Here is a 54,211-nt window from a genome sequence, read left to right as displayed (position 1 = left end):
GCCCTTCTCGTCGTCCACCAGAATGGTTTCGTTGTTGCCGTCGTAGTCCCAGGCGTCGTTCGGCGTGTACTGGAAGTGGTTCTTGATCTTGCCGGTACGCGCATCCATCATCAGCGTGGAGTTGCTGTACAGGTTGTCGCCCTTGCGCACGCTCGGGTCGAAGTCAGGCGTCGGGTTGCCCACGCCCCAGTAGATCGTGTTGCTCTTGGGGTCGTAGTTGCCGGTCAGCCAGGCGGACGAGCCGCCGGTGCGCCAGGAGTCGTTGGCCCAGGTCTTGGCGTTCGGGTCCTTGGCGTCGGTCGGGCGGGTGGTGGTCTGCCACACGATTTCGCCGGTGTCCGGATCGAGCGCGGTGATCTTGCCGACGTTGGCGCCGACGTCGCCGCCGGAGTTGCCGACCACGATCTTGCCGTCAGCGACCAGCGGCATCGAGGTATAGATTTCGCCGGTCGTGTAGTCGCCCAGCTTCTTTTCCCACACGACCTTGCCGGTGGTGTTGTTCAGCGCGACCACGTGGGTGTCCAGGGTGGCCATGTAGACCATGTCCTTGTACACCGCCACGCCACGGTTCACCGCTTCGCAGCACAGGCGCGGGCCGAGGTCGCCCGGCAGCGAGCGCTCGTACTTCCACAGCATGCGGCCGGTGGCGCCGTCGATCGAGAACACCTTGTTCTGGCTGGCGGTCACGTAGATGCGGCCATTCACCACGGTGGTCTGGCTGTCCTGCGCGTCATTGACGCCGAAGGACAGGTTCCACTTCGGCACCAGCTTCTTCACGTTGTCCTGGGTCACCTGGCGCAGCTGCGAGAAGCGCGTGGCCTGGTAGTCCTTGCCGTAGTGCAGCCAGTTGTTGGCGTCCTTGTCGGCGTTGATCAGCATGTCGTCGCTGACGTAGTTCGGACGCCACTTGAAGGTGGCTTCCAGCACGTTGATGCCGAGCGGCGGTTCCGGATCTTCGGCATGCGCGACAACCGGTGCCAGCAGCAGGGCTGCCAGCAGGCTGCTGGCCAGGGTACTCACTGCACTGGGCCGCAGGGTGCGGCCGCTGTTCTTGTTCATCAGGCTTCCTCCAATGTTGTGAATGCGCAGGCCTGCCGCCGGCCCGGATTTTTATCGGCCGGCACGCGGAACGACGACGTTCCGAAGACATGCGCGCACAGATGTCTGCAGCATTCGTGCCACGGAGGCCGTGACGGCCGCCTCGACGACACTCCGCCAGACGGGGCGGTGGTTTGCGGAGAAAGGGAAAAATTCCCCTGCCGCGGGTGAGTGACTCACTGAGACACCGGAGCAGGGAAAACAGAGACAGCTGTCTCAGTCGCAGTGCGCTACATATGTCGCAGTGACACCCGCAGCGGCCGGTTCAGAAGGACAGCTGACCGGACAGATACCAGGCGCGCTGGCGCGGCTTGTCCGCCACATTGCCCAGATCGACCTGGGCCGCGGTGAGCGAGAAGTTCTTGTACGGGAACCAGGCGACGAACACGTCGGAGGCCGCCTGTTCGCGGAAGGCCGACAGGTTGTCCGGCTTCTCGCGGTACTCGACCCCCACCGCGAGATTGTCACGCAGCAGTACCGCGACCGAGGCCGCCGGCATCAGCTTGTAGTCGTCGGACCTGTCGCCGCCAAAGCCGAGCAGGCCGAACTGGTTGGCCCGGGTGGCCTGCAGCGTCACATTGGTCAGCAGGTTGTAGCCGCCGGCCAGCCCCAGATACACCTTGGTCGCCGCCACATAGGCTTCTAGGTCGGACTTGCGCTGCGCGCCGAGCAGGGTCGGCACCAGACCGAAATCGCGGTTGTGCTTCCAGCTCAGACCGACCGACACCTGCGGCCACCAGCGGTCCTGGTCATACACCGCATCGCCGAACAGCCTCACCTTCGCACCGATCACGTCGAGGTCGATCGACTGGCCGGGCACCGTGTCCGACAGGCCGAAACGCTGGGTGGCCGCCGACAGTTCGACCCGGTTCCACAGGCCGACCGCGACCCCGCTGGATTCCAGCTGAAAGCCGCCACGGGTGCGCAGGCGGGTATGAAAGGCGGAGGCGCCGATCTGTTCGCGTGTGCCGTAACCGGCGATCACCGCCCACGGATTGAGACCGCCTCCGGCCGCGCCCTCGATCTGACTCACGCCGCCGGTCGCGATCAGGCGGTCACCGCTGCGCGGTCTGGCCGCGGGAGCGGACCGGGCGTCGGGGGTCGCTTCGCCGGACCCGGTGGCGGGCAGCTCGACCACGTCCGGCGCCGGCCCGGCGGCCGACTGCCAGCCGGACATGCGCAGCGGCGCGTCATCCGCCAATGCACCGCCCGCTGCGAGGGCGAGCAGGCCGGTCAGGGCGGCGAAGTGAGGGCGGCGGGCTTTCATTTGTGGGAAATTTGATCAAAAGTCTGAAAGAGCTTACAACGGCTCAAGACCGCAGCGAGCGACTCCGATATCCGGGTGTCGCTCCAGAGGAACACTCGCATGAATCGTGCCCATCACCGTCTGCTGCTGATCGCCGGCCTGGCGCTGCTCGCCGGCTGCACCCACCTGCGCGAGGACGATGCCCTCTACGCGCGGCTCGGCGGCGAAGCCGGCATAGAGCGCATCGTGAGCGATCTGGTGGACGTGGTAACGATCGATCCGCGCACGCGCCGCTCGCTGGAGGGCATCAAGGTAAAACACCTGAAGCACAGCATCACGATGTTCATCTGCAACGTGGCAGGCGGCCAGTGCGACTACGAAGGTGAGGACATGAAGAAGACGCATGTCGACGCACAGATCACCGAAGCCGAGTTCGACGCCCTGGTCGGCATGCTGCGCGAGGTGCTGGACCGCCACGTCGGCACCGCGGAAAAGAACGAGCTGCTGCGCCGTCTCGCGCCGATGAAGCGCGACATCGTCGCCGGCTACTGAGGTCGGGCGCCCCGGCCGGGGCCGGTCCTGCGCGGGCGCTCAGCGTCCCTCGAAACCCGGCTTGCGCCGCTCGATGAAGGCGGTCACGGCCTCGGCGAAATCGCGGGTGGCGGCGCAGCGGCCGAAAGCCGCCGCCTCGTCGGCCAGCTGCTGTGCAAGCGGCTGACCGGATGAATTCAGCAGGCGCTTGATTTCGGCCCAGCCGTGGCGCGGCCCCGCCGCCAGTCGCGCGGCTTCGGCGGCGACCGCGGCATCGAATTCATCCACCGGCACCACCCGCTCGACCAGGCCCAGCTCCTTCGCCTCGTGCGCATCGAAGCGGCGCGCGCTCCACATCAGTTCGCGCGCCCGCCGCTCGCCCAGAGCACGCACCAGGAAGTGCGACTGGCCGCCGGCACCCGGCTGGGCCAGACCGATGCCGGCGGTCGAGAACAGCGCGTCCTCAGCCGCGATCACGACATCGGACGCCAGCATCAGTGAAAAGCCGTAGCCCACGCAGTCGCCGCGCACCGCGGCCAGCACCGGCTGGTGCGCATGACGCAGCGCGAGGATGACCGGATTGACCCAGTTCTCGACCAGTGCGCGAAAAGTGGCCAGACGCGCCGTCGGGTCCAGCGGCAGGCTCTGTGAGAACTCATGCACATCGCCGCCGGCACTGAAGCTCCCCCCGTCGCCACGCAGCACCAGTACCCGGCACGCCGGATCCGGCAGCACCTTCTCCACCGCCTCGCGCAGACCCTGCATCATCGCGGTGGTGAAGGCATTGCGCCGCGCCGGCCTCGACATGGTGAGCGTCGCGACGCCACGTTCGAGCGTGCTCAGGATGCGGCCGGAATCGTTGGGGGTCATCTTCAGGACAGTCTCAAGGACGAAGGCGCGAGCTTATACCGCCGGTGGAAGCCTGAACTGAAGCCGGCGGTCCGCCAAAGCCGCCTCGCGGAAAAATCACTGCGCCTACGCAAAACCCGATTGCATACGGATCCCTGAGGCGAACGGCTGTCGGAGCCTGCCGCGCCCCGCTGCATGCCCACCCTTCGCACCAGCCCCCGTCGGAGGGACGCCCCGCCGCGATGCGGCGCATGCTCACGCACCATCTCCGGCTCCACGCACGGATCGCGGCGAGGGCGCCGCTCCCACGGAAAATACGAACTGCATCCCGAAACTCGAAGCGCGCGTCGGACAGACGACTGCGGCACCCGGCGGCTTGCTCCACCCTTCGCGCCGGTCCTCGTGGGAGCGGCGCCCCGCCGCGATGAGGCACATGCTCACGCACCATCTCCGGCTCCAGGCATGGATCGCGGCGAGGGCGCCGCTCCCACGGAAAATACAAACTGCATCCCGAAACTCGAAGCGAGCGTCGGACAGACAACTGCCGCACCCGACGGCACGCTCCACACTTCGCACCGGCCCCCGTGGGAGCGGCGTCCCGCCGGGATGCGGCGGAGGCTCACGCGTCATCCCCGACTCCACGGCACGATCGAAGCGGAAGCGCCCCACCCGCTGAAACGCGGCGTTTGCCGCCGCTAGACCTTCTCGAACACCCCGGCCGCCCCCATGCCGGTACCGATGCACATGGTCACCATGCCGGTGCGCGCTTCGCCGCGCTGCATCGCGGCGATGACGGTGGCGGTGCGGATGGCGCCGGTGGCGCCCAGCGGATGACCGAGCGCAATGGCGCCGCCGAGCGGGTTCACCTTCGCCGGATCGAGATCCAGCGTGCGAATGACCGCCAGCGCCTGCGCGGCGAAGGCCTCGTTCAGTTCGATCCAGTCGAGGTCGGCCTGCACGACGCCGGCCTGTTTCAGCGCGCGCGGGATCGCCTCGACCGGACCGATGCCCATGATTTCCGGCGGCACGCCGGCGACCGCGAAACTGCGGAAACGGGCGATCGGCCTCGCACCGGTGCGCTGCAGCGCCGCCTCCGACATCAGCAGCACCGCCGCCGCACCGTCCGACATCTGCGAGCTGTTGCCGGCGGTGACCGAGCCCCGGGCCGCGAATACCGGCCGCAGCTTCGCCAGCCCTTCGGCGGTGGAATCGGCGCGCGGGCCTTCGTCGGTATCGAACACCCGCTCGACGATGCGCACCGTGTTGCTCGTCAGGTCGGGCAGGTGGCTGCGCACCATGTATGGCCGTATCTCGTCAGCGAAACGGCCGGCGGCGATCGCCGCCAGCGCCTTCTGATGTGACGCGAGCGCGAAGGCGTCCTGGTCCTCGCGCGACACCGCGTACCTGTGCGCCACCTTCTCCGCCGTCAGGCCCATGCCATAGGCGATGGCCACGTTCTCCGGCGACTCGAAGGCGCGCGGATTCACCGTCACCTTGTTGCCCATCATGGTCGGCATCACCGTCATCGATTCGGTGCCGGCGCCGATGGCGATGTCGCACTGGCCGGTCATGATCTTCATCGCGGCGTCGGCCACCGCATTGAGGCCGCTGGCGCAGAAGCGGTTGATCGTCACACCGGGCACCGACACCGGAAAGCCGGCCAGCAGCAGTCCGATGCGGGCGACATTCATGCCCTGCTCGGCTTCCGGCATCGCGCAACCGACCACCACGTCGCCGATGTCGTTCAGGTCGAATTCAGGCACCGCGTCGACCACGCCGCGCAGCACGTGCGCCAGCATGTCGTCCGGCCGCACGTGGCGGAAGGCGCCACCCTTCTTCGCCACCGGCGTACGTTTGGCGGCGACGATATAGACATCCTGTATCTGTTTCATCGCGAATCTCCCGTCAGTTCCGCAGCGGCTTGCCGGTGTCCATCATGTGCGCGATGCGCGCCTGGGTTTCCTTCGTACGCAGCAGATCGACGAACAGCGCACGCTCGACCTCGAGCAGCCACTGTTCGTTCACCCGAGTGCCGGTCTCGATGTCGCCGCCGCACAGCGCAGTCGCCGACGCGTGCGCGACGCGGTAGTCGTGCGCCGAAATCAGACCGCCCTCGCGCATATTCACCAGCATCATGTCCAGCGTGGCGATGCCGCTGCGGCCGGCCACCGGAATGTCGACTGCCGGCAGCGGCGGTCGCCAGGCCGATTCGGCCATCGCGATCGCGTTGCGCCGCGCGACATGCAGCAGTTCGCCGGCATGCATGACGACCACATCGTCCTGCTTCAGCAGGCCCATCTCCTGCGCGTGGCGCGCGCTTTTCGATACCTGAGCCATGGCGATGGTCTGGAACACCGACTGCAGGAAATTCATCGGATCCTTCGTTGCCGAAGTCTCGGCCGCGCGGGCGGCACGGATCGCGAATTCCTTGCAGCCGCCGCCGGCCGGAATGACACCGACCCCCGCTTCGACCAGACCGATATAGCTTTCCAGCGCCACCACCGCGCGCGGCGAATGCATGACGAATTCGCAGCCGCCGCCGAGCGCCATGTTCTGCACCGCGGCGATGACCGGCACCTGGGCGTACTTGATCGCCATCGACGCCTGCTGGAAGTCGTTGATCACCCGGTCCAGCGTCGCGAAGTCGCCCGCCTCCAGCACCGGGCGGATCTGCTTCAGGTTGGCGCCGACCGAGAACGGTCCCTGCGGCTGCCAGATCACCAGACCGTCGAAATCGCGCTCGGCGCGCGCGATCGCTTCGCGGATGCCGTCGAGCACCTTCGGACCGACGCAGGACAGGCGGCTCTTGAAGGACAGCACCGGCACCCGCTCGCCGTCGGCGTCGTCCAGCGTCCACAGCCGTACTTCATCGCCTTCCCACACCGTATGCGTCGCGCGCGGCACTTCGGCCGGCATGCGCTCCGGAAAGAGCTGGCGCGGCGACACGACGCGCGCCTCCAGCTTTGCGGCCGAGGCGGACCACGAACCCGCCGCCTCATGCACGCCGTGGCGCTCGAACACCCAGGCCGGCAGCGGCGCATCCGACATCGCGCGGCCGGCGGCGATGTCCTCGCGCAACCATTCCGCGACCTGCTGCCAGCCGGCGCCCTGCCAGGTTTCGAACGGGCCGGCGCTCCAGCTGAAGCCCCAGCGCATTGCGAAGTCGACGTCGCGCGCGTTGTGGGCGATGTCGCCCAGATGCACCGCGACGTAATGGAACACGTCGCGGAAGATGGACCACAGGAACTGCGCCTGCGGATGCCCGCTCGCGCGCAGCGCGGCCAGCTTCATCGCCGGATCGCGCTCGGCAAGGATGGCCTGCACCTCTTCGGCAATGGTGCCGGCGGCGTCGCGGTAATCCTGCAGCGCGAGATCCAGCACCTTGATCGCCTTGCCGTCCTTGCGATAGACGCCGGCCTTGGTCTTCTGGCCGAGCGCGCCGCGCTCGACCAGTGCGGCCAGCCAGGCGGGAGCGACGTAGTGGCGGTGCCACGGATCGTCCTGCAGATTGTCGGTCATGGTCTTGACGACATGCAGCAGCGTGTCGAGGCCGACCACGTCGGCGGTGCGGTAGGTGGCCGACTTCGGCCGGCCGATGGCCGGACCGGTCAGCGCGTCGACCTCGTCGAAACCGAGGCCCAGTCGTACCGTGTGTTGCATCGCCGCCAGCATCGAGAACACACCGATGCGGTTGGCGACGAAATTGGGCGTGTCGAGCGCGCGCACGACGTTCTTGCCCAGCGTCGTGGTCAGGAAATCCTCCAGCCGGGCCAGCAGCGCAGCGTCGGTCGTGCGCGCCGGAATCAGTTCGACCAGCGCCATGTAGCGCGGGGGATTGAAGAAATGCACGCCGCAGAAGCGGCTGCGCATCGCGTCCGGGCAACCGTCGGCCAGCGCGTTGATCGACAGGCCGGAGGTGTTGGTGGCGAAGATCGCATCGCTGCGCAGATGCGGCGCCACCTTGGCGTACAGCCCGTGCTTCCAGTCCATGCGCTCGGCGATGGCTTCGATCACCAGATCGCAGTCCGCCAGTCGCGCCGCGTCGCGATCGTAGTTCGCCACCTCGATCTGGGCGGCGCGGTCGGCAGTGGCCAGCGGCGCCGGTTCCAGCTTCTTCAGCCCGGCGAGCGCGCGCTTCACGGTGGCGTCCGGATCGCCCTCCTTCGCGGCCAGGTCGAACAGGATGACGGGAACGTTCGCGTTGGCGCAGTGGGCGGCGATCTGCGCGCCCATCACGCCGGCGCCCAGTACGGCGACGCGACGGATGCGGAATCTGGAGGATGTCACGATGCGGACTCCCGGGAGAGGCGGACCGGCCGCGCGCGGCGACCGGTCCGGGTACGACAGGAAGAGCGGATCAGAAGCGGGTCGAGTACTGCACGCCGAGGATATCGACCGAGTTCTCGTATTCGCCGACCAGCGTGCCCTTGAGCAGCGCGCTGCCGCCGTTGTTGTTCACGCTGGCGTCCTTGACGAACAGGTGGGCGTAGCCGACGTCGACCGCAGAGCTGGCGTCCGGCCGCCACTGCACGCCGAAGGACAGCCACACGCGGTCCTCGTCGGGCACGCGCGGCAGGCGGGTGCTTTCGCGCACCGGCGTCTGGTCCCAGGCCAGGCCGAACTTCAGGCTCACCGCGTCGCTGTAGGCGTAGGTGCCGCCGAAGGCGACCCGCCAGGTGTCACGCCACCGCAGTTCCTCGGTCGTCACCACCGTGCCATTCACGTTGACCACCTGCAACTGCTGCAGCGAGGACCAGCCGGTCCAGCTCAGGTCGCCCATCATGGTCCACCGGTCGGAAATCTTCTGATGCACGCTCAGCGTGGCGGTGTCCGGCAGTTCGACGTCGGCGGTCACCTTGCCGCCGCGGGTGCCGTTCAGCACGCCGGCGACCACGTTGCCACCCGCGTTCAGGCCGGTGAAGGCGGCGGTGCCTTCCAGCTTGTAGTCCATTTTCGAGCGATAGGCCGCACCGATGCGGGTGCTGTCCGACACCTGCCACAGCGCGCCGATGTTCCAGCCCCAGGCGGTGTCATCGCCCTTGATGCGCCCGCGCGCGAGCGAGCCGGCCAGACCCGGGTTGGTGACCATATTGGTCAGGTCCGCATCGATGCGCTGGAAATTGAGGCCGACGCCCAGCGACAGCACGTCATTCACCTTGAAGGCGACCGACGGGTTGATGTTCACCGTCTTGATCTCCGACTTCACCGCATGGAAGCGGCCCACCCAGTCCGGCGAATACTCGGTCTTCAGCCCGAACGGGGCGCCCACGCCGAGGCCGGCGGTGACGCGGTCGGTCAGCTGCCAGGTCATGTAGCCGGCCGGAATGCCGGCCCAGTCGCCGGCGTCGCCGCCGTTGCCGCCCACGCCCTGACCCGGCGGCACGGTCGATCCCTGATTGCTGAACTTGGCCGAGGGCCGCACCAGGTCGACCGAGAAGGCGACATTGCGGCCGGGCAGCAGCGTCATGCCGGCCGGGTTGAAGAACACCGTGCTGGCGTCCTCGGCCACGGCGGCGCTGCCTGCATAGGCATTGCCCAGACCGCTCGCGTTGCCTTCGAGCAGCTGGAAGGCGGCAGCGTGGCTGGCCGTCGAACCGAGGGCACCCAGCGCGATGGCCAGTACCTTCATCGCGGTGCCGGTGGCGCGGCGCTGTGTCGTCTGCATCATGTCTCCTCCTGTGTGCGTCATCGAATGGGTGCTGCTTTCAGAGCGTGCCCCGGCACTGGGCACGCAGGATAGGGTCGGGCTCACGGCTTCGCGGGGTCAGGCGGAATAGCCCGCTTGCTGCCGTCCTCGTTCATCGCCACGTAGGTGAGCTGCGCGGTCGCCACCTTGAGCACGCGCAGGTTCTCGTATCCGGTTTCGGCATAGACATCGACATCGACCACGATGGACGTGGTGCCCACCCGCGCGACGCGGGCGTAGAAGGACACCAGATACTGGGTCGTGATCGGCTGCAGGAACACGAAGGAATTGACCGCGACCGTCACCACCCGGCAGCGGGTGCGGCGCATCGCGGCAATGGAGCCGGCCACGTCGACCTGCGACATGACCCAGCCACCGAAGATGTCGCCGGCGGCATTGAGATCGCGCGGCATGGGCAGCATGCGCAGCGCGGGTTGTTCGTCCGGAAGGTGTTCGGTTGCAGTACTCATTTCAGTGTGCGTGGTGTGCGTTCAGGACCGTGCCAGAGGCGCTGCGTCCGGGATGGGAGGCCGCATCATAGTGCAGCGGCCCGCCGGTGTAGGGGGCGAATCCGGCACCGAAAACGAGGCCGGCATCGGCAAGGTCCGCGTCGCCTACGACTGCGTTATCGACGCAGCGGCGGGTCACCTGAATCAGCGGTGCCAGCAGCCGCTCGGTCAGACCAGCCGGCACCGCGGCCGGCTGCGCGCGTTCGGGGTGCCCGTCCTTCCATGCGTAGAAGCCTTGCCCGGTCTTGCGGCCGAGATGGCCCTGCTCGACCCGCGCCTGCAGGCAGGCCGGTGCCGCGGCCCCGCCGGTCAGCCGGCTGCCGGCGGCCATCGCGATGTCCAGCCCCACGGTGTCCGCGAGTTCGACCGGCCCCATGGCCATGCCGAAATCGAGGGCTGCGCGGTCCACCACCTCGGGCGGCAGGCCCTCGTCCATGCATTTCATCGCTTCCAGCATGTAGGGACCGAGCACCGCATTGACCAGGAAGCCGGGCGCGCTGCCCACCGGCAGCGGCAGCTTGTCGAGCGCGCCGACGAAGGCGGCGGCGCGCTGCACCGCGCTGTCGGTACTGCCTGCGCCGCGCACTACCTCGACCAGCGGCATCTTTGCCACCGGATTGAAGAAGTGGATGCCGACCAACCGGCTGGGCGCCTGCAGCGCGCGCGCGATGTCCTCGATGCGCAGGCTGGAGGTATTGGTCGCGATCAGCGCCTCCGGCTTCGCGCGCCGTTCGACGTCGGCGAGCAGGGTCTGCTTCGCTTCGAGGTCCTCGTAAATGGCTTCGATGATCAGATCGGCACCGGCCGCTGCAGCACCGGTCGGGTCCGGCACCAGCCGGTCGAGCGCGTCGCGCAGCGCCTTGCGGTCGCGGCGGAACTTGCGCGCGAAGGCCTTCGCCGCCCGCTGCATGGCCGGCGCGATGCGTTCGAGCCCGTTGTCCTGCAGCGTCACATGGAAGCCGCGCAGCGCGCACCAGGCGGCGATGTCGCCGCCCATGACGCCGGCGCCGACCACGTGCACCCGGCGTATCGGCGGCAGCGCGCTGTCCGCCTTGGCGAATCCGCGCAGTCGTTCGCGCAGGTGATACACCCGCTGCAGACTGGCGGTGGTCGGGTGGGCCACCAGCGACGCCATCGACGCCGGATGCGCGGCCGGCACCGCCAGCGCGTTGCCACCGAAATCGCGCCAGATCTCGACGATGGCGTAGGGTGCCGGGTAGTGACGGCGCGCCGCCTTCTTCGCCACGCCTTCCAGCGCCTTCTTCGCCACCGTGCCGCGCAGCGGACCGAGCAGCAGGCGCTGCAGCAGCGGCAGCGCGCGCCGCGGCGGATCAGCCAGCACGCGGGCACGCGCGTGTTCGCGCATCAGCCGCGCCGGCGCGATCTCGTCGACCAGCCCGGCGGCCTTCGCACGCTTCGCGTCCAGTGCGCGTCCGGTCAGCATCATGTCGAGTGCTGCCGGCGCACCGATACGCTGCGGCAGCCGCAGCATGCCGCCCCAGCCGGGCACGATGCCCAGCAGCACTTCCGGCAGCGCGAAGCGGGTGCCCGGCTCGTCGACCGCGACGATGTGGCGACAGGCGAGCGCCAGTTCGGTGCCGCCGCCAACGCAGAAGCCGCGAACCAGCGCGCAGGTCGGGTAAGGCACCGCCGCCAGCCGGTTGAACAGGTTCCAGCCGCGGCCGACGATGTCGCGCGCGCCCGCTTCGTCCTTCACCGCGCCGAATTCGCCGATGTCGGCACCGGCAATGAAACCGCCCGCCTTGCCGGACAGGATGACCAGCCCTTTCGGTGGTGCCGCATCGAGCGCGTCGAGCACCGCGCCCAGTTCGCGCATCGCCTCGCCGGACAGCGTGTTCACGTGCTCGCCGGCGCGATCGAAGGTGAGCCAGGCCACGTCGCCGGCATCGCGTTCGAGCCGCCAGTGGCGGAAGGTGTTCGCCTGCACGCTCATCTCCGCAGTCATACGGTCTCCACCAGCATCGCGCCGCCCTGCCCGCCGCCGATGCAGATGGCCGCCATGCCGCGGCCGCCGCCCTGACGGCGCAGCACGTGCAGCAGATGCAGCACGATGCGCGCACCACTGGCGCCGACCGGATGACCGATGGCGATCGCGCCGCCGTCGACGTTGAGCTTTCTTTCGTCCAGCGTACCGAGCGCCTGTGACAGTCCGAGCTGTTCGCGGCAGTACCCGTCGGATTTCCACGCCTCGACGCAGGCGATGATCTGGGTGGCGAAGGCTTCGTTGATTTCCCAGGCGTCGAGGTCGTTCAGGCCCAGGCCGTGCCGCTGCAGGATGGGCGTGGCGGCATGCACCGGCCCCAGCCCCATCTGCGCCGGATCGAGCGCCGCCCACTGGCTGTCGACGATGCGACCCAGCGGCGTCAGCCCGTACTGGTCCACCGCCCGGCGCGACGCCAGAAGCAGCCAGCTCGCGCCGTCGGTCACCTGCGAGCTGTTGCCCGCGGTCACCCGACCCTGCCGGCGGTCGAACACCGGGCGCACTTTCGCCAGCCGGTCGACCGACGAATCGCGACGCAGGCCGTCGTCCTCGGCGTACAGCGTGCCGTCGCTGCCGGTCAGTGCGGCAATTTCGCCGAAGGCGCCCTCATCCACCGCACGGGCGGTGCGCTGATGCGAGCGCATCGCGTAGAAATCCATCTGCGTGCGGGTGATGCCGAAGCGGGTAGCGAGATTTTCGGCGGTCTGTCCCATGTTCAGCCCGATCACCGGATCGGTCAGGCCGCGGATGAGGCCGATCACCGGCGCCAGCATGGCCGGCCGGAACTTCGTCAGCAGCGCGGCGCGCTGGCCCAGCGACTTCGCCGCGTACCACTGCGACAGCCAGCGCACCATGGCGTCGGAAAACAGCAGGTGGGCACGCGACAGCGCGTCGACACCGCCGGCCAGCACCAGATCGGCACGGCCGCGCTGGATGTTGGCCAGGGCCGAATCCAGCGCCTGCATGCCGCTGGCGCAGTTGCGCATCACGGTCCAGCCAGGCACGCGGTCGCCGCAGCCCATGCGCAGCGCGGCGATGCGGCCGATGTTCGCCTCGTCCGCCGACGGCGCGGCGCAGCCGAGGATGACTTCGTCCAGCCGGTCCGGCGCGAAGGGCTGGCGGGCCAGCAGCGCGTTGCCGGCAGCCACCGCCAGATCGGCCGCGGCAAACGGCCCAGGCGTGTTGCGGGACTTCAGGAAGGGCGTTCGCGCACCATCGACGACGAACACGTCAGGCAGGGACATGGACTCTCCTCAGGCGGCCAGCGCGTTCACGTGACGCGCTTCGACCGGGGCGGCAGCTTCGGCCTCTGCACCGAAGTCCTGCGGGAAATCGTCGACCTTCACCACGCGGTCGCGCAGCTGGTCGCGCCGTTCGATCAGCGCGCGCTCGGCCGCGTCGATCAGGCCGGCGTCGACCGCCGCCTGCATCAGCGCCGGGCCGCGCGCCTTCAGTTCGCCGCGCTTCTGCGCCGCGCGCAGCCGGGCCTCGATCGCCTCTGCGGCCACGGTCGCTTTCAGCGCCAGCTCGATGGCGGCGACCGGCTCGTGCTCGTCCTGCGGCAGATACATGTCCGCGGTCAGCCGGTCGCGGCTGGCGCCCGGCTCGATCAGGCACTTTGCAACCTGCGTGCCCAGGCGGTCAGACGGCACCACATAGGGCCGGCCGAGCGGAAAGATGAGCGCGCGCAGCAGCACCGCGAGGGCGCGGTTCGGGAAATTGGACATGACGCCTTCGAAGGCGTGCTGCGCCTGATACATCGCGTCCCAGATCGCCCAGTGCATCAGCGGCGCGTCTTCGGCCTGACGGCCGTCCGCCTCATAGCGCTTCAGCGTGGCCGAGCACAGGTACATCAGCGACAGGATGTCGCCCAGCCGCGCCGACAGCCGCTCCTTGCGCTTGAGGTCGCCGCCCATTGTGAGCATGGCGGCGTCGGCCAGAAAGGCGAAGGCGGTCGAGAAGCGCGTGAGCTGCTGGTAGTAGCGCCGGGTTTCCGGCGCCACGCCGGCCGGCACGCCGACCCAGTGCGAGCCGGTGAGTCCGGTCACCAGCGCGCGCACCGCGTTGATGACGGTGTAGCCGATGTGGGCGAACAGCGCCGAATCGAATTCGGCCAGCGCGGCCGGCGTGTCCTCGGCCAGCGCGGCGCGCATTTCGCGCAGCACGTAGGGATGGCAGCGCACCGCACCCTGACCGAAGATGATGAGGCTGCGGGTCAGAATGTTGGCGCCCTCGACCGTGATGCCGATCGGGATCTGCTGGTAGGCGCGGCCGAGGAAGTTGGACGGGCCCAGACAGATGCCCTTGCCGCCCAGGATGTCCATGCCGTCATTGACCACGCTGCGGGCGCGCTCAGTGATGTGGTACTTCACGATGGCCGACACCACCGACGGCTTTTCGCCTAGATCGATGGCGGCTGCGGTCATGCGGCGCGCCGCGTCCATCATGTACAGATTGCCGCCGATGCGGGCCAGCGGCTCCTGTATGCCCTCGAAGCGGCCGATCGCGGTCTTGAACTGGCTGCGCACCCGGGCATAGCCGCCCACCGCACGCGCGGTGAGCTTGGCCATGCCGGTGTTCGACGCCGGCAGCGAGATCGAGCGGCCGGCGGCCAGACACTCCATCAGCATGCGCCAGCCCTGCCCCGCCATCGCCGGGCCGCCGATGATCCAGTCCAGCGGCATGAACACGTCCTTGCCCCAGTTCGGCCCGTTCTGGAACACCGCATTGAGCGGGAAATGGCGGCGGCCGATCTGCACGCCCGGATGGTCGGTCGGGATCAGCGCGCAGGTGATGCCGAGGTCTTCCACCTCGCCCAGCAGGTGCTCCGGGTCGTACAGCCGGAAAGCCAGCCCGAGCAGCGTGGCGACCGGGCCCAGCGTGATGTAGCGCTTGTCCCAGGTCACCCGCATGCCCAGCACCTCGCGCCCCTGGTGCATGCCACGGCATACGATGCCGTAATCGGGAATCGACGCCGCATCCGACCCGGCCTGCGGGCTGGTCAGCGCAAAGCAGGGGATTTCGAGGCCCCTGGCGAGGCGCGGCAGGTAGTGGTCCTTCTGCGCATCGGTGCCGTAGTGCAGCAGCAGTTCCGCCGGGCCGAGCGAGTTCGGCACCATCACCGTCACCGCCGAGGCCGAACAGCGGGTCGACAGCTTGGTCACGATCTGCGAGTGCGCCCAGGCGGAAAACGCCTTGCCGCCGTACTTCTTCGGAATGATGAGGCCGAGGAAGCCCTTGTCCTTGATGTACTGCCAGGCCTCGGGCGGCAGATCCATCAGCTCATGCGAAATGCGCCAGTCGTCGGACAGCCGGCACAGCTCATCGACCTCGTGGTCGAGAAAGGCCTGTTCCTCCGCGGTCAGTGCCGGTTCCGGATAGGCGTGCAGCCTTGTCCAGTCCGGATGGCCGCGGAACAGTTCGCCCTCCCACCACACGGTGCCGGCTTCCAGTGCGATGCGCTCGGTGTCGGACATCGGCGGCAGGATGCGGCGGTAGAGCGCCAGCAGCGGTTTCGATACCAGCGCACGACGCAGCGGTGCGATGTTCAGCAGCAGCGCCGGCACGCCGAGCAGCAGCGCCAGCGCGACCCGCACCGGCAGCGGCCAGTCGTACTGCACCGCGGCCACTGCCAGCCCGCCGGCCAGGACCGCACAGTGCAGCCACAGCGGCGCGCGACGGTAGGCCAGCACGACGAAGACCAGCGCGAAGCCGATCAGCCACAGCAGCGGAGTCAGTGCGTTCATCCTCGTCTCCTTCCCTGTCCAGTCCCGGGCACGAACCGCGAGCAATCGGTACGCCCTGCCATTCAGACCGCCTCCGGCAGCGGCGCCCGCAGCCCGCCGAGCAGGAAGCTCATCAGCCGCGGCACCATGCGCTTCATCGCATCCGGGCCCTCGACCTGCACGCCGGTCACCGCCTGCAGCGCGTCCAGCCCCGACACCGCGTGCGACATGGCGCCGAACATGAAATGCAGCCGCCACACGATGTCCTCGACCGGCACCGTCGGCAGCGCGCGGCTCAGCGCGTCGCGGTAACGGGCGATCACCGGTGCGTACTCGACCGCCAGGCAGTCGCGTACCACCGCCGACGGCTCGGTGAAGGTGCGGCCGAGCAGACGCATGAATTCACGCCCCTGCCCGCTTTCCGCCGCCATGGTCAGCGATCCGCCGAAAAAGCACTCGACGATGGTGCGCGCCTTGACCGGTGCGTCGCCGGCGACCGCTTCCGCCTCGTCCAGCGCCTGCATGCGCAGCGCGTTCAGCGGCTGCAGCCGGCGCAGGATGACCGCGCGCACCAGTTCGTCCTTGCTGCCGAAGTGGTAATTGACCGCCGCCAGATTGACGCCGGCGGTGGTGGTGATCATGCGCATCGACGTGGCTTCGAAGCCGTGGGCGGCGAACAGCGTCTGCGCCGCGTCAAGGATGAGGGCCCGGGTTTCGTTCGCGGGTTCGCCCTTGCGACGGGCGCGGAGCGGCAGCGTAGGCAGGTCCATGCGCAAATTCAAACGTTCGTTTGATCGTACGATCAAAGATAAGCAGCGTTCAGTGCCCTGTCAATCCTGCACCGCCGCAATGACCGGAGCGTGTTGACAGTCAATCGTTTGATTCATAGAGTGCGCGGACTAAATCAATCGATTGATTCACTGCATGGAACACGACGCATCCGCCGCCCGCCAGCGCCTGCTGGACGCCGCACTCCGGCTGTTCGCGGCGCGTGGCTACGAGGGCGCGACCACACGCGAAATCTGCGACGCGGCCGGCGCCAACCTGTCGGCCATCCGCTACTACTTCGGCGACAAGGCCGGCCTGTACCGCGCCACCTTCTGCGAGCCGCTGGGCGAACCGACCGATCCGGCGCGGCTGGCCGACATCGCCGCGCTGCCGCTGCGCCCGGCGCTGACCGCCTTCTTCCGCGAATTCCTGCTGCCGCTCAAGCACAGCGACGCGGTGCAGCTGGTGATGAAGCTGCACTTCCGCGAAATGATCGAACCGACCGGGCTGTGGCAGGACGAGATCGACGCCGAAATCCGCCCGCAGCACGACTGGATGGTCGAGCGGCTGCGTACCGAACTCGGGCTGGACGCACCGGACACCGATGTGCAGCGGCTGGCGGTGGCGGTCATTTCGATGGCGGTGCATTACTACGTGGGCCGCGAGCTGATCGATCTGCTGGCGCCCGACCTGCTCGCCAGCCCCGAGGCGATCGACCTGCTGGCGAAACGGCTGGCCGGGTACGCGGTGTCGATGATCGAGGGCGAGCGGCTGCGGCGGAAGGGAGAAGGCGATGCGCACTAGGCATGCAGCCCCTTGGCTGCTGACCCTGGTCGCGGCGGCGCTGACCGGTTGCGCCAGCGAGCGCGGCCTGTTCACTACACTGGGCCCGGACCATGAAACGCCCGCCCCGCGCAGTGCCGAGGCGTGGCAGACCGGCACGCCGGACGGCGTGCAGCTGGCCCATGACGGACGGATCGAAGCGCTGGCGGCATGGTGGGCCGGCTTCAATGACCCGCTGCTGATCGAGCTGCAGCAGGCAGCGCAGGACGCCAGCGCCGACCTCGCCGCCGCCCGCGCGCGCATCGTGCAGGCACGCGCCGACGCGGTGGCCGCGGGCGCGGCCAGTCTGCCCGCGCTCAGCGTGGACGCCTCGGTGAACCGTTCGTCCTTCACCTTCGGCGGTCCGGCCACGCTGCGCACCCAGCAGCAGATCGGCCTGCAGGCCAGCTGGGAAGTCGATCTGTTCGGCGGTCTGGCGCGCGAGCGCGAGGCGGCACGCGCCCAGCTGCTGTCGCGCACTGCGGCCTGGCATGACGCCCGCGTCGCGCTGGCGGCGGAAACCGCGGACGCCTATCTGGCGGTGCGCGACTGCGCGCGCCGGCTGGACCTCGCCGAAGCCGACCACGCCTCGCGTCGGGCGTCGCTGGACAGCACCGAAAAGCTGGTCGAGGCCGGCTTCCAGCCGCCGTCGGAGCGCGCGCTGGCGCGTGCGCTGGTGGCCGACGCCGCGTCGCAGGTCGCCGCGCTGCGCGCCGACTGCAGCCGCAACGTGAAACGCCTGGTCGAACTGACCGCACTGGACGAAGCCACGCTGCGCGCCCGCCTCGCCAGCGACCCGCTGCGCCTGCCGCAGCCGCCGGTATTCACGCTGGACGCGGTGCCGGCGCGCGCACTGCGGCAGCGCCCGGACGTGGCCGCCGCCGAGCGCGAGGTGGCGGTCGCCAGCGCGCGCATCGGCGTGCAGGAAGCGTCGCGCTATCCGGCGCTCAGCCTGAGCGGCAACATTTCGCCCACCCGCATCGCGATCAACGGCGGGCCGGCAGTCACCACGCGGACATGGTCCATCGGCCCCACGCTCACGCTGCCGCTGTTCGACGCAGGCCGCCGCGCGGCGAATGTGGACGCCGCACGCGCGGAATACACCGCACGCGCCAGCGCCTTCGACGCCACCGTGCGCCGCGCAGTGCGCGAGGTGGAAGACGCGCTGGTACGGCTGGACGCCGCGGCCGCACGACTGCCGGAAGCCCGCGCCGCCGAGCGCGACCACGCCACCCGGCTGGCGGCGGTAGAGGCGCAGCGCGCGGCCGGCCTGGCCCGGCTCGACGATGTCGAAACCGCCCGTCGCGCCACGCTGGCGGCCCGCAGCCAGTGCCTTGCGCTGGAACAGGAACAGGTCGCTGCCGCCATCGCGCTCTACCGCGCAAGCGGCGGTGACTGGGCGCTGTCGCCCGAATTCGACGCATTCCCGCATCCCGAGGTGTCCCGATGACACGCCCTGCATTCCCTTTCGTTCGTTTCACCGCGTCCGGCCCGCTGGCAGGCCTCATGGCAGGCCTGGCGCTGCTGCTGGCCGGCTGCGGTGAAGCGCCTTCCGACACGCCGCCCAAGGCCGCCAAGCCGGCGCTGACCGCCACCCTGGTCCAGCCCGCCCGCAGCACGCTGCCCGACGGCCTGCAGGTGAATGGCAGCATCGCCGCCTGGCAGGAGGCGCTGATCGGCACCGAAGTGAGCGGCCTGAAACTGGTTGAGGTGCGCGCCGACATCGGCGACCGGGTGAAAGCCGGCCAGCTGCTCGCGCGCTTCGACGACGAAACCGTGCGCGCCGATCTGGCCCAGGCCGAAGCCGCCGCGCAGGAAGCCACCGCAGCACTCGACGAAGCGGCGCAGAACGCCGCCCGCGCGCGCCGGCTGGAAGGCAGCGACGCGCTCAGCGCGCAGCAGCTCACCCAGTACCGGGTGGCGGAACAGACCGCACAGGCGCGGCTGGCGTCGGCCCGCGCACAGGTGCAGCAGCAGACGCTGAGGCTGGCGCGCACCCGCGTGCTGGCGCCAGACGACGGCGTCATTTCGGCACGCAGCGCCACGCTGGGCGCGATCGGCAATGCCGGCGAGCCGCTGTTCCGTCTGGTGCGCGGCAGCCGGCTGGAATGGCGGGCGGAAGTGACCGCGGACGAACTGCCGGCGCTGCGCCCGGGTCTGCCGGTCACGGTGAAGGCGCCCGGCCTGCCGCCGGTCGACGGCCGCATCCGCACGCTGGCGCCGACGCTGGACCCGCAGACCCGCAACGCGCTGGTCCATGTCGACCTGCCCGGCGGCTACGAGAAGGGCCTGCGGCCCGGCGTGTTCGCCCGCGGCCAGATCGCGCGCGGCGCGCGCGAGGCGCTCACTGTGCCACTGCAATCGCTCAGCCTGCGCGACGGTCACCGCTATGCCTTCCGGGTGAGCGCACAGGAAGGCGATCTGGCCACGGTGGCGCAGGTGAAGGTGGACACCGGCCTGCTCGCCGGCGACCGCATCGAGGTGCGCGCCGGTCTGGCCGCCGAGGATCGCATCGTCGCCAGCGGCGGCACCTTCCTCGCCGACGGCGACCGGGTGAAGGTGGTGGCGCCATGAACCTGTCCGCCTGGAGCATCCGCAACCCGCTGCCGGCGCTGGTGCTGTTCGTGCTGCTCACGATGGCCGGCCTGCTCGCCTTCAGTTCGATGAAGGTGCAGAACTTCCCTGACCTCGACCTGCCGACCATCACGGTGAGCGCCGCGCTGCCGGGTGCGGCCCCCGGCCAGCTCGAGAATGACGTCGCGCGCAAGATCGAGAACTCGATCGCCACGCTGCAGGGCCTCAAGCACATCACCACCCGCATACAGGACGGCGTGGTCACCCACATCGTCGAGTTCCGTCTGGAGAAGCCGGTGCAGGAGGCGCTGGACGAGGTGCGCTCGGCAGTGCAGCGGGTGCGCTCCGACCTGCCGAACGATCTGCGCGATCCGGTGGTGACCAAGCTCGATCTGGCCGCTACGCCGGTGCTGGCCTTCACCGTGTCGTCGTCACGGCTGGACGAGGAAGGCCTGTCCTGGTTCGTCGACGACGTGGTCGCGCGCAAGCTGCTCGCGGTGCCCGGTGTCGGTGCGGTGAACCGGGTCGGTGGCGCGAAGCGCGAAGTGCGGGTGGAACTGGACCCGCTGCGTCTGCAGGCGCTGGGCGCCAGTCCGGCCGACGTGTCGCGCCAGCTGCGGCAGATGCAGATCGAAGCCACCGGCGGCCGTGCCGACCTCGGTGCCGGCGAACAGCCGCTGCGTACGCTGGCCACCGCCGAAACCGTCGATACGCTGCGCGGCTACCAGATCGCGCTGGCCGACGGTCGCCGCGTGCGGCTGGAGCAGATCGCCACCATCCGCGACACGGTGGCCGAGCGCCGCTCGGTCGCGCTGCTCGACGGCCGCGAAGTGGTGGGTTTCGAAGTCACGCGCAGCCGCGGCGCCAGCGAAATCGAGGTGGGCCGCGGCGTGCAGGCGGCGATCGAATCCCTGCGCGCCGAGCACCCGGACATGACGGTGACCGAGGCCTTCAACTTCGTGAAGCCGGTGCAGGAGGAATTCGATGGCTCGATGACCATGCTGTACGAGGGCGCACTGCTGTCGGTGCTGGTGGTGTGGGCCTTCCTGCGCGACGGACGCGCCACCTTCGTGTCCGCGGTGGCGCTGCCGCTGTCGGTCATCCCGGCCTTCATCGGCATGTATCTGTTCGGCTTCTCGATCAATGTGGTGACGCTGCTGGCGCTGTCGCTGGTGATCGGCATCCTGGTTGATGACGCCATCGTCGAGGTGGAGAACATCGTCCGCCACCTGAAGATGGGCAAGACGCCGCTGGAGGCGGCGCGCGAAGCGGCGGACGAGATCGGGCTGGCGGTGATCGCCACCACCTTCACGCTGATCGCGGTATTCCTGCCGACCGCCTTCATGAGCGGCATCGCCGGCCGCTTCTTCAAGCAGTTCGGCTGGACCGCCGCGCTGGCGGTGTTCGCCTCGCTGGTAGTGGCCCGCCTGCTCACGCCGATGATGGCCGCCTATCTGCTGAAGCCGGCGACGCACGCACAGCAGGAGGACGGCTGGCTCATGCGCCGCTACCTCGCGTTCGCGCGGCTGTGCATCCGCCACCGGCATCTGACGGTGATCGCGGCCGCCGCCTTCTTCGTCGCGTCGCTGGCGCTCATTCCACTGCTGCCCAAGGGCTTCATTCCGCCAGACGACAATCCGCAGACCCAGGTGTTCATCGAACTGCCGCCGGGCGCCACGCTGGCGCAGACCCGCGAGCTGGCGGAACAGGCGCGCCAGCGGCTGATGAAGATCGAGTACGTGCAGCGGGTCTACACCACGATAGGCAGCGGCGCGGTCGGCAACGACCCGATCTCGGCCCAGGGCGAGCCGGAAGTGCGCAAGGCCACGCTCACCGTGCTGCTGGCCGAGCGCAGCGAACGCAGCGTGCGCAAGCAGGTGACCGAACAGCAGATCCGCGCCGCCATCGCCGACCTGCCCGGGGTACGCACCAAGGTGGGCCTCGGCGCCTCGGGCGAGAAGTACATCCTGGCGCTGAGCGGCGAGGATCCGGCCACGCTGGCGGAAGCGGCCCGCGCGGTGGAAAAGGATCTGCGCACCATTCCAGGCATCGGCAGCATTTCGTCGAGCGCGGCACTGCTGCGGCCGGAAATCGCGGTGCGGCCGGACACCGCGCGCGCCGCCGACCTCGGCGTCAGCGCGGCGGCGATCGGCGAAACGCTGCGGGTGGCTACGGTGGGCGACTACGACCAGTTCCTGCCCAAGCTCAACCTGCCGCGCCGCCAGGTGCCGATCACGGTGCGGCTGCCGGACGCCGCACGCAAGGATCTGGATCTGCTCGCGCGGCTGCCGGTGCCGACGCTGCGGCCGGGCGCCGGGCCGGTCATGCTGGGCCAGGTGGCTACGCTGGAACTGTCCAGCGGGCCGGCGGTGATCGACCGCTACGACCGGCTGCGCAACGTGAATTTCGAGATCGAACTGTCCGGCGTACCGCTCGGCGAGGTGAGCGCCGCGGTGCAGGCACTGCCCAGCATCAACGCGCTGCCGCCGGGCATTTCGCAGGTGGTGGTGGGCGATGCCGAAACGATGAACGAACTGTTCGCCAGTTTCGGTCTGGCCATGTTCACCGGCGTGCTGTGCATCTATCTGGTGCTCATCCTGCTGTTCAAGGACCTGCTGCAGCCGGTCACCATCCTGGCCGCGCTGCCGCTGTCGATCGGCGGCGCCTTCATCGCGCTGCTGCTGACCGGCAAGAGCTTCTCGATGCCGTCGCTGATCGGTCTGATCATGCTGATGGGCGTGGCGACCAAGAACTCCATCCTGCTGGTGGAATACGCCATCGTCGCGCGGCGCGACCACGGCCTGTCGCGCATCGACGCGCTGATCGACGCCTGCCACAAGCGCGCGCGCCCCATCGTGATGACCACCATCGCGATGGGTGCCGGCATGCTGCCGATCGCGGTCGGCTTCGGCTCGGCGGATCTGTCCTTCCGCAGTCCGATGGCGATCGCGGTGATCGGCGGGCTCATCACCTCGACCTTCCTCAGCCTGCTGGTGATCCCGGTGGTCTATACCTATATCGACGACGCCGAAGGGCTGCTGCGCCGGCTGTTCCGCCGGCGCAGACAGGCGGCATCGAGCGCCGCCTGATGCTTCACATCTGACTCATTCCTGCCTCACGCCTGAGACAGCTGCCTCTCCGCCGGGAGACAGCCGTCTCGGGAAGTCCTCCCGGAATCGGCCGAACCCGGCACCCTGAAGATTCCGCTCCCGGACATTCCGGGAGCATTTCCCGTTCCTCGATCTGGCATCGGTATTGCGCTGTGAGACAGGCACGCCGCGGCTGTCCGCACAGCTCGCATGGCGTGCTCCACGCACATCAGACGGAGAGAGGAAAACGATGAAAACTCCCATGCGACCGGCCCTCAGGCCGGTGGTCAGCGCGCTTTGCATAGCGCTGTTCTGCGGCAGCGCAGCCGCGAACAACTGGGCCGAATACAACGGCGACAAGGCGGGCTCGCGCTACCTGGCCGGCGGCAAGGTGAATGCGCAGTCGGTGAAGTCGATGAAGGTGGCCTGGCGCTGGTCCATGCCGGACAACAAGGTGTGGCAGGACAACGCCGAACTGCGCACCTGGGTGAACCAGTCCACGCCGCTGGCCATCGACGGCGTGCTGTATTCCAGTTCGCCGATGGCCATGGTGTCGGCCATCGACGGCAGCACCGGCAAGACGCTGTGGACCTACGATCCGAAGGCCTATGTCGAAGGCACGCCGCCCAACCTCGGCTTCATCAGCCGCGGCCTGTCCTACTGGGCGGATGGCAAGGACAAGCGCATCCTGGTCGGCACCGGTGACGGCTACCTGATCGCGCTGAACGCCAAGACCGGCAAGCCGATCGAAAACTGGGGCGACAAGGGCCGCATCGATCTGACCAAGGGCCTGCGCCGCTTCGTCGATCGTTCGCTGGTATCGCTCACCTCGCCGCCCATCGTGTGCGGCAACACCGTGGTGCCCAGCCTGGCGGTGCTCGATTCGTTCGCGGTCGGCCGCTCGCCGATGAAGTCTCACCCGCCGGGCGACATCCAGGCCTTCGACATCCGCACCGGCAAGCGCGTGTGGCATTTCGAGCAGCCGCCGCAGGAAGGCCAGCCGGGCAACGAAACCTGGGAAGACGGTTCGTGGAAGACCACCGGCTCGGCAAACATGTGGGCGCGTCCGAGCTGCGACGAGGAACTGGGCCTGGTCTATCTGCCCTTCTCGACCCCGACCAACGACTTCTACGGCGGCCACCGCAAGGGCAACGGCCTGTTCGGCGAATCGGTGGTGGCGCTCAACGCGAAGACCGGCAAGATCGCCTGGTACCAGCAGATCGTGCATCACGGCCTGTGGGACTACGACCTGCCGACCGCACCCAACCTGATGGACCTGACGGTCAATGGCAAGAAGGTGAAGGCGCTGGCCCAGGTGACCAAGCAGGGCTTCGTGTTCACCTTCGACCGCAGCACCGGCCAGCCTGTGTGGCCGATCACCGAAAAGCCGGTGCCGCAATCCACCGTGCCCGGCGAACGGTCGTCGCTGACCCAGCCCTTCCCCAGCCTGCCGGCGCCCTTCGTGCAGCAGGGCGTGACCGAGGACGACCTGATCGACCTGACGCCGCAGCTGAAGGAAGAGGCGAAAAAGATCCTGTCGCGCTACAACTACGGCCCGCTCTACTACCCGCCCACGCTGGACAAGGCAGGCACGCTGCAGGTACCGGGCGTGCTCGGCGGCGCCAGCTGGGCCGGCGCCGCGCACAACCCGAAAACCAATGTGCTGTACGTCCCGTCCTTCACCATCCCCTTCGGCATCAAGCTGAAGAAGGAGAACGAAGGCGTGTACGACTACACCGGCACCTGGGCGGGTGTGGGCGGCCCTCAGGGTCTGCCGCTGTTCAAGCCGCCTTTCTCCACGGTCACCGCGATCGACATGAACACCGGCAAGCACCTGTGGCGCATTCCGGCGGGCAAGGGTCCGGTCGACCATCCGGCGCTCAAGGACCTGAAGCTGGACCGCGTCGGCGTACCGCGTGAGAGCTTCATCGCGCTGACCGACGAGGTGCTCTTCCTCGCACCGGAAGGCACGAACTCGGTGATCGGCCTGTCATCGCGCGGCAACGCGCTGATCACCCAAGCGACCGCCGAGGAGAAGGAGCCCTTCCTGTACGCGCACGATGCGCGCACCGGCAATCTGCTCGGCGAAATCAGGCTGCCGGGCGCCGCCTTCGGTGCGCTGATGACCTACCGGGCCAACGGCAGGCAGTACGTCGTGGTGCCGATCGGGGGCGCCGGTCTGCCGGCCGAACTGGTCGCGGTGCAGGTCGACTGAGCATGACCCGGCGGCGGGTGCCCGCTGCCGGTTGCCGTCACGTCGCGCCCCTCCCGCGGCGTGACGGCATTCCAGAACAACGCATCACCCGGAATCCTTCATGAAGACACCTACATTCATTTTTTTCGCGCTGATGGGCTGCATGGCTTCGGCCATGGCCTTCAACGCGGTGCTGCCGGACAAGGCGGCAGAACCGGGCGCATCGGCCGGACCGGCGCCCTTCGACCTGCGTGACCCGGCCCGCATCAAGGCGGGCATGGCGCGCTTCCAGTCCACCTGCGCCGACTACTGTCACGGCCACAAGCCGGCGCTGTTCATCGACCGCGACGGTCTGGAAGCCGAATACGTGTTCAACACGATACGCGACGGCGGCAAGGGCGCGACGCCGATGCCGCCCTGGGGCGAAGTGTTCTCACAGGACGAGATCTGGGAACTGGTGGCCTACATCCGCTCGCTCGGAAAGTGGTGAGCGGCGGTCAGCGCAGCACGTAGCCGTCGTCCTCCAGCGCCTGGCGGATGTCGGCTTCGCACACCAGCGGGTTGTGCTCGATGCTGATGACGCCGGTCGCCAGCGCGACCTCGACCAGGCTGATGCCCGGCAGTTCGTGGATGGCGTTGATGATGTCGTGAACGTCGTCCTCGCCGCGCAGGCCGTCGACGGTGATGAGCGTGGTATGCATGGCTGTTCTCCGGAAACGGTCCGTACTTTACAGGCGCCCGCGGCCGGCGGGTCGGCGGCGGTCGCCCGCGACGCGCTCATCGTTTAAGGTGACGGCATGAGCACATCGCGTCATCCCGCATGCCCGCCGATCTCGATCCGCGCCTGACCGGACTGGCTGCCGCGCTGGGCATCGGCCTGCTGATCGGCATCGAGCGCGAGCGGCGCAAGGGCGAAGGCCCGACCCGCAGCGCCGCCGGTCTGCGCACCTTCGCGCTGGTGTCGCTGCTCGGCGCGCTCGCCATGCTGCTGGGCGGCGGCATCACGCTGGCGGTGCTGGCCGCCTCGGTCGGTCTGCTGGCGGTCGTGTCCTACCGCCGTTCGCGCGACGACGACCCGGGCCTCACCACCGAAATCGCGCTCATCCTCACCTTCGCGCTGGGCGCACTCGCGATGCAGGATGCGCCACTGGCCACCGGCGTCGGTGTGGTGGTCGCCATCGCGCTCGCGGCACGCAGCGCACTGCACCGCTTCGTCGTGCGCGCGCTGTCGGAGCAGGAGGTGCACGACGGCCTGCTGCTGGCCGCCGCGGCCCTGGTCATCCTGCCGCTGGTGCCGGACCGCGCGATCGACCCGCTGGGCGCAGTGAACCCGCGCACGCTGTGGCGGCTCGCGGTACTCATGATGACGATCAACGCCTGCGGCCACATCGCGCTGCGGCTGGTCGGGCCGGCCCGCGGTCTGTCCTTCGCCGGCTTTGCCTCCGGATTCGTATCCAGCACCGCCACCATCGCCGCCATGGGCGCACATGCGCGTCGCCAGCCGGCCCTGCGTGCCGCCGCGGTGTCCGGCGCCGTGCTGTCGTCGCTGGCCACCGTGCTGTATCTGGCGCTGCTGCTGACCGCCGCCAGCCCGGCGGTGCTGCGTGCGCTGACCCCTTCGCTGCTGGCGGCAGGCCTGACCGCCGCCGCCTACGGGGTGCTGTGCGCGCTACGCGGTACCCGGGCGCACGACGGCGAACCGCCACCGCCCGGGCGCCCGTTCAATCCGCGGCTGGCCCTGCTGTTCGCCGCCACCATGGGCGGTCTGATGCTGGTGACCGCCTGGCTGACCGACCGTTACGGCGCAGGCGGTGCCGGCCTGGCCGCCGCGCTGGCCGGCTTCGCCGACGCCCATTCGGCGGCCGCGGCGGTCGCGGCGCTGCAGGCCGGCGGCCGCATCACTCCCGAACAGACGGTGCTGCCGATACTGGCCGGCTTCAGCACCAATGCGCTGAGCAAGCTGGTGGTGGCGTTCACCGCCGGCGACCGCGCATTCGCGGCCCAGGTGGTGCCGGGCGTCCTGCTGTCGGTGGGTGCGGCCTGGCTGGCGCTGCTGCTGTGACCCGGGTTCGCGTCTTCACAGGCTGCGGCCGCCGACGCTGAACATCGCGACGCGCAAGCGGCTACAGCGCCGCGTTACGATCCTGCCGACCGGAGAGACGCCATCCCGCCTTCAAACGCCGCATCGCGGCGGGGCGCCGCGGCCACCAGGCGCTTCCCGCCGAAACCACGCTGCGCCGCTTAGAATCGGGACATGAGACGACACGCCACCCTCCCGACGCCCGCCGAACAGGCCCCGGGCACCCGCCGCCGCGATTCCGAAACCATCCGCAACCTGCTGCCCTATCTGTGGGCCTACAAATGGCGCGTGCTGATCGCGCTGTCCTGTCTGGTGCTGGCCAAGGGTTCCAACGTGGCCGTGCCGCTGGTGTTCAAGCAGATCATCGACGCCCTGGCACCCGCCGCCACACAGTCGCGTGCCGCACTGGAGGCGGCACCGCTGCTGGTGCCGCTGGGCCTGCTGGCGGCCTACGGCGCGCTGCGCTTTTCCACCTCGATGCTGACCGAACTGCGCGAAATCGTGTTCTCGCGCGTCACCCAGCAGGCGGTGCGGCGCATATCGCTGCAGGTGTTCCGTCACCTGCACGCGCTGTCGCTGCGCTTCCACCTCGAACGCCAGACCGGCGGCCTGACCCGTGACATCGAACGCGGCACCCGGGCGATCGGTTCGCTGATCAGCTACACGCTGTATTCCATCCTGCCCACGCTGGTCGAGATCGGGCTGGTGCTGGGCATTCTGGCGGTGCAGTACGAAGCGAGCTTTGCGCTCATCACCTTCGTCACGCTGGCGCTCTACATCACCTTCACCGTCACCGTCACCAACTGGCGCACCACGATACGGCGCGAAGCCAATGAGCTGGATTCGGCCGCCAATACGCGGGCCATCGACAGCCTGCTGAACTACGAAACGGTGAAGTATTTCAACAACGAGGAATTCGAGGCGCTGCGCTACGACGAGCAGCTGGCGCGCTGGCAGCGTGCGCAGGAGCGCAGCCAGGTGTCGCTGTCCTGGCTCAACATGGGTCAGGCCGCGATCATCGCCGTGGGCGTGGCGCTGATGATGTGGCGGGCGACCGTGGGCGTGGCCGAAGGCCGGATGACGCTGGGCGACATCGTGCTGGTCAATGCCTTCATGATCCAGCTCTACATTCCGCTGAACTTCCTGGGCGTGCTGTACCGGGAAATACGCCAGTCGCTGACCGACATCGAGCGCATGTTCGCGCTGATGGACACCCACCGCGAAGTGGCGGATGTGCCGGACGCGGTAGCGCTGCCTGCCGGCCCCTGCGAAGTGCGCTTCCAGCAGGTGAATTTCGGCTACGAGCGGTCGCGGCAGATCCTGTTCGATGTCGATTTCACGATTCCGGCCGGCGGCCGGGTCGCGGTGGTCGGGCACTCCGGCTCGGGCAAATCGACGCTGGCCCGGCTGCTCTACCGCTTCTACGACGTGAACGAGGGCGGCGGCCGGATCACGATCAACGGCCACGACATCCGCCGGCTCACCCAGGACAGCCTGCGCGGCGCCATCGGCATCGTTCCGCAGGACACGGTGCTGTTCAACGACAGCATCCACTACAACATCCAGTACGGCCGGGTCAGTGCGTCGGCCGCCGAAGTCGAGACCGCCAGCCGCGCCGCCCAGCTGCACGACTTCGTGCAGAAGCTGCCGGACGGCTACGCGACCAAGGTGGGCGAACGCGGCCTGAAACTGTCCGGCGGCGAGAAGCAGCGTGTGGCCATCGCGCGCGCGCTGCTGAAGAACCCGCCCATCCTGATCTTCGACGAAGCGACCTCGGCGCTGGATTCACGCACCGAACAGGCCATACAGGGCCAGCTCGAACAGATCGCGCGCGGCCACACCACGCTGGTGATCGCGCACCGGCTGTCCACCATCATGGACGCGGACCAGATTCTGGTGATGGAAGCCGGCCGCATCATCGAGCGGGGCAGCCACGCGGAACTGCTGGCGCTGGACGGCGCCTACGCGCAGATGTGGGCGCTGCAGGCGCAGGAAGACAGCGCCGAAGCGCCCCCCGAGAACGCGGTGTGAACGGCCGCGGGCGAGGGCGCGAACCGCACCGGGCGCCCGGCACCGCGGGAAACGTACAAGGAAAGGATGAACGAAAAAAAACCGCGCCGGAGCGCGGTTTTTTTGTCCCTGAAGCGAACGCTCAGGCTGTCTTGCGGCGGCGGCGAACCGCGACCATGCCGGCCAGCGCAGTACCGATCAGCGCCAGCGAAGCCGGTTCCGGCACTGCCGGCGGCGGCGGGGTCACCGGCTTGGTGGTGGCGGTCACGCCCGCGATCTTGACGTAGTCCAGCGCATCGGCGGTCGAACCCGGGGTGACCAGCCAGTAACGCGAATACGTGGAGTTCGTGGTGGCGCGCGGATCGCTGTTACCGGCGAAATCACCGATCTTGGTCCAGCCGGTCAGGGTGGAGAAGGTCTTGCCGGTCAGCGTGGTGGTGATGTCCGCCACCGACGAGCCGGTGTAGGCGTACACGGTCAGATCCGAATCTCCGCTGAACCAGCCGATATCGACCAGACCGAGCGTCATGTCCGAACCGAAGGAGAACAGCATGCCTTCCATCGCACCGGCGTTGTCCAGCGCGTGCTGGTTGTTGCCGGTCTGCGCGTAACCGGTAGAAGTCACTTCGTCGTTGGCGGTCGAATCGCGGCTGGTCATGCCCAGGCCGCTGGAGCCCTGATAGGTCAGATAGGCGCGCTCAATGGTCGAACCGCTCGCGGTGTTCGCAAATCCCTGGATATTGACGGTCTGACCTGCCGCGTTGGTGTAGTTCATCGCCGAATACTCGGTGATGTTGCTGCCGAAGCCTGCCGCGCTGGTCGCCGACGTCGCGCTCGACGTGAAGGCCCAGGAATAGTCAGCCGCAGATGCCGCAGTACCGAAGCCGGCGATCATCGCCGCGCCCAGAATCCGGATCAGTTTCTTGTTCATTGTCGTTCCTTGGTGAAAGGGGACATTACTGTCTTGCACGTACTTAGCAAGATAGGGGCCAGCCCATGACAACACTTTAAATTCAATGACTTGTCGAGTGTAAAATTCTGTGGTGTAAATATTGTCGACATATTCAGCGTGCGCCCAGCTCGCCGCGCAGCGCCCGCGCCTTGTCGTCCCCGGGGAAGGGCACACCGGCCTGCAGCGCCGCATCCAGTTCCTGGCGGGCTTCGCTGACTCGACCTGCCTTGGCAAGCGCCCACCCGAGGTGGTAGCGGATTTCGGGATTCTGCGGGCTGCGCAGGCGTGCTTCGCGCAGATGACGCAGCGCTGCGTCATGCTGCCCCTTCTGCGCCAGTATCCAGCCCAGGGTATCGAGCACCACCGGGTCGGAAGGCGCCAGCTTGAACGCCCGCTCGGCGGTCTGCTGGGCGGCGGCGTCCTGCAGCCGCCATTGCAGATTGGCCAGATTGTTCAGCACCGGAGCGGATTCGCCGGCGGTACGGATCACGCCTTCCAGCGTGGAACGCGCCTCCTTCAGCTGACCGGCGTCGGTCTGGACCTGCGACAGCAGCAGACGGACCGACATGTCCTTCGGCCGCTCCCGGACCAGCGCCTCGATCGCCGCCCTGCCCTGCTGCGGCGACCCCGCACGGCGATGCGCCTCGTACAGACGCCCGGCCACCTCCACGCCGGCGCCACGTCCCAGCGCGGCGCGATAGTGGGCAATCGCATCATTCCAGCGGCTGCGGGCCATGGCCACGTCACCGGCGAGACGATAGGCGTCGGCCGGCGCAGCCGGCGACTTCAGCACTTCCTGGGCACGCGCGTCGGCCTTGTCTATCTGGCTCTCGGCAAGCAGCAGGTCGGCCTGCATGATCTTGGCCGGTACGAAACCCGGGTCACCCTGCAGGGCCTTCTCCAGACTGTAGGCCGCGCCCGAGGGGTTGCCCGCAAGACGCTGCAGCTGCGCGATACGGTACTGAGCCCCCGGTTCGAAATCGGCCACCCGGGTCATTGCGGTCAGCGTGGAGCGGGCGCCGGCGGCGTCTCCGCGCGCCAGCTGCACCCGTGCCAGCGCCCCCTGAATCTGCAGATAGCCGGGCTGCCCCTGGCTTACGCCCCGGGCGACTTCGAGCGCCTTATCCAGCGCACCGGTCTGCAGATACATTTCGATCAGCGCCACTCGGCCTTCGACATGATTGGGGTGCTTGGCATGCAGCGTTTCCAGCCCGCGCAGTGCCTCGGCGGAACGACCGCTCGATGCGTCCAGCATGGCCCGTTCGAACAGCGCCGACGCCTGGTCCGGCTTGTCCTTGAGCAGCGCGTTCAGACGAGCGCGGGCCTGTTCGGGCTTGCCTTCTGCGATCTCGAGCCGGGCGAGATTGAGCTTGACGCCGTCGAACTTGGGATCGGCCGCCATCACCTTTTCGTACGCCTTGCGGGCGCCTGCGAAATCCTTCGCCGCGGCGCGGGCGACCCCCAGCAGATTGAGCGCGGCCAGGTTGTCCGGCTCACGCTTGACCACGGCCTCCATCAGCTCGACCGCCTTGCGCGGCTGGTTCTCGCGCAGCGCAACCAGGGCCAGCGCAGTGCTCGCCCGCGCCTGCCCCGGGTCCTCCCGCAGTGCGCTGCGCAGCTGTTCGGTGCCTTGGGCCGTCTGCTTTCCACCGATCAGGCTCAGCCCGAGCGATGTGCGGACCTGGGAGGAATTTCCGAGCTTGGCGGCCTGTTCGAGCAGTTCGGTCGCCTGCTGATAGCGCTTCAGCTTGCTGTACGCATTGGCCATGAGCGTGAGCGCTTCAGGGTCGCGCGTACCGCCGCTGCGCATCAGCGGCTCGAGCGTGGAGATCGCCGCCGCCGGCTCGTCCATGGCGAGCTGCAGCGATGCAAGCGGCTTGCGCGCCGCCATCTGCTGCGGGAAGAAGCGGATGTGCAGTTCGAAATACTCTTTCGCCTTGACCGCCCCGCCGAGACCCAGGTGGGACAGGCCGGCGATCAGCGCAAGATGGGAACGGCTGGTGAGCACCGAGCGCGGCAGCGGATCGATCAGACTGGTCACCTCGCCGAGCAGCTTGCGTGCCTCGTCCTTGTTGCCCTCGCTTTCCGCGATCACGGCGCGCAGATAGGCCGCGCGGGGTTCGGTCACATCGGCATCCGAAGAACGCAGCAGTGACTGCTTGGCGTCCTGCATGCGGCCGAGATCCATCAGCACCGAGCCGCGACCGAGCAGCGCTTCGCCATTGTCGGGCCCGAACTGTACGGCCCGGTCGTAGTAACCCAGGGCCTGGCTGAGCTGTCCTGCGGCGTAGGCCACGGCAGCGCGCTGACCCCAGGCATCGGTATCGGACGGCGCCATCGAAGTCGCCTGTTCGGCCAGCGACGCCGCCTCGTCCGGCCGACCGGCCTGCAGCGCGATGCGCGAATGCAGTACCACGGCAGAGGCCGCGGACGGATTCTGCGTACGCGCATCCTTTACCGTGGCCAGCGCCTGCGGATACTGGCCCAGTTCCAGGTAGGCCCGGGCGCGTACCAGGGTCATTTCATAGCGCACGCCCGGCGGCAGGTCGTCCACCTGCAGTGTCTCCAGCACTTCCTTCTGCCGACCGATCGCCAGCAGCAGATTGCCCAGCGGCACGATGTATTCGGCCCGCGACACCCCTTGCTTCTGCGCCTCGCGCAGCGCCACCTCGGCGGCCGCGTAGTCGCCCTTGCGCAGCGCCGCACGGCCGAGAAGCATGTGCGCGGCGAGGAAGTTCGGATCCGCCTTGAGCGCGTTCTTGAGCTGGATGATGGCGCCGGCGTCGTCCTTCTTTTCGAAGCGGACCAGCGCGTCCTCGTAGTAGCGGCTGGCGGAATCGGCGGCCTGCACCGGCGAGTGGGCGAGCAGCCCGACCGCGAGCAGGGCCGCAGCGAGGGAGGAACGATGGAACATCATGGGCGACCGTCGGATTGTCGAGGCGCCCGAGTATAGGTCCGGGCCCGGCCCGGTACGCGCGACCGCGTCACGCCGCGGTGCGCGTGGACGCAGAGGGTCAGCCGGCGGTCAGTCGCAGCGCCGGACGGGCACGCAGATGCAGGGCCGAAGCGCGTTCGTCGGCCGGCAGCAGTCCGCCCTGCCAGCCGAAAGTGAGGCTGGCGACGTCGCCCATCGCCTCGCGCCATACGCGCGCCGGACCGGCGTGCCCGCACAGCAGCAGCTGGCCGCCGTCGGCACGCGACTGGACCGAGAACAGCCCGTCCAGCGGCGTGGCGCCCACCCGGCGGGCCGCGGCGGCGGGATCGCCGAGCACTTCGCCCACCCTGAGCTGCGGGTCCCACAGCAGGAAGCCCTGGCGGGCCGGCACCAGCGGCAGCCAGTGGCCGTGACCGTTGTCACCGAAGCGTGCGACGTAGAGGGCACCGTGCTGCAGCGCGCCGCTGTCGGGCAGCGGACCGATGAACTTGTACACGTGGCGGGGCCGTTCGGCCTCGGTCAGATGCACCACGCCGCGGCCGTCACGGGCGCGCAGCAGGCCGCCGGCCAGGTAGGTGACGCCGGCCAGACGAGCGTGGCGGCCATCGGAATCGAGTTCGAGCGGGTGCAGGGCTGCGGACATCATGGGACATTGAACGGGATGACAGGAATCCCGACACTGTCACCGCTGCAGGTTACCGCCGCATGACGTGGCCGGCGGCCCGGACGGTCAGGCGCGACCGAGTGCACGGTCCACCGTCTCGCGGGTGAGCGAGGCGGCGAAGGCCTGGATGAAGGTATAGGTGTAGCCGCGCAGCCAGCCGTTGCGGTGCAGGCCGATGCGGGTGGTGCTCGGTTCGAACAGGTGACTGCAGTCGATCGCGCGCAGGCCGCGGTCCTGTTCGGCATCGAACGCCATCTGCGCGACGATGCCCACGCCGAGACCGAGCGCGACATAGGTCTTGATGATGTCGGCGTCGATCGCGCTCATCGCTACCCGAGGCGTCAGACCGCGCTCGGCAAAGGTCTGGTTCACCCGGGAGCCGCCGGTGAAGGCGAAGTCGTAGGTGATCAGCGGCCAGTCGGCGATCGCTTCCAGCGTCAGCGGCTTCACGTCCAGCAGCGGATGGCCGGGCGGCGCGATCAGGCAGCGGTTCCACTGGTAGCAGGGCAGGCTCACCAGCAGATCGTATTCGTCGATCGCCTCGGTCGCGATGACCAGATCGGCCGCGCCCGACAGCACGTACTCGCAGCACTGGGTCGGATTGCCCTGGTGCAGCTCGATCTGCACGCCCGGATGCGCCCGCATGAATTCGGACAGCACATGCGGCAGCACGTAACGGGCCTGGGTGTGCGTGGTGGCGATGGACAGACGTCCCTGTTCGCCGCTGGCGTATTCGTCGCCCACCTGACGCAGGGCACCGACGTCGCGCAGCATGCGGCGGGCGATCGCGATCACCTCTTCCCCAGGCCGGGTGACCGCGACCAGGCGCTTGCCCTGGCGCACGAACACATCGACGCCCAGTTCCTCCTCCAGCAGGCTGATCTGGCGCGACACGCCGGACTGCGAGGTGTGCAGCGCGCGGGCCGCCTCCGACACGTTGAGGTTGCGCTGGGCCACTTCGGCCACGTAACGCAGTTGCTGAAGATTCATGTCCGCCGTCCGTCGAAGGGATGTGCCACAGGCCAGTTAGAACCGGAAATCATTTGAATCTTACTTCAAAGCATTTCCAATTATCTTGAACCGGCGATACCCTGAAAAATTCATCTTGCCGGACCTGCGCGCATGGATTTCGGGTATTCGGTGGCCGGCTTTTTTGTCGGTGCCATCGTCGGACTGACCGGCGTCGGCGGCGGCTCGCTGATGACGCCGCTGCTGGTGCTGCTGTTCGGCATCCACCCGTCGGTCGCGGTCGGCACCGACCTGCTGTATGCCGCGATGACCAAGGCCGGCGGCGCGGTGGTGCATGGGCGCAACCGGACCATAGACTGGCGCATCGTGAGGGCGCTGGGCGCGGGCAGCGTGCCAGCAGCAGCACTCACGCTGTGGTGGTTATCGACGCATTCCCGCTCGGCGTATGGCAGCCAGTCGCTGATCAGCGGTACGCTCGGCGTGGCACTGGTGCTGACTGCGTGCGCACTGCTGTTCCGCTCGCGCCTGCAGGCACTGGCCGAGCGGCCGGGCATCGGCGCCTGGCGCGAACGTCATCTGACGCCGCTGACCGTGGCGACGGGCGCGGTGCTGGGCCTGCTGGTCACGATTTCATCGGTCGGCGCCGGCGCGCTGGGCACTGCGGCGCTGGTTTTCCTGTATCCGCGGTTGCCTGCGGTACGCATCGTCGGCAGCGACATCGCGCATGCAGTACCGCTGACGCTGGTGGCCGGCATGGGCCACTGGTGGCTGGGCAATGTCGACTGGACGCTGCTCGGCGCGCTGCTGATCGGTTCGCTGCCCGGCATCGCACTGGGCAGCCAGATCGCGGCCCGGATGCCTGAAAGATTCCTGCGACCGCTGCTGGCCAGCATGCTGTTCGGCATCGGCGGAAAACTGAGCCTGAACCTTCTAGGCTGAAAGAGGGCAACGGGTTGTCCGGCGCAGACCGGGCACCCATGACGGGACACCCCTATGTATCGCTACGACGACTACGACCGTGCGCTGGTGATCGAGCGCGTCGCGCAGTACCGCGACCAGCTCCAGCGCAATCTGGCCGGCGAACTGTCGGACGACGAATTCCGTCCGCTGCGCCTGCAGAACGGCCTCTATATCCAGCGCCATGCGCCGATGCTGCGCATCGCCATTCCGTACGGCATGCTGGCAAGCCGCCAGCTGCGCAAGCTGGCCGACATCGCGCGCCGCTACGACCGCGAGTACGGCCACTTCACCACCCGCCAGAACCTGCAGCTGAACTGGCCGAAGCTGGAAGACACGGCGGACATCCTGGCCGAGCTGGCGACGGTCGAAATGCACGCCATCCAGACTTCGGGCAACTGCATCCGCAACATCACCACCGACCCGTTCGCCGGCGTTGCGCCGGACGAAATCGTCGATCCGCGGCCGTACTGCGAAGTGCTGCGTCAGTGGTCCACCTTCCATCCGGAATTCGCCTTCCTGCCGCGCAAGTTCAAGATCGCGGTCAGCGGCACGGTGGAAGACCGCGCGGTCACCTATGCGCACGACGTCGGCCTGCAGCTGTACCGGGACGATCAGGGCGAGGTGCTGGTGCGCGTCATCGTCGGCGGCGGCATGGGCCGCACGCCCATCCTCGGCAGCGTAATCCACGACGCCCTGCCCTGGCGCCACCTGCCCACCTATCTCGACGCTGTGCTGCGGGTGTACAACCGCTACGGCCGCCGGGACAACGCCTACAAGGCGCGCATCAAGATCCTGGTCAAGGCCATCGGTGCCGAAGAATTCGCGCGCCAGGTGAATGAGGAATGGCAGCTCGAACGCGACGGCATCGCCACCGTGACCGACGAGGAACTGGCGCTAGCCGCGGCCGCCTTCCAGGACCCGGATGCGCCGGCCCGTCCGGCCCGCGACGCCGGCTTCGACGAGAAGCTCGCCAGCGACCGCGCCTTTGCCCGCTGGGTGTCGCGCTGCGTACGCGCCCACAAGCGCCCGGGCTACCGCTCGGTCACGCTGTCGCTGAAGCCGCACGGCCTGCCGCCGGGTGACATCACCTCGGCTCAGATGGAAGCGGTGGCCGATCTGGCCGACCGCTACAGCTTCGGCGAACTGCGCGTCACGCACGAACAGAACCTGGTGCTGGCCGACGTGCCGCTGGCCGATCTGTACGCGCTGTGGCAGGAAGCCCGCAAGCACAACCTGGCGACGCCCAATATCGGCCTGCTGACCGACATGATCTGCTGCCCGGGCGGCGACTTCTGCTCGCTCGCGAACGCCAAGTCCATCCCGATCGCCCAGGCCATCCAGGCGGAGTTCGATGATCTGGACTACCTGTACGACATCGGCGACCTGGAGCTGAACATTTCGGGCTGCATGAATTCCTGTGGACACCACCACGTCGGCCATATCGGCATTCTCGGCGTGGATAAGGCCGGTTCGGAGTGGTACCAGGTGTCGATCGGTGGCGCCCAGGGCAACACCACCTCGCTCGGTGACGTGATCGGCCCCTCGTTCGCGGCTGATGAAGTGCCGGGCGTGGTCAAGAAACTGATCGAAACCTATGTCGAGGCGCGCACGCCGGAAGAGCGCTTCCTCGACACCGTGCGCCGGTTGGGCGTGGCGCCGTTCAAGGCGCGCGTCTATGGCGAATCCAGCAAGAAGGCCGAGGTGACCCATGGCTGATCTCATCCGTGGCGAAGCCCTCGCCCAGGACGTATGGACCTGGGTGAAGCTGCCCGATTCCGGCGAACCGGTGCGCAAGTCCGCCGGCAAGGTGGTGCTGTTCAAGCTGACCGGCGAACCGGCCGCGGCCGACGACGTGATCGACCGCTGCGAAGTGCCGGCCACCGGCAAGGTACTCATCCCGCTGTCGGTATGGCTGCGTCGGCATGAAGCGCTGGCAGCGCGGATGGCGGCCGGCGAGATCGGGGTGTGGCTGGACAGCCATGAAGAACCGGCCGAACTGGCGGACAGCCTAGGCGGCGACCTGAACCGCCTGCCGCTGATCGGCGTGAACTTCCCGAAATTCATCGACGGCCGCGGTTTTTCGGTCGGCTTCATCCTGCGCAACCGCTACGGATACCGCAATGAAATGCGGGCGCTGGGCGACGTGCTGCGCGACCAGATGTTCTTCTTCCGCCGAACCGGCTTCGACGCCTATCTGCTGCGCGCCGACCAGAAGCCGGAACGCTGCATCGCCGCGCTGAAGGATTTCAGCACGCCGTATCAGACCTCCACCGACGGCAACGTGCCGGTCTTCCGTCGTCGCATCGGTCAGAAGGTGCCGGCATGAGCAACCCGCTGATCCATCCGAACGTCACCGACGCGCTGCGCGACAAGGTGGCGCTCAAGACCGCGGCGGCGGTCGACCTGCTGAAGCAGGCTGCAGCCGAGTTCCAGCCCATCGGTTTCGCCAGCAGCATGGGCGCCGAGGACATGGTGATCACCGACCTGATCCAGCGCAACGCGCTGGACATCGAAATTTTCACGCTGGACACCGGCCGCCTGCCGTCGGAAACCTATGACCTGATGGCCAAGGCGGAAAAGCACTACGGCGCGCGCCCGGTCACCTTCTTTCCGAGTCACGAGGCGGTAGAGGAATATGTCCGCAAGCACGGCATCAACGCCTTCTACGACTCGGTCGATCTGCGCAAGGCCTGCTGCGCGATGCGCAAGGTCGAGCCGCTGAAGCGCGCGCTGGCCGGCAAGAAGGCCTGGATCACCGGCATGCGGGCACAGCAGTCGGCCACCCGCGCCGAACTGCCACTGCGCCAGTTCGACGAGAGCCACGGCATCGAGAAATTCAACCCGTTGTCCGACTGGAGCGAGCGCGAGGTGTGGGTGTACATCCACACCCACGGGGTGCCCTACAACGAGCTGCACGAACGCTTCGTACCCAGCATCGGCTGCCAGCCCTGCACCCGGCCGATCTCCCCGGGCGAGGACATCCGGGCCGGTCGCTGGTGGTGGGAAAACCCGGAAAGCAAGGAGTGCGGCCTCCATGTCAAGGCAGGCTGAACAAGCGCAGCAGCCGGGCAAGGTGTGGCTGGTCGGCGCCGGCCCTGGCGCCGCTGACCTGCTCACGCTGCGCGCCGCCCGCCTGCTGGCCGAAGCCGACGTGGTGCTGCACGATGCGCTGATCGGCGACGACGTGCTGGCCCTCGCGCCGCAGGCCCGGCTGATCGCGGTCGGCAAGCGCTGCGGGCGTCATTCGACCGCCCAGCGCTTCATCAACCAGAAGATCATCCACGCGGCGCGTACTCACGCTCGGGTGGTGCGCCTGAAGGGTGGCGACCCGATGCTGTTCGGCCGCGCCCAGGAAGAGATGAATGCGCTGGCTGCGGCCGGCATCGAATACGAAGTGGTCCCCGGCGTCACCGCAGCCAGTGCGGCCAGCGCCCAGCTGAAGGTATCGCTCACCCGCCGCGGCATCGCCCGCAGCGTGGCGCTGCTCACGCCGCGGGCAGGCGAAGGCGAACACCCTTCGCAGGCACTGCGAGCGAACGCCGATACGCCGACGCTGGCACTTTACATGGCGTCCCACGAATCGATGGCCATCGCCCGCGAACTGATGAGCTATGGCCGTGGCGCCGACACGCCGGTCGCTCTGGTCGAGAACGCCAGCCATCCCGCCTCGCGCGAAGCCTTCACCACGCTGCAGGGCCTGTCTGAGCATACCGTCGGCGCGCTGCTGGGCTGCGGAGACCAGGCGCCCGAAGGTCCTGTGCTGGTGATGCTGGGCGAAGTTTTCCGCGACGAAATGCAGGCGCGGACGTCGTCCACCTCCTCCGAAAGCGCGCGATGCATTCAGGTCAGTGCCGCCTGATCCAATAGATGCATCACCGCGCTGTCGTTTCCGCGCCGCGGATCCACTCGCTTCCGGTCCAGCAAAAGAAAAAGCCCCGCATTGCGGGGCTTTCAATTTGAGCCGTCCGGAAACTTATTCGGCGACTTCAACCGCTTCGGCGCTCTCGTCCGGGCGGTCCATCAGCTGGACATAAGCCATCGGCGCGTTATCGCCGACGCGGAAGCCCATCTTCAGGATGCTCAGATAACCGCCGTTGCGGTTCGCGTAGCGCGGGCCCAGCACGTCGAAAATCTTGCACACGACTTCGCGATCGCGCAGACGCGAGAAGGCCAGGCGGCGGTTCGACAGATTCGGCGTCTTGCCCAGGTTGATCAGCGGCTCGACGACGCGGCGCAGTTCCTTGGCCTTCGGCACGGTGGTCTTGATGGCTTCGTGGCGCAGCAGCGACACGGCCATGTTGCGGAACATCGCTTCGCGATGCGAGCTGGTGCGGTTGAGTTTTCTGAGACCGTTACGATGACGCATGATGACTCCGTAAAATTATGCGGCCACCGCGGGTCAGGCAGGTGGCCGGTTTATCGTGTATCCGGCCCGAAGGGCGGTACGGTGTTACGCCCGATCCAGGCCGGCAGGCGGCCAGTTCTCGAGCTTCATGCCGAGCGTGAGGCCACGCGAGGCAAGCACTTCCTTGATTTCGTTGAGCGACTTGCGACCCAGATTCGGGGTCTTCAGCAGCTCGTTCTCGGTGCGCTGGATCAGATCACCGATGTAATAGATGTTCTCGGCCTTCAGGCAGTTGGCCGAACGCACCGTCAGTTCCAGATCATCCACCGGACGCAGCAGGATGGGGTCGATCACCGCCTGCTTGCGCACTTCGGCAACCGGCGCCGTACCTTCCAGCTCCGCGAACACCGACAGCTGATCCACCAGAACGCGTGCCGCATAGCGGACCGCCTCTTCCGGCTCGACCGCACCGTTGGTTTCGACATCCATGACCAGACGGTCCAAATCGGTGCGCTGTTCCACACGCGCCGATTCCACCGCATAGCTCACCCGACGGATCGGGCTGAAGCTTGCATCGAGAACGATGTGGCCGATGGCCTTGTTCTCGGACGAACCCTGACGCACGGTACCCGGCACATAGCCACGTCCCTGTTCGACCTTGAACTGGAGATCCAGCTTGCCACCCGGTGCGACGTGAGCGATCACGTGCTCCGGATTAACGATCTCGACATCATGGGTCACTTCGATGTCACCGGCCGTCACCACACCTTCGCCGTTACGCGATACACGCAGGTAGGCTTCCGAACGGTTGTGCAGCTTCAGCACCACACCCTTCAGGTTCAGCAGGACGTCGACCACGTCCTCGCGGACGCCGTCCAGCGTCGAGTACTCGTGCAGAACACCTTCGATCTGCACTTCAGTCGGCGCGTAGCCGGGCATGGACGACAGGAGAATGCGACGGAGCGCGTTGCCCAGCGTGTGCCCGAACCCGCGTTCGAACGGCTCCATCACCACACGTGCATGAGCCGGCGACAAATTTTGTACGTCAATGATTCGCGGTTTCAAGAGAGCATTGCTTTGCATCTGCAGTCCTCAGTGACGTCAACAGGCTGATCGCCAAAGCGATCAGCGGGAATACAGTTCGACAACCAGACTTTCGTTGATCGTCGAGGACAGATCCGAGCGGGCAGGCATGGACTTGAACACGCCACGGCCAGCCTTGGCATCGACATCCAGCCACTCCGGGAAGCCACGCGAAGCCTGGGCTTCGAGCGCACCCTTGGAGCGCAGATGGCCCTTGGCGCGTTCGGTCAGCTCGACCACATCGCCCGGACGCACTTCGTAGGACGGGATGTTGACGCGCTTGCCATTCACCAGGATGCCGTTATGGCGCACGACCTGACGCGACTCGGCACGCGAGGCACCGAAGCCCATGCGGTAGGCAACCGTATCGAGGCGGCTTTCCAGCAGCTGCAGCATGTTTTCACCGGTCTGGCCCTTGCGGCGCTCGGCTTCGGCGTACACACGGCGGAACTGACGCTCGAGCACGCCGTAGATGCGGCGGATCTTCTGTTTCTCACGCAGTTGCTGGCCGAAACCGGACAGGCGCTGGCCAGACTTCTGACCATGCTGACCCGGAGCGTAGGAGCGGCGCTCGATGGCGCACTTGTCGGTGAAGCACTTCTCGCCCTTCAGGAAGAGCTTTTCGCCTTCACGACGGCATTGACGGCACTTCGCGTCGAGATTACGAGCCATTCTCTAAATTCCTCTTAGATGCGCCGACGCTTGGGCGGACGGCAGCCGTTGTGCGGGATCGGCGTGATGTCGGTAATCGACGAAATCTTGATGCCGAGCGCGTTCAGCGCACGAACGGCCGACTCGCGACCCGGGCCGGGACCCTTGATGCGGACTTCCAGATTTTTCACACCGCACTCGACCGCGACCTTGCCGGCAGCTTCCGCAGCAACCTGGGCTGCGAACGGGGTGCTCTTACGCGAACCCTTGAAGCCGGCGCCACCCGAAGTGGCCCACGACAGGGCGTTACCCTGGCGGTCGGTGATCGTGATGATGGTGTTGTTGAAGGAAGCGTGAATGTGCGCGATGCCTTCCGCGACGTTCTTCTTGACCTTCTTCCGGACTTTTGCAGCACTCTTGACCATGATCGTGTCCTAAAGATTACTTCTTCGCGCCAGCGATCGACTTGCGCGGCCCCTTGCGGGTACGGGCATTCGTGCGGGTGCGCTGGCCGCGCAGCGGCAGGCCACGACGATGACGAACACCGCGATAGCAGCCCAGGTCCATCAGGCGCTTGATGTTCATCGTCACTTCACGACGCAGGTCACCTTCGATGGTGAACTTGCCGACCTCTTCCCGCAGCCGATCCATTTCGGCCTCCGAGAGGTCCTTGATCTTCGCGTTGCGGGCAATGCCAGCAGCGTCGCAGATCTTTTGTGAGCGGGACCGACCAACTCCGAAAATCGCGGTCAGAGCGATTTCCGTGTGCTGGTGGTTAGGAATGTTAACGCCGGCGATACGGGCCATGCAGTCACCCCGAAAAGCGAAACCTTAAATGTTATCAAAGACCACTAGTAAGCGTCAACCTTGACGCTGCTTGTGACGCGGATCGGCGCAGATGATGCGGACGACACCGTGGCGACGGATCACCTTGCACTTGCGGCAGACAGGCTTAACAGATGCTTGGACTTTCATCCCAATTCTCCAGCTGAAACCAAACGCCAGTTTTACTTGGCGCGAAACACGATGCGACCTTTGCTCAGGTCATAAGGCGTGAGCTGCACCGTTACCTTGTCACCCGGAAGAATGCGTATGTAGTGCATGCGCATCTTTCCGGAAATGTGCCCGAGAACCACGTGTCCGTTTTCGAGCTTCACGCGAAACGTTGCATTCGGCAGGGTTTCGACAACCTCACCCTGCATTTCGATGACATCTTCCTTGGACATAGCTACTCAGCGTGTCGGGAATCCGGTCCCGCGGAAGTTGGCCTTCTTGAGAAGGCTTTCATACTGGTGCGACATCACGTAGGCCTGGACCTGGGCCATGAAATCCATGGTCACGACCACGATGATCAGCAGCGAGGTTCCACCGAAATAGAACGGCACGTTCCACTTCAGGATCAGGAACTCAGGCAGCAAACACACCAGCGTGATGTAAACCGCGCCAACCAGCGTGAGCCTCGAAAGGATCTTGTCGATGTAGCGCGCGGTCTGCTCGCCCGGTCGGATGCCCGGGACGAATGCACCACTCTTCTTCAGGTTGTCCGCAGTTTCCTTGGCGTTGAACACCAGTGCCGTGTAGAAAAAGCAGAAGAAGACGATCGCGGTAGCGTACAGCAGCACGTAGATCGGCTGACCCGGCGACAGCGTTGCGGCCAGATCCTTCAGCCAGCGCGTGCTCTCGCTGGTCGCAAACCAGCCTGCGAGCGTTGCCGGGAAAAGGATGATCGACGACGCGAAGATCGGCGGAATCACACCGGCCATGTTCAGCTTCAGCGGCAAATGGGAACTTTGCCCCCCATACACCTTGTTGCCGACCTGGCGCTTTGCGTAATTGACCAGAATCTTGCGCTGCCCCCGCTCCACGAACACGACGACAGCAGTCACCGCAAACACGAGTGCAACGATGAACAGCGCAGTCAGTTCGTGCATCGCGCCAGTATTCACCAGCTCCAGCAGACCACCGATCGAACCCGGAAGTCCGGCGGCGATACCCGCAAAGATGATGATCGAGATGCCGTTGCCGATGCCACGCTCGGTGATCTGTTCACCCAGCCACATCAGGAACATCGTCCCGGTGATCAGCGTGGAGATCGTTACGAAGCGGAACATCATTCCCGGATCCAGCACCAACCCCGGCTGCGACTCCAGCGCCACCGAAATACCGAAAGCCTGGAACAGCGCGAGCGCGAGCGTACCGTAGCGGGTGTACTGCGTGATCTTGCGCCGCCCCGCCTCACCTTCCTTCTTCAGCGCCTCGAGTGAAGGCACTGCCACGGTGAGCAGCTGCATGATGATCGACGCCGAAATGTACGGCATGATCCCCAGCGCAAAAATCGTGAAGCGCGACAGCGCGCCACCCGAGAACAGGTTGAATACGCCGAGTATGCCCCCCTGCTGGCCATGGAAAAGCTCCGCCAGGCGTGCAGGATCGATGCCCGGAACCGGAATGTGAGCGCCAAGCCGATAGACCAGCAGCGCGCCTGCGAGAAACCACAGGCGGCGCCACAGATCACCGAACTTTGCGCTACGACCCGGCTGCTGGGCGGCAGTAGCCAACGCTTACTCTCCGACCTGGCCGCCGGCAGCCTCAATGGCTGCACGCGCACCCTTGGTCGCGCCGATGCCCTTGAGCACCACACGACGGGTCATTTCACCCGACAGTACGACCTTGGCCGACAACGCATCACGCGAAACCAGGCCGAACTGCTTCAGCACCAGAAGATCGACGTCTTCGACCGGCAGCTTCGACAGCGACGACAGATTCACTTCTTCGTTGCGGGCACGGGTCAGCGAGGTGAAACCACGCTTCGGCAGGCGACGCTGCAGCGGCATCTGGCCGCCTTCGAAGCCCACGCTCTTCCAGCCGCCCGAACGGGACTTCTGGCCCTTGTGACCACGACCGCAGGTCTTGCCCAGGCCGCTGCCCATGCCGCGACCGACGCGACGACGGGCGTGCTTCGAACCCTCGCCCGGCTTGATGTCATTCAGTTCCATTTACGCCTCGACCTTCAGCAGGTAAGACACCTTGGTGACCATGCCGCGCACTGCCGGCGTGTCCTCAAGGACGACGGTGTGATGCAGACGGCGCAGACCCAGGCCGCGCACGGTAGCGCGGTGATCCTGCTTGCGACCGATCAGGCTCTTCACCAGAGTGACCTTCAGAGTTTTTTCAGCCATCACAGACCTCAGCCGAGAATTTCCGCCACGGTCTTGCCGCGCTTGGCGGCAACTTCCGACGGCGTGCTCATGCGCAGCAGGCCGTTCAGCGTGGCGCGCACGAGGTTGTAGGGGTTCGACGAGCCGAGCGACTTGGCGACCACGTCGGTCACGCCCATCACTTCGAACACTGCGCGCATCGGGCCACCGGCGATGATGCCGGTACCGGCGGCGGCCGGCTGGATCAGCACGGTCGAAGCGCCATGGTGGCCAACGATCGGGTGATGGAAACTGCCATCCCGAAGATTGACACGCACCATCTTGCGGCGCGCCTCTTCCATAGCCTTCTGGACAGCGACCGGCACTTCACGCGCCTTGCCCTTGCCCATGCCGATTCCGCCGTCGCCATCACCGACCACGGTGAGCGCTGCGAAACCCAGAATACGACCACCCTTCACCACCTTGGTGACACGGTTGATCGACACCATTTTTTCACGCAGGCCGTCGTCGCGTTCTTCCTGGGCCTGGTTTTGCTTCCGTTGCGGTTTAGCCATCGCTTGAGTCGCCTGATCAGTTAGAACTTGAGACCGCCTTCGCGGGCGGCCTCAGCGAGCGCCTTGATACGACCGTGGTACTTGAAGCCACCGCGGTCGAACGCAACCTGCTCGATACCCTGGGCACGGGCGCGCTCGGCGATCAGCTTGCCCACCAGCGAAGCTGCGTTCACGTTGCCGCCATTGCTCACTTCCTTGCGCACCGACTCTTCGACGGTCGATGCCGCTGCCAGCACGCGGGTGCCGCAACCAGAGTACACCTGAGCGTAGATGTGGCTGTTGCTGCGATGAACCGACAGACGGACAGCCTTCAGCTGGGCGATTCGGGCGCGGGTCTGACGCGAACGGCGCAGACGGGAGATGTTCTTGTCCATGTTCGTCACCCTTACTTCTTCTTGGTCTCTTTGATCACCACCACCTCATCGGAGTAGCGCACACCCTTGCCCTTGTAGGGTTCGGGTTCGCGGTACGCGCGAATTTCGGCAGCGACCTGACCGACCAGTTGCTTGTCCACGCCCTTGACGCGGATCTCGGTCGGCGCTGGCGTTTCCACCTTGATGCCTGCGGGCATCTCATGGACCACCGGGTGCGAGAAACCAAGCGACAGGTTCAGCTTGTCGCCCTGGGCCTGGGCCTTGTAACCCACGCCGACCAGGGTGAGCTTGCGCTCGAAACCCTGGGTGACGCCGGTCACCATGTTCGCCACCAGAGCACGCATGGTGCCCGACAGCGCCTTGCTGTTCACCGCGCCTTCGATCTGGGCGAAGCGGATTTCGCCACCTTCGACCGTGACCGCGACGTTCGGATGCAGCACGCGGCTGATCTGGCCCAGCGGGCCCTTCACCGACAGCTCGCCGGCATTCAGCGCGACGTCGACGCCTTTCGGCACGACAACGGGATTCTTTGCGATACGTGACATGTCTTCTTCCTCAGGCCACGATGCACAGCACTTCGCCGCCGACCTTCTCGGCGCGGGCCTTGCGATCGGTCATGACGCCACGCGGCGTCGAAACGATGGCCACACCCAGACCGTTCATCACGCGCGGCAGATCATCCGTGCCACGGTAGACGCGCAGACCAGGGCGGCTGACGCGCTCGATGCGCTCGATGACGGGGCGGCCCGAGTAATACTTCAGGACCAGCTCCAGTTCAGCCTTGCCACCTTCGGTGCGCACGCTGAAACCGTCGATATAACCTTCGGACTGCAGCACCCCGGCGATCGCCACCTTGATCTTCGAGGACGGCATGACAACAGAGCCCTTCTGTGCCATTTGTGCATTGCGGATGCGGGTCAGCATGTCCGCAATCGGATCACTCATGCTCATCTTGTACCCCTGTTACCAACTAGCCTTGACCATGCCGGGCACTTCGCCCCGGAAGGCCGCTTCACGCAGTTTGTTACGGCAGAGACCGAACTTCCGGAACACGCCGCGCGGACGACCGGTCTGTTCGCAGCGATTGCGCAGGCGGGTCGGGTTAGCGTTACGCGGCAGCGCCTGCAGCTTCAGACGTGCGGAAGCACGATCCTCTTCGGTTGCCGACATATCGGCGACGACGGCTTCCAGCGCGGCGCGCTTGGCGGCGAACTTGGCCACCAGCTTCTCGCGCTTCGCTTCACGGTTTTTCAATGCCAACTTAGCCATGGCAACCTCAATTCTTGAACGGGAACTTGAACGCGGCGAGCAGAGCCTTGGCTTCCTCGTCGGTCTTGGCGGTCGTCGTGATGCTGATATTCATCCCGCGAACCTTGTCGACCTTGTCGTACTCGATTTCCGGGAAAATGATCTGCTCTTTGATGCCGATGTTGTAGTTGCCACGGCCATCGAAACCCTTGCCCGACACACCACGGAAGTCACGCACACGCGGCATGGCAACGGTGATCAGTCGATCCAGGAATTCGAACATGCGCGGACCGCGCAGCGTCACCATGCAGCCGATCGGGTAGCCTTCGCGGATCTTGAAGCCCGCGATGGCCTTGCGAGCCTTGGTGACAACCGGCTTCTGACCGGCAATCTTGACCATGTCGCCGACCGCGTGTTCGAGCACCTTCTTGTCGCCCACGGCCTCGCCGACACCCATGTTCAGCGTAATCTTGGTGATGCGCGGAACTTCCATCACCGACTTGTAACCGAAGCGGGCCGTCAGGTCGGCCACAACGGTTGCCTTGTAAAAATCTTGCAAGCGCGCCATTGTCGTTCCTTAAGCCTTGACCAACTCGCCATTCGACTTGAAGAAGCGGACCTTGGTACCGTCTTCAAGCGTCTTGATGCCAACGCGATCACCCTTGCTGGTCGCCGGGTTGAACAGCGCGACATTCGAAATGTCGATCGGCATTTCCTTTTCGACGATGCCGCCCTGCTGACCCTTCATCGGGTTCGGACGCTGATGCTTCTTGGCGCGATTGACACCTTCAACCACGACAGAGCGCTCGTCGACGCGACGGAGCACGGTACCGCGACGACCGCGGTCCTTACCCGTCAGCACAATGACTTCATCGCCTTTGCGAATCTTTTCCATCTGACTCTCCAGCCTGGCCTCAGAGAACTTCCGGCGCCAGCGAAACGATCTTCATGAAACGCTCGCCGCGCAGCTCACGGGTAACCGGCCCAAATATACGGGTACCGATCGGCTCGAGCTTGTTATTCAGAAGCACGGCGGCGTTGCCGTCGAACTTCACCAGCGAACCATCCGGACGACGCACACCCTTCGCGGTACGAACCACGACCGCGTTATAAACCTCGCCCTTCTTCACGCGACCACGCGGCGCAGCATCCTTGATGCTGACCTTGATCACGTCGCCGATACCGGCATAGCGACGCTTGGAACCACCAAGCACCTTGATACACATGACAGAGCGCGCGCCGGTGTTGTCGGCCACGTTCAGCATGGATTGCATCTGGATCATTTCTTATCTCCAACTTATCCCGCTCATGGAGCGGACAGTCTTGGACCCGTCAGGGTGAGGACGAGCCCAGCGAAACCGTTTGGCTCGGTGAAACAAAGCACGCAACAATAGCATGCGGGGAGGGGCTCTGCAAGCCCCTCCCGGATACTTCCAATCAGATCACGCGGGCCTGTTCAACGACCTGGGTGACTTTCCACGCCTTGGTGCGGCTGATCGGACGGCATTCCTCGATCTGAACCAGATCGCCTTCATGCGCCTCGAGGCCTTCAACGTGAGCGTGGTACTTCTTCGACCGCATGATCACCTTGCCGTAGAGCGGGTGCTTGACACGGCGCTCGACCAGCACGGTCACGGTCTTTTCCATCTTGTCGCTGACCACACGGCCGACCAGCGTGCGATGGACCTTTTGATTGGTCTCGCTCATTTCGCGCTCGCTTTCTGTTCCAGCAGAGTGCGAACGCGCGCGATGTCGCGGCGCACGTTCTTCAGCTGGCTGGTATTGGTCAGCTGCTGGGTGGCCTTCTGCATGCGCAGCGAAAACTGCGCCTTCAGAAGATCCATCAGCTCCTTGTTCAATTCAGCGGCATCTTTCGTCCGCAGATCCTTGGCTTTCATCGCTTACCCCAGCTGACGCACGACAAAGGTGGTTTCGAGCGGGAGCTTGGCAGCAGCCAGGCGGAACGCCTCGCGCGCCAGCGCCTCGTCGACGCCGTCCATCTCGTACAGCACCTTGCCCGGCTGAATTTCGGCGACCCAGTACTCCGGGTTGCCCTTGCCGTTACCCATACGCACTTCCGCCGGCTTCTTCGAAATCGGCTTGTCCGGGAAAATGCGAATCCAGATACGACCACCGCGCTTGATGTGACGCGTCATCGCACGACGAGCGGATTCGATCTGACGAGCCGTCAGACGACCGCGCGAAGTGGCCTTGAGGCCGTACTCGCCAAAGGAAACCTTGGTACCGCGGGTGGCGAGACCCGTGTTGCGGCCCTTCTGCTCCTTACGGTACTTTCTTCTCGCCGGCTGCAGCATTGCTAGCTCCTGACTTTCTGACTCGTTGCTGAGTGGACTTCACGTCGGCATCACCGGCCGAAGCGCTGCCTTCCGGCTTCGCGTCACGGGCGGGACGGCGACCTGCCGGACGGTTGTCGCCTTCCGGGCGACGGCCATCACGACGCGGGCGACGTGCGTTGTCGTTTTCTTCGGTAACTGCCGGCGCTTCGCCACGGGCAAGCATTTCGCCCTTGAACACCCACACCTTGATACCGATCACACCGTAGGTGGTCTTGGCTTCCGACGTACCGTAATCGATGTCGGCGCGCAGGGTGTGCAGCGGCACACGACCTTCGCGGTACCACTCGCGGCGAGCAATTTCGATGCCGTTCAGACGACCGGACGACATGATCTTGATGCCCTGGGCACCGAGGCGCATCGCGTTCTGCATCGCGCGCTTCATCGCGCGGCGGAACATGATCCGCTTCTCGAGCTGCTGGGCGATCGAATCGGCGATCAGCTGTGCATCGATTTCCGGCTTGCGGATTTCCTCGATGTTCACGTGGACCGGTACGCCCATCATCTTGCCGAGCTGGGCCTTGATCAGTTCGATCTCTTCGCCCTTCTTGCCGATCACCACACCCGGGCGAGCCGAATACACGGTGATGCGGGCGTTCTTCGCCGGACGCTCGATGACCACGCGGCCCACCGAAGCGTGCGCCAGCTTCTTCTTCAGAAAGGCGCGGACTTCGAGGTCCTGGTTAAGCATGCGCGGGAAGTCCTTGCTGGAAGCAAACCAGCGCGAAGCCCAGTTATGCGTGACCGCCAGACGGAAGCCGGTCGGATGAATCTTCTGTCCCATAACCTTCAGTCTCCAACCGTGACGAACACGTGGCAGGTCGGCTTGATGATGCGATTGCCGCGACCCTTGGCCCGGGCGGTGAAGCGCTTGAGCACAACACCCTTTTCCACGTAAATGGTCTTCACCTTCAGGCTGTCGATATCGGCGCCGTCGTTGTGCTCGGCGTTCGCGATTGCGGATTCGACGACCTTCTTGATGATCTTGGCGCCCTTCTTGGGGCTGAAAGCCAGAATGTTCAGAGCCTGACCAACCGACTTACCGCGGATCAGATCGGCAACCAGCCGACCCTTCTGCGCCGACAGACGCACGCCGCGAAGACTTGCACGGGTTTCCATTGTCATCGCTCCTTACTTCTTCGCTTTCTTGCCCGCGGTGTGACCCTTGAACGTACGGGTCAGCGCGAACTCGCCCAGCTTGTGACCGACCATGTTTTCCGAAACATAGACCGGGATGTGCTGGCGACCGTTATGCACGGCGATGGTGAGACCGATGAAGTCCGGCAGAACGGTCGAACGACGCGACCAGGTCTTGATCGGACGCTTGTCATTCGACGCGCGAGCCGTATCCACCTTGGCCAGCAGGTGGGCGTCGACGAACGGGCCTTTCTTGATTGAACGTGCCATTGCCTACCTCTTATCGCTTGTAGCGGCGCTGCACGATCATGTTGCTCGTGCGCTTGTTGCTGCGGGTGCGGTAGCCCTTGGTGGGCTGACCCCACGGGCTGACCGGAACGCGACCTTCGCCGGTACGACCTTCACCACCACCGTGCGGGTGATCGATCGGGTTCATTGCGGTACCGCGAACGGTCGGACGCACACCGCGCCAACGGGTTGCGCCTGCCTTGCCAAGCTTGCGCAGGTTGTTTTCTTCGTTGCCCACTTCACCGATGGTCGCGCGGCACTCGACGTGCACACGGCGGATTTCACCGGAGCGCAGACGCAGCTGAGCGTAGCTGCCGTCGCGAGCAAGCAGCTGCACCGAGGTACCGGCCGCACGCGCGAGTTGCGCGCCCTTGCCCGGCGTCATTTCGATGCAGTGAATGGTCGAACCGACCGGAATGTTACGCAGCGGGAGCGTGTTGCCGGACTTGATCGGCGCTTCCGAACCGCTGACAACTTCCTGACCGACCGCCATGCCCTTCGGGGCGATGATGTAACGACGCTCGCCATCGGCGTAGCACAGCAGCGCGATGTGAGCCGAACGGTTCGGGTCGTACTCGATACGCTCGACCTTGGCCACGATACCGTCCTTGTTGCGACGGAAATCGATCACGCGGTACTGCTGACGATGACCACCGCCCTTGTGACGGGTGGTGATGCGACCGTGATTGTTGCGACCCGAGGTCTTGCTCTGGGTTTCGGTCAGCGAATCAACCGGACGACCCTTGTACAGATGCTCGTGGACGACCTTGACGACCGCACGACGGCCAGCCGAAGTCGGCTTGACTTTGACGAGTGCCATTAGACAGCCCCTCCTTCAGCGAACTCGATGTCCTGGCCCGGCTTGATGCGGACAAAGGCCTTCTTCCAGTCGCTGCGACGGCCGAAAGTGCGGCCGAAACGCTTGATCTTGCCCTTCACGTTCAGAACCTGAACGGAAAGGACTTCAACCTTGTTGTCGCCCTTGCTGAACAGCAGCTCGACCGCAGCCTTGATTTCCGGCTTGGTAGCATCCGGAGCAACCTTGAACACGACCTGGTTGTTGCGGTCGGCAATGAAGGTCGCCTTCTCTGAAATCTGCGGCGCGAGCAGAACCTGCATCAGCCTTTCCTGCGAAAAGTTGCTCATGCCCACATCTCCTCGAATTTGCTCATCGCGCTGCGCGTGACCAGCACCTTGCCGAAACGGATGAGCGACACCGGATCCGTCTCGTGCGCTTCGAGAACCAGCACGTTGTGCAGGTTGCGCGACGACAGGAACAGGTTCTCATCGAGTTCGTCGGTGATCACGAGCACCGAATCCAGACCCATGCCCTTGAGCTTGCTGGACAGGAGCTTGGTCTTCGGAGCGTCGACATTGAAGTTCTCGACCACGGCGATGCGGTCTTCGCGGGCCAGCTGCGACAGGATCGCGGCGATGCCGGCGCGATACATCTTGCGGTTGACCTTCTGCGAGAAGTTCTCGTCGGGCGAGTTCGGGAAGATGCGGCCGCCGCCACGCCACAGCGGGCTGGACGACATACCGGCACGAGCCCTGCCAGTACCCTTCTGACGCCACGGCTTGCGCGTGGTGTGCTTGACCAGGGTACGGTCCTTCTGTGCGCGGGTGCCCTGACGGGCGTTGGCCTGATAGGCCACCACCAGCTGATGCACCAGCGCTTCGTTGTATTCGCGGGCAAACAGTGCGTCCGGTGCCTGCACCGTGGACGCCTGCTGACCTGCGTCATTCAAAACCTTCAATTCAGCCATCGCGCTCTCCTCAGCCCTTGACCGCCGGCAGGACGATCACGTCACCGCCCTTGGAACCCGGAATTGCGCCCTTGATGAGCAGCAGCTGACGGGCCTCGTCGATACGCACGACCTCTAGACCCTGCTGGGTGCTCTTGGCATCACCGAGGTGACCGGCCATGCGCTTGCCCGGGAAAACGCGACCCGGATCCTGCGCCATACCGATCGAGCCCGGCGAGTTGTGCGAGATCGAGTTGCCGTGCGACGCACGGTTGGACGAGAAGTTGTGGCGCTTGATGGCACCCGCGAAGCCCTTGCCGATGGACGTACCCGTCACATCGACCTTCTGGCCCACGGCGAACACCGAAGCGGCACTGATGACATCACCCGCCTTGAACTGGGCGAGCTTCTCCGCATCAACGCGGAATTCGCGCAGCACTTCACCGGCCTCGACACCTGCCTTGGCAAAATGACCTGCGGCGGCTTTGTTCACGCGGGTAGCGCGACGCTTGCCGAAAGCGACCTGCACCGACGTGTAACCGTCGGTTTCTGCCGTCTTGATCTGGGTAACGCGATTGTTCGACACATCCACGACCGTCACCGGAACGGTTTGACCGTCATCGGTGAAAATGCGCGTCATGCCGACCTTGCGACCCACAAGGCCTAGACTCATGTTTTTCTCCTCATCCCGGTTGCGATTGACCGGGATCCGTTTCAACTGCCACCGGAAATCCGATGACGCTTACCGGCAAAAAGAACGCCGGAAAAGACTGCTCTTACTGAAGCTTGATCTCGACATCCACACCCGCGGGCAGATCCAGCTTCATCAGCGCATCCACCGTCTTGTCAGTCGGATCGATGATGTCCATCAGGCGGACATGGGTGCGGATTTCGAACTGGTCGCGCGAGGTCTTGTTCACGTGCGGCGAGCGCAGCACGTTGAAACGCTCGATGCGGGTGGGCAGCGGCACCGGACCACGAACAACCGCGCCGGTACGCTTGGCGGTATCCACGATTTCCAGGGCCGACTGATCGATGAGGCGATAGTCGAAGGCCTTCAGGCGGATACGGATCTTCTGGCTTTGCATTGGTTTTTCCCAAAGAGCGAAAGAGCAAAGCCGGACGACACGAAGCCGTCCGGCACAAAAGCTGTCGAGTGTACTACTTACTCGATGATCTTGGCAACCACGCCGGCGCCGACGGTGCGGCCGCCTTCGCGGATCGCGAAGCGCAGACCTTCTTCCATCGCGATCGGGGCGATCAGCTTCACCGTGATCGAAACGTTGTCACCCGGCATCACCATCTCGGTGCCTTCCGGCAGATCGATCGCACCGGTCACGTCCGTCGTACGGAAGTAGAACTGCGGGCGATAGCCGTTGAAGAACGGGGTGTGACGACCACCTTCATCCTTCGACAGCACGTAGATCTCGGCCGTGAAGTGGGTGTGCGGCTTGATCGAACCCGGCTTGGCCAGCACCTGGCCACGCTCGACTTCTTCACGCTTGGTGCCGCGCAGCAGCACGCCCACGTTGTCACCTGCCTGACCCTGATCCAGCAGCTTGCGGAACATTTCCACGCCGGTGCAGGTGGTCTTCACGGTCGGCTTGATAC

The 54,211-nt window shown here is 66.3% G+C and carries 60 protein-coding genes (1 of these 60 cut by a window edge); 14 read left to right on the top strand and 46 right to left on the bottom strand.

What is annotated here, in order from left to right:
• Together METUNV1_RS11305 and METUNV1_RS11300 are read right to left on the bottom strand one after the other, a co-directional pair.
• Positions 1-1,059, bottom strand: partial view of a PQQ-dependent dehydrogenase, methanol/ethanol family gene (locus METUNV1_RS11305; protein WP_008061827.1) — the 5' portion only. It extends 705 nt beyond the left edge of the window; only the first 1,059 of its 1,764 coding nucleotides appear in the window; the start codon lies at positions 1,057-1,059; its stop codon lies beyond the left edge, outside the window.
• A 304-nt stretch (positions 1,060-1,363) separates the two neighbouring features.
• Positions 1,364-2,365 carry a DUF3034 family protein gene (locus METUNV1_RS11300; RefSeq protein ID WP_008061819.1) on the bottom strand — a complete coding sequence of 334 codons (1,002 nt, stop codon included), beginning with the start codon at positions 2,363-2,365 and terminating at the stop codon, positions 1,364-1,366.
• A 99-nt stretch (positions 2,366-2,464) separates the two neighbouring features.
• Between METUNV1_RS11300 and METUNV1_RS11295 the strand changes: the two genes are divergently transcribed.
• On the top strand, positions 2,465-2,896 hold the full coding sequence (locus METUNV1_RS11295) for a group I truncated hemoglobin (RefSeq protein ID WP_008061817.1): 432 nt from the start codon (positions 2,465-2,467) through the stop codon (positions 2,894-2,896).
• A gap of 39 nt (positions 2,897-2,935) precedes the next feature.
• Here the strand turns inward: METUNV1_RS11295 and METUNV1_RS11290 are convergent, their stop codons facing one another.
• From METUNV1_RS11290 to METUNV1_RS11250, 9 genes are all read right to left on the bottom strand, one after another.
• On the bottom strand, positions 2,936-3,745 hold the full coding sequence (locus METUNV1_RS11290) for an enoyl-CoA hydratase-related protein (RefSeq protein ID WP_008061815.1): 810 nt from the start codon (positions 3,743-3,745) through the stop codon (positions 2,936-2,938).
• A gap of 674 nt (positions 3,746-4,419) precedes the next feature.
• Positions 4,420-5,616, bottom strand: coding sequence for an acetyl-CoA C-acyltransferase (locus METUNV1_RS11285; RefSeq protein WP_008061813.1), 1,197 nt, complete (start codon positions 5,614-5,616; stop codon positions 4,420-4,422).
• Between the two features lie 13 nt (positions 5,617-5,629).
• Positions 5,630-8,011, bottom strand: coding sequence for a 3-hydroxyacyl-CoA dehydrogenase/enoyl-CoA hydratase family protein (locus METUNV1_RS11280; protein ID WP_008061811.1), 2,382 nt, complete (start codon positions 8,009-8,011; stop codon positions 5,630-5,632).
• Between the two features lie 70 nt (positions 8,012-8,081).
• Positions 8,082-9,392 carry an OmpP1/FadL family transporter gene (locus tag METUNV1_RS11275; RefSeq protein WP_008061808.1) on the bottom strand — a complete coding sequence of 437 codons (1,311 nt, stop codon included), beginning with the start codon at positions 9,390-9,392 and terminating at the stop codon, positions 8,082-8,084.
• An 80-nt stretch (positions 9,393-9,472) separates the two neighbouring features.
• Positions 9,473-9,880 carry an acyl-CoA thioesterase gene (locus METUNV1_RS11270; protein ID WP_043359760.1) on the bottom strand — a complete coding sequence of 136 codons (408 nt, stop codon included), beginning with the start codon at positions 9,878-9,880 and terminating at the stop codon, positions 9,473-9,475.
• Position 9,881: 1 nt separating this feature from the next.
• Complete coding sequence (locus METUNV1_RS11265; protein WP_008061805.1) at positions 9,882-11,885, bottom strand: 3-hydroxyacyl-CoA dehydrogenase NAD-binding domain-containing protein; 2,004 nt, start codon at positions 11,883-11,885, stop codon at positions 9,882-9,884.
• Positions 11,882-13,165 (bottom strand): acetyl-CoA C-acetyltransferase, encoded by a 1,284-nt coding sequence (locus METUNV1_RS11260; protein ID WP_008061803.1) that lies wholly within the window; start codon positions 13,163-13,165, stop codon positions 11,882-11,884. Before METUNV1_RS11260 ends, METUNV1_RS11265 begins: the two co-directional genes overlap by 4 nt.
• A gap of 9 nt (positions 13,166-13,174) precedes the next feature.
• On the bottom strand, positions 13,175-15,667 hold the full coding sequence (locus METUNV1_RS11255; RefSeq protein WP_008061801.1) for an acyl-CoA dehydrogenase: 2,493 nt from the start codon (positions 15,665-15,667) through the stop codon (positions 13,175-13,177).
• 62 nt (positions 15,668-15,729) lie between these two features.
• Positions 15,730-16,416: a TetR/AcrR family transcriptional regulator gene (locus METUNV1_RS11250; protein WP_008061799.1), complete on the bottom strand. Its 687-nt coding sequence runs from the start codon at positions 16,414-16,416 to the stop codon at positions 15,730-15,732.
• Positions 16,417-16,570: 154 nt separating this feature from the next.
• On the opposite strand from METUNV1_RS11250, the gene METUNV1_RS11245 reads away from it, so the two are divergent.
• The 6 genes from METUNV1_RS11245 to METUNV1_RS11220 all read left to right on the top strand — a co-directional run bounded on the left by METUNV1_RS11245 (position 16,571) and on the right by METUNV1_RS11220 (position 25,583).
• On the top strand, positions 16,571-17,218 hold the full coding sequence (locus tag METUNV1_RS11245; protein ID WP_008061798.1) for a CerR family C-terminal domain-containing protein: 648 nt from the start codon (positions 16,571-16,573) through the stop codon (positions 17,216-17,218).
• Positions 17,208-18,686, top strand: coding sequence for an efflux transporter outer membrane subunit (locus METUNV1_RS11240; protein WP_008061796.1), 1,479 nt, complete (start codon positions 17,208-17,210; stop codon positions 18,684-18,686). Before METUNV1_RS11245 ends, METUNV1_RS11240 begins: the two co-directional genes overlap by 11 nt.
• Positions 18,683-19,810 carry an efflux RND transporter periplasmic adaptor subunit gene (locus METUNV1_RS11235; protein ID WP_008061794.1) on the top strand — a complete coding sequence of 376 codons (1,128 nt, stop codon included), beginning with the start codon at positions 18,683-18,685 and terminating at the stop codon, positions 19,808-19,810. The genes METUNV1_RS11240 and METUNV1_RS11235 overlap by 4 nt, the downstream gene beginning before the upstream one ends.
• Positions 19,807-22,899 carry an efflux RND transporter permease subunit gene (locus tag METUNV1_RS11230; RefSeq protein WP_008061782.1) on the top strand — a complete coding sequence of 1,031 codons (3,093 nt, stop codon included), beginning with the start codon at positions 19,807-19,809 and terminating at the stop codon, positions 22,897-22,899. Before METUNV1_RS11235 ends, METUNV1_RS11230 begins: the two co-directional genes overlap by 4 nt.
• A gap of 250 nt (positions 22,900-23,149) precedes the next feature.
• Positions 23,150-25,114, top strand: a complete 1,965-nt coding sequence (locus METUNV1_RS11225) for a pyrroloquinoline quinone-dependent dehydrogenase (protein ID WP_232416333.1) — start codon at positions 23,150-23,152, stop codon at positions 25,112-25,114.
• 100 nt (positions 25,115-25,214) lie between these two features.
• Positions 25,215-25,583, top strand: coding sequence for a c-type cytochrome (locus tag METUNV1_RS11220; protein WP_043359758.1), 369 nt, complete (start codon positions 25,215-25,217; stop codon positions 25,581-25,583).
• A gap of 7 nt (positions 25,584-25,590) precedes the next feature.
• Here METUNV1_RS11220 and METUNV1_RS11215 read toward each other — a convergent pair whose 3' ends face one another.
• Positions 25,591-25,794: a heavy-metal-associated domain-containing protein gene (locus METUNV1_RS11215; RefSeq protein WP_008061772.1), complete on the bottom strand. Its 204-nt coding sequence runs from the start codon at positions 25,792-25,794 to the stop codon at positions 25,591-25,593.
• A 119-nt stretch (positions 25,795-25,913) separates the two neighbouring features.
• Between METUNV1_RS11215 and METUNV1_RS11210 the strand changes: the two genes are divergently transcribed.
• On the top strand, positions 25,914-27,155 hold the full coding sequence (locus METUNV1_RS11210) for an MgtC/SapB family protein (protein ID WP_008061771.1): 1,242 nt from the start codon (positions 25,914-25,916) through the stop codon (positions 27,153-27,155).
• A 192-nt stretch (positions 27,156-27,347) separates the two neighbouring features.
• Complete coding sequence (locus METUNV1_RS11205; protein ID WP_008061770.1) at positions 27,348-29,204, top strand: ABCB family ABC transporter ATP-binding protein/permease; 1,857 nt, start codon at positions 27,348-27,350, stop codon at positions 29,202-29,204.
• 121 nt (positions 29,205-29,325) lie between these two features.
• Here the strand turns inward: METUNV1_RS11205 and xdp1 are convergent, their stop codons facing one another.
• From xdp1 to METUNV1_RS11185, 4 genes are all read right to left on the bottom strand, one after another.
• Positions 29,326-30,114 carry an exosortase-dependent surface protein XDP1 gene (gene xdp1 / locus METUNV1_RS11200; protein WP_008061769.1) on the bottom strand — a complete coding sequence of 263 codons (789 nt, stop codon included), beginning with the start codon at positions 30,112-30,114 and terminating at the stop codon, positions 29,326-29,328.
• A 133-nt stretch (positions 30,115-30,247) separates the two neighbouring features.
• Entirely contained in the window at positions 30,248-33,052 is a 2,805-nt protein-coding gene (gene prsT / locus METUNV1_RS11195) for an XrtA/PEP-CTERM system TPR-repeat protein PrsT (RefSeq protein ID WP_008061768.1), read from the bottom strand.
• 97 nt (positions 33,053-33,149) lie between these two features.
• The gene (locus METUNV1_RS11190) at positions 33,150-33,716 is read right to left on the bottom strand and encodes an alkaline phosphatase PhoX (RefSeq protein WP_008061767.1); all 567 of its coding nucleotides are present in this window, start codon (positions 33,714-33,716) and stop codon (positions 33,150-33,152) included.
• Between the two features lie 84 nt (positions 33,717-33,800).
• On the bottom strand, positions 33,801-34,724 hold the full coding sequence (locus METUNV1_RS11185; protein WP_008061766.1) for a CysB family HTH-type transcriptional regulator: 924 nt from the start codon (positions 34,722-34,724) through the stop codon (positions 33,801-33,803).
• A gap of 132 nt (positions 34,725-34,856) precedes the next feature.
• On the opposite strand from METUNV1_RS11185, the gene METUNV1_RS11180 reads away from it, so the two are divergent.
• From METUNV1_RS11180 to cobA, 5 genes are read left to right on the top strand one after another with little or no spacing between them, the layout of a single operon-like run.
• The gene (locus METUNV1_RS11180) at positions 34,857-35,642 is read left to right on the top strand and encodes a sulfite exporter TauE/SafE family protein (RefSeq protein WP_008061765.1); all 786 of its coding nucleotides are present in this window, start codon (positions 34,857-34,859) and stop codon (positions 35,640-35,642) included.
• Positions 35,643-35,696: 54 nt separating this feature from the next.
• On the top strand, positions 35,697-37,379 hold the full coding sequence (locus tag METUNV1_RS11175; protein ID WP_008061764.1) for a nitrite/sulfite reductase: 1,683 nt from the start codon (positions 35,697-35,699) through the stop codon (positions 37,377-37,379).
• Entirely contained in the window at positions 37,372-37,989 is a 618-nt protein-coding gene (locus tag METUNV1_RS11170) for a DUF934 domain-containing protein (protein ID WP_008061763.1), read from the top strand. The genes METUNV1_RS11175 and METUNV1_RS11170 overlap by 8 nt, the downstream gene beginning before the upstream one ends.
• On the top strand, positions 37,986-38,714 hold the full coding sequence (locus METUNV1_RS11165) for a phosphoadenylyl-sulfate reductase (RefSeq protein ID WP_008061761.1): 729 nt from the start codon (positions 37,986-37,988) through the stop codon (positions 38,712-38,714). Before METUNV1_RS11170 ends, METUNV1_RS11165 begins: the two co-directional genes overlap by 4 nt.
• Positions 38,698-39,522 carry a uroporphyrinogen-III C-methyltransferase gene (cobA, locus tag METUNV1_RS11160; protein WP_008061759.1) on the top strand — a complete coding sequence of 275 codons (825 nt, stop codon included), beginning with the start codon at positions 38,698-38,700 and terminating at the stop codon, positions 39,520-39,522. Before METUNV1_RS11165 ends, cobA begins: the two co-directional genes overlap by 17 nt.
• A 114-nt stretch (positions 39,523-39,636) precedes the next feature.
• On the opposite strand, the gene rplQ is transcribed toward cobA, so the two are convergent.
• From rplQ to METUNV1_RS11010, 30 genes are all read right to left on the bottom strand, one after another.
• Positions 39,637-40,029, bottom strand: a complete 393-nt coding sequence (rplQ, locus tag METUNV1_RS11155) for a 50S ribosomal protein L17 (RefSeq protein ID WP_018228098.1) — start codon at positions 40,027-40,029, stop codon at positions 39,637-39,639.
• 84 nt (positions 40,030-40,113) lie between these two features.
• Positions 40,114-41,091: a DNA-directed RNA polymerase subunit alpha gene (locus tag METUNV1_RS11150; protein ID WP_043359756.1), complete on the bottom strand. Its 978-nt coding sequence runs from the start codon at positions 41,089-41,091 to the stop codon at positions 40,114-40,116.
• A gap of 42 nt (positions 41,092-41,133) precedes the next feature.
• Positions 41,134-41,763 carry a 30S ribosomal protein S4 gene (gene rpsD, locus METUNV1_RS11145; protein ID WP_008061750.1) on the bottom strand — a complete coding sequence of 210 codons (630 nt, stop codon included), beginning with the start codon at positions 41,761-41,763 and terminating at the stop codon, positions 41,134-41,136.
• Between the two features lie 14 nt (positions 41,764-41,777).
• Entirely contained in the window at positions 41,778-42,167 is a 390-nt protein-coding gene (rpsK, locus tag METUNV1_RS11140; protein ID WP_008061749.1) for a 30S ribosomal protein S11, read from the bottom strand.
• Between the two features lie 16 nt (positions 42,168-42,183).
• Positions 42,184-42,549 (bottom strand): 30S ribosomal protein S13, encoded by a 366-nt coding sequence (gene rpsM, locus METUNV1_RS11135; RefSeq protein WP_018228096.1) that lies wholly within the window; start codon positions 42,547-42,549, stop codon positions 42,184-42,186.
• Between the two features lie 54 nt (positions 42,550-42,603).
• Positions 42,604-42,717 carry a 50S ribosomal protein L36 gene (gene rpmJ, locus METUNV1_RS11130; RefSeq protein WP_077231381.1) on the bottom strand — a complete coding sequence of 38 codons (114 nt, stop codon included), beginning with the start codon at positions 42,715-42,717 and terminating at the stop codon, positions 42,604-42,606.
• Between the two features lie 32 nt (positions 42,718-42,749).
• On the bottom strand, positions 42,750-42,968 hold the full coding sequence (infA, locus tag METUNV1_RS11125; protein ID WP_008061745.1) for a translation initiation factor IF-1: 219 nt from the start codon (positions 42,966-42,968) through the stop codon (positions 42,750-42,752).
• 6 nt (positions 42,969-42,974) lie between these two features.
• Positions 42,975-44,300, bottom strand: a complete 1,326-nt coding sequence (gene secY, locus METUNV1_RS11120; RefSeq protein WP_008061744.1) for a preprotein translocase subunit SecY — start codon at positions 44,298-44,300, stop codon at positions 42,975-42,977.
• Positions 44,301-44,303: 3 nt separating this feature from the next.
• The gene (gene rplO, locus METUNV1_RS11115) at positions 44,304-44,738 is read right to left on the bottom strand and encodes a 50S ribosomal protein L15 (protein WP_008061742.1); all 435 of its coding nucleotides are present in this window, start codon (positions 44,736-44,738) and stop codon (positions 44,304-44,306) included.
• Entirely contained in the window at positions 44,739-44,921 is a 183-nt protein-coding gene (gene rpmD / locus METUNV1_RS11110) for a 50S ribosomal protein L30 (RefSeq protein WP_008061740.1), read from the bottom strand. It abuts the gene before it with no gap.
• Between the two features lie 8 nt (positions 44,922-44,929).
• A complete protein-coding gene (gene rpsE, locus METUNV1_RS11105; protein ID WP_018228093.1) occupies positions 44,930-45,454 on the bottom strand; it encodes a 30S ribosomal protein S5 in 525 nt (174 codons plus the stop codon).
• Between the two features lie 20 nt (positions 45,455-45,474).
• Positions 45,475-45,828, bottom strand: coding sequence for a 50S ribosomal protein L18 (gene rplR / locus METUNV1_RS11100; RefSeq protein WP_008061737.1), 354 nt, complete (start codon positions 45,826-45,828; stop codon positions 45,475-45,477).
• Positions 45,829-45,839: 11 nt separating this feature from the next.
• Positions 45,840-46,373: a 50S ribosomal protein L6 gene (gene rplF / locus METUNV1_RS11095; protein ID WP_043359754.1), complete on the bottom strand. Its 534-nt coding sequence runs from the start codon at positions 46,371-46,373 to the stop codon at positions 45,840-45,842.
• A 10-nt stretch (positions 46,374-46,383) separates the two neighbouring features.
• Entirely contained in the window at positions 46,384-46,779 is a 396-nt protein-coding gene (gene rpsH, locus METUNV1_RS11090) for a 30S ribosomal protein S8 (protein WP_043359752.1), read from the bottom strand.
• 12 nt (positions 46,780-46,791) lie between these two features.
• Complete coding sequence (gene rpsN / locus METUNV1_RS11085; RefSeq protein ID WP_043359750.1) at positions 46,792-47,097, bottom strand: 30S ribosomal protein S14; 306 nt, start codon at positions 47,095-47,097, stop codon at positions 46,792-46,794.
• Between the two features lie 7 nt (positions 47,098-47,104).
• Positions 47,105-47,644 (bottom strand): 50S ribosomal protein L5, encoded by a 540-nt coding sequence (gene rplE, locus METUNV1_RS11080; RefSeq protein WP_043359748.1) that lies wholly within the window; start codon positions 47,642-47,644, stop codon positions 47,105-47,107.
• Between the two features lie 9 nt (positions 47,645-47,653).
• Positions 47,654-47,971 (bottom strand): 50S ribosomal protein L24, encoded by a 318-nt coding sequence (gene rplX / locus METUNV1_RS11075; protein ID WP_008061732.1) that lies wholly within the window; start codon positions 47,969-47,971, stop codon positions 47,654-47,656.
• A gap of 19 nt (positions 47,972-47,990) precedes the next feature.
• Complete coding sequence (rplN, locus tag METUNV1_RS11070) at positions 47,991-48,359, bottom strand: 50S ribosomal protein L14 (RefSeq protein ID WP_008061731.1); 369 nt, start codon at positions 48,357-48,359, stop codon at positions 47,991-47,993.
• A gap of 154 nt (positions 48,360-48,513) precedes the next feature.
• Complete coding sequence (gene rpsQ, locus METUNV1_RS11065; RefSeq protein ID WP_008061730.1) at positions 48,514-48,783, bottom strand: 30S ribosomal protein S17; 270 nt, start codon at positions 48,781-48,783, stop codon at positions 48,514-48,516.
• A complete protein-coding gene (gene rpmC, locus METUNV1_RS11060; protein ID WP_026187836.1) occupies positions 48,780-48,974 on the bottom strand; it encodes a 50S ribosomal protein L29 in 195 nt (64 codons plus the stop codon). Before rpmC ends, rpsQ begins: the two co-directional genes overlap by 4 nt.
• A gap of 3 nt (positions 48,975-48,977) precedes the next feature.
• Positions 48,978-49,391, bottom strand: a complete 414-nt coding sequence (rplP, locus tag METUNV1_RS11055; protein ID WP_008061728.1) for a 50S ribosomal protein L16 — start codon at positions 49,389-49,391, stop codon at positions 48,978-48,980.
• Positions 49,360-50,214: a 30S ribosomal protein S3 gene (rpsC, locus tag METUNV1_RS11050; protein WP_008061727.1), complete on the bottom strand. Its 855-nt coding sequence runs from the start codon at positions 50,212-50,214 to the stop codon at positions 49,360-49,362. Before rpsC ends, rplP begins: the two co-directional genes overlap by 32 nt.
• Before the next feature lie 5 nt (positions 50,215-50,219).
• Positions 50,220-50,549: a 50S ribosomal protein L22 gene (rplV, locus tag METUNV1_RS11045; RefSeq protein ID WP_018228084.1), complete on the bottom strand. Its 330-nt coding sequence runs from the start codon at positions 50,547-50,549 to the stop codon at positions 50,220-50,222.
• A gap of 12 nt (positions 50,550-50,561) precedes the next feature.
• On the bottom strand, positions 50,562-50,837 hold the full coding sequence (rpsS, locus tag METUNV1_RS11040; RefSeq protein WP_008061716.1) for a 30S ribosomal protein S19: 276 nt from the start codon (positions 50,835-50,837) through the stop codon (positions 50,562-50,564).
• 10 nt (positions 50,838-50,847) lie between these two features.
• Positions 50,848-51,675, bottom strand: coding sequence for a 50S ribosomal protein L2 (gene rplB, locus METUNV1_RS11035; protein WP_008061715.1), 828 nt, complete (start codon positions 51,673-51,675; stop codon positions 50,848-50,850).
• On the bottom strand, positions 51,675-52,001 hold the full coding sequence (rplW, locus tag METUNV1_RS11030) for a 50S ribosomal protein L23 (RefSeq protein WP_008061714.1): 327 nt from the start codon (positions 51,999-52,001) through the stop codon (positions 51,675-51,677). The genes rplB and rplW overlap by 1 nt, the downstream gene beginning before the upstream one ends.
• Positions 51,998-52,621, bottom strand: coding sequence for a 50S ribosomal protein L4 (gene rplD / locus METUNV1_RS11025; RefSeq protein WP_043359745.1), 624 nt, complete (start codon positions 52,619-52,621; stop codon positions 51,998-52,000). The genes rplW and rplD overlap by 4 nt, the downstream gene beginning before the upstream one ends.
• 10 nt (positions 52,622-52,631) lie before the next feature.
• Complete coding sequence (rplC, locus tag METUNV1_RS11020; protein ID WP_026187834.1) at positions 52,632-53,273, bottom strand: 50S ribosomal protein L3; 642 nt, start codon at positions 53,271-53,273, stop codon at positions 52,632-52,634.
• Positions 53,274-53,376: 103 nt separating this feature from the next.
• Positions 53,377-53,688: a 30S ribosomal protein S10 gene (rpsJ, locus tag METUNV1_RS11015; protein ID WP_008061711.1), complete on the bottom strand. Its 312-nt coding sequence runs from the start codon at positions 53,686-53,688 to the stop codon at positions 53,377-53,379.
• A 77-nt stretch (positions 53,689-53,765) separates the two neighbouring features.
• The coding region (locus METUNV1_RS11010; RefSeq protein ID WP_043359742.1) for an EF-Tu C-terminal domain-related protein at positions 53,766-54,211 on the bottom strand (446 nt) is incomplete at its 5' end.

The sequence above is a fragment of the Methyloversatilis universalis FAM5 genome, assembly GCF_000214035.2.
Classification (GTDB): domain Bacteria; phylum Pseudomonadota; class Gammaproteobacteria; order Burkholderiales; family Rhodocyclaceae; genus Methyloversatilis; species Methyloversatilis universalis.
Note: the sequence above shows the minus strand (reverse complement) of the source record. Positions and strands in the feature narration are given on the sequence as shown.

Excerpts from the sequence above, each read along its gene's own strand:
- METUNV1_RS11300 (WP_008061819.1), bottom strand. The coding sequence starts at position 2,365 with ATGAAAGCCCGCCGCCCTCACTTCGCCGCCCTGACCGGCCTGCTCGCC.
- METUNV1_RS11295 (WP_008061817.1), top strand. The coding sequence starts at position 2,465 with ATGAATCGTGCCCATCACCGTCTGCTGCTGATCGCCGGCCTGGCGCTG.
- METUNV1_RS11290 (WP_008061815.1), bottom strand. The coding sequence starts at position 3,745 with ATGACCCCCAACGATTCCGGCCGCATCCTGAGCACGCTCGAACGTGGC.
- METUNV1_RS11285 (WP_008061813.1), bottom strand. The coding sequence starts at position 5,616 with ATGAAACAGATACAGGATGTCTATATCGTCGCCGCCAAACGTACGCCG.
- METUNV1_RS11275 (WP_008061808.1), bottom strand. The coding sequence starts at position 9,392 with ATGATGCAGACGACACAGCGCCGCGCCACCGGCACCGCGATGAAGGTA.
- METUNV1_RS11270 (WP_043359760.1), bottom strand. The coding sequence starts at position 9,880 with ATGAGTACTGCAACCGAACACCTTCCGGACGAACAACCCGCGCTGCGC.
- METUNV1_RS11265 (WP_008061805.1), bottom strand. The coding sequence starts at position 11,885 with ATGACTGCGGAGATGAGCGTGCAGGCGAACACCTTCCGCCACTGGCGG.
- METUNV1_RS11260 (WP_008061803.1), bottom strand. The coding sequence starts at position 13,165 with ATGTCCCTGCCTGACGTGTTCGTCGTCGATGGTGCGCGAACGCCCTTC.
- METUNV1_RS11255 (WP_008061801.1), bottom strand. The coding sequence starts at position 15,667 with ATGAACGCACTGACTCCGCTGCTGTGGCTGATCGGCTTCGCGCTGGTC.
- METUNV1_RS11250 (WP_008061799.1), bottom strand. The coding sequence starts at position 16,416 with ATGGACCTGCCTACGCTGCCGCTCCGCGCCCGTCGCAAGGGCGAACCC.
- METUNV1_RS11245 (WP_008061798.1), top strand. The coding sequence starts at position 16,571 with ATGGAACACGACGCATCCGCCGCCCGCCAGCGCCTGCTGGACGCCGCA.
- METUNV1_RS11240 (WP_008061796.1), top strand. The coding sequence starts at position 17,208 with ATGCGCACTAGGCATGCAGCCCCTTGGCTGCTGACCCTGGTCGCGGCG.
- METUNV1_RS11235 (WP_008061794.1), top strand. The coding sequence starts at position 18,683 with ATGACACGCCCTGCATTCCCTTTCGTTCGTTTCACCGCGTCCGGCCCG.
- METUNV1_RS11230 (WP_008061782.1), top strand. The coding sequence starts at position 19,807 with ATGAACCTGTCCGCCTGGAGCATCCGCAACCCGCTGCCGGCGCTGGTG.
- METUNV1_RS11225 (WP_232416333.1), top strand. The coding sequence starts at position 23,150 with ATGAAAACTCCCATGCGACCGGCCCTCAGGCCGGTGGTCAGCGCGCTT.
- METUNV1_RS11220 (WP_043359758.1), top strand. The coding sequence starts at position 25,215 with ATGAAGACACCTACATTCATTTTTTTCGCGCTGATGGGCTGCATGGCT.
- METUNV1_RS11215 (WP_008061772.1), bottom strand. The coding sequence starts at position 25,794 with ATGCATACCACGCTCATCACCGTCGACGGCCTGCGCGGCGAGGACGAC.
- METUNV1_RS11210 (WP_008061771.1), top strand. The coding sequence starts at position 25,914 with ATGCCCGCCGATCTCGATCCGCGCCTGACCGGACTGGCTGCCGCGCTG.
- METUNV1_RS11205 (WP_008061770.1), top strand. The coding sequence starts at position 27,348 with ATGAGACGACACGCCACCCTCCCGACGCCCGCCGAACAGGCCCCGGGC.
- xdp1 (WP_008061769.1), bottom strand. The coding sequence starts at position 30,114 with ATGAACAAGAAACTGATCCGGATTCTGGGCGCGGCGATGATCGCCGGC.
- prsT (WP_008061768.1), bottom strand. The coding sequence starts at position 33,052 with ATGATGTTCCATCGTTCCTCCCTCGCTGCGGCCCTGCTCGCGGTCGGG.
- METUNV1_RS11190 (WP_008061767.1), bottom strand. The coding sequence starts at position 33,716 with ATGATGTCCGCAGCCCTGCACCCGCTCGAACTCGATTCCGATGGCCGC.
- METUNV1_RS11185 (WP_008061766.1), bottom strand. The coding sequence starts at position 34,724 with ATGAATCTTCAGCAACTGCGTTACGTGGCCGAAGTGGCCCAGCGCAAC.
- METUNV1_RS11180 (WP_008061765.1), top strand. The coding sequence starts at position 34,857 with ATGGATTTCGGGTATTCGGTGGCCGGCTTTTTTGTCGGTGCCATCGTC.
- METUNV1_RS11175 (WP_008061764.1), top strand. The coding sequence starts at position 35,697 with ATGTATCGCTACGACGACTACGACCGTGCGCTGGTGATCGAGCGCGTC.
- METUNV1_RS11170 (WP_008061763.1), top strand. The coding sequence starts at position 37,372 with ATGGCTGATCTCATCCGTGGCGAAGCCCTCGCCCAGGACGTATGGACC.
- METUNV1_RS11165 (WP_008061761.1), top strand. The coding sequence starts at position 37,986 with ATGAGCAACCCGCTGATCCATCCGAACGTCACCGACGCGCTGCGCGAC.
- cobA (WP_008061759.1), top strand. The coding sequence starts at position 38,698 with ATGTCAAGGCAGGCTGAACAAGCGCAGCAGCCGGGCAAGGTGTGGCTG.
- rplQ (WP_018228098.1), bottom strand. The coding sequence starts at position 40,029 with ATGCGTCATCGTAACGGTCTCAGAAAACTCAACCGCACCAGCTCGCAT.
- METUNV1_RS11150 (WP_043359756.1), bottom strand. The coding sequence starts at position 41,091 with ATGCAAAGCAATGCTCTCTTGAAACCGCGAATCATTGACGTACAAAAT.
- rpsD (WP_008061750.1), bottom strand. The coding sequence starts at position 41,763 with ATGGCTCGTAATCTCGACGCGAAGTGCCGTCAATGCCGTCGTGAAGGC.
- rpsK (WP_008061749.1), bottom strand. The coding sequence starts at position 42,167 with ATGGTCAAGAGTGCTGCAAAAGTCCGGAAGAAGGTCAAGAAGAACGTC.
- rpsM (WP_018228096.1), bottom strand. The coding sequence starts at position 42,549 with ATGGCCCGTATCGCCGGCGTTAACATTCCTAACCACCAGCACACGGAA.
- rpmJ (WP_077231381.1), bottom strand. The coding sequence starts at position 42,717 with ATGAAAGTCCAAGCATCTGTTAAGCCTGTCTGCCGCAAGTGCAAGGTG.
- infA (WP_008061745.1), bottom strand. The coding sequence starts at position 42,968 with ATGTCCAAGGAAGATGTCATCGAAATGCAGGGTGAGGTTGTCGAAACC.
- rplO (WP_008061742.1), bottom strand. The coding sequence starts at position 44,738 with ATGGAACTGAATGACATCAAGCCGGGCGAGGGTTCGAAGCACGCCCGT.
- rpmD (WP_008061740.1), bottom strand. The coding sequence starts at position 44,921 with ATGGCTGAAAAAACTCTGAAGGTCACTCTGGTGAAGAGCCTGATCGGT.
- rpsE (WP_018228093.1), bottom strand. The coding sequence starts at position 45,454 with ATGGCTAAACCGCAACGGAAGCAAAACCAGGCCCAGGAAGAACGCGAC.
- rplR (WP_008061737.1), bottom strand. The coding sequence starts at position 45,828 with ATGGACAAGAACATCTCCCGTCTGCGCCGTTCGCGTCAGACCCGCGCC.
- rplF (WP_043359754.1), bottom strand. The coding sequence starts at position 46,373 with ATGTCACGTATCGCAAAGAATCCCGTTGTCGTGCCGAAAGGCGTCGAC.
- rpsH (WP_043359752.1), bottom strand. The coding sequence starts at position 46,779 with ATGAGCATGAGTGATCCGATTGCGGACATGCTGACCCGCATCCGCAAT.
- rpsN (WP_043359750.1), bottom strand. The coding sequence starts at position 47,097 with ATGGCTAAGTTGGCATTGAAAAACCGTGAAGCGAAGCGCGAGAAGCTG.
- rplE (WP_043359748.1), bottom strand. The coding sequence starts at position 47,644 with ATGGCGCGCTTGCAAGATTTTTACAAGGCAACCGTTGTGGCCGACCTG.
- rplX (WP_008061732.1), bottom strand. The coding sequence starts at position 47,971 with ATGGAAAAGATTCGCAAAGGCGATGAAGTCATTGTGCTGACGGGTAAG.
- rplN (WP_008061731.1), bottom strand. The coding sequence starts at position 48,359 with ATGATCCAGATGCAATCCATGCTGAACGTGGCCGACAACACCGGCGCG.
- rpsQ (WP_008061730.1), bottom strand. The coding sequence starts at position 48,783 with ATGAGCGAGACCAATCAAAAGGTCCATCGCACGCTGGTCGGCCGTGTG.
- rpmC (WP_026187836.1), bottom strand. The coding sequence starts at position 48,974 with ATGAAAGCCAAGGATCTGCGGACGAAAGATGCCGCTGAATTGAACAAG.
- rplP (WP_008061728.1), bottom strand. The coding sequence starts at position 49,391 with ATGCTGCAGCCGGCGAGAAGAAAGTACCGTAAGGAGCAGAAGGGCCGC.
- rpsC (WP_008061727.1), bottom strand. The coding sequence starts at position 50,214 with ATGGGACAGAAGATTCATCCGACCGGCTTCCGTCTGGCGGTCACGCAT.
- rplV (WP_018228084.1), bottom strand. The coding sequence starts at position 50,549 with ATGGAAACCCGTGCAAGTCTTCGCGGCGTGCGTCTGTCGGCGCAGAAG.
- rpsS (WP_008061716.1), bottom strand. The coding sequence starts at position 50,837 with ATGGCACGTTCAATCAAGAAAGGCCCGTTCGTCGACGCCCACCTGCTG.
- rplB (WP_008061715.1), bottom strand. The coding sequence starts at position 51,675 with ATGGCACTCGTCAAAGTCAAGCCGACTTCGGCTGGCCGTCGTGCGGTC.
- rplW (WP_008061714.1), bottom strand. The coding sequence starts at position 52,001 with ATGAGCAACTTTTCGCAGGAAAGGCTGATGCAGGTTCTGCTCGCGCCG.
- rplD (WP_043359745.1), bottom strand. The coding sequence starts at position 52,621 with ATGGCTGAATTGAAGGTTTTGAATGACGCAGGTCAGCAGGCGTCCACG.
- rplC (WP_026187834.1), bottom strand. The coding sequence starts at position 53,273 with ATGAGTCTAGGCCTTGTGGGTCGCAAGGTCGGCATGACGCGCATTTTC.
- rpsJ (WP_008061711.1), bottom strand. The coding sequence starts at position 53,688 with ATGCAAAGCCAGAAGATCCGTATCCGCCTGAAGGCCTTCGACTATCGC.